Origin of the sequence: Paraburkholderia sp. LEh10 (assembly GCF_017814945.1) — a bacterium.
Taxonomy (GTDB): domain Bacteria; phylum Pseudomonadota; class Gammaproteobacteria; order Burkholderiales; family Burkholderiaceae; genus Paraburkholderia.
In genome coordinates this window covers 1-57,671 of the sequence record NZ_JAGIPX010000052.1, presented here as the reverse complement: position 1 = coordinate 57,671, position 57,671 = coordinate 1, and the positions used below count along the sequence as shown (strand labels likewise).

The following is a 57,671-nucleotide window of genomic DNA, read 5'->3' as shown; positions in this document are numbered from 1 at the left end:
ACAGAATCTTCGCGATTTCGGCGGCGCCGGCGGCAATGCCCGTGAAGCCGAATACGGCGGCGATGATCGCGATCACGAAGAAGACGAGTGCGTAATACAGCATGACGGCGCTCCTTTCTGTCTGGGCGATTGGGTTATCCCCGTTTCATTGGGCGGGGCGTGCCTGGCTTTTGCTCTTGCACATGCTCATGGGTTGCCTTCGAGCGTCGCTAATCGACGATCTTCTTCGTCACAACGAAGCCGAGCACGAGGAACACGACGCACAAGATCAGGAACACCACGAACAGGAACTTCGCGATAGCCGCCGCGCCTGCCGCAATGCCCGTGAACCCGAGCAGCCCCGCGATCACGGCGATCACGGCGAAGAACAATGCCCACTTGAGCATGATGGCAACCTCCCCTGGATAAAGGTTCGATGACACTCATGGTAGGCAGCACGTTGCGTACCTGCATTCGGACGCGCGCTGTTTTTCGTGTGGGAATCCGCCGACATGCGCTTTCGATGCATCGTTCGACGAACCGTCCGCGCCCGTGCCCGCGTGCGGCGCGGACGCAAAAACGCCGCGCGACGCTACACTGTCAGTGACTTCACTGCATGGAGACAGCGGTGCCAGACGTAGCCGAAGCGGGACTCGCGTCGAGACTGTCGGGCTGGATGCACCGGCGCAGCTGGGCGATTGCGATGACGGTCGCGATCGTCATCACGTGCGGCGGCCTCGTCATTCTGGAGACGGCGCGCCAACGCATCGCGTCGGAGTATGAAGCCGCGCTCGAGGCGCGCGGCGTGAGCATGCAGCTGAGCGATCTCGACGGGCAGCTCGCGCAGTTGCGCTCGCACGAAAGCGCGTTTCTTCTGACGAAGCGCGACGGCGACGCGCGCAGCTATTGCGCGAGCGCCGCCGTTATCCGCCGCACGATCCGCTCGCTCGACGCGTGGTTCACACGCGCGGCCGACGGCGTCGAGCGTGCGAGCTTCACGCAGATCGCCGCGCTCATCGACGCGCGCATCGGCAGCGGCGCGCAGGCGTTGCAGCAGGCCTCGCCTCATCGGCTCGATCTCGCCGCGTGCGGCGACGTCACGGCGAGCAGCACGGCCGATGCATCGCTCGTGACAGGCACACTGTCCCTGCTGCGCGATAACGAAGAGCGCCGCGCGCAGCGCGCGCTCGATGCGAGCCGTGCCGACCAGCGCGTCTCCACGCTGGTCGCGGCGGGTCTGTCGGCGCTCAACATCGTGCTGTTCATTCTGCTGTTCCGCAATCTCGGCATTGAGATCGACCGCCAGGCGCGCGCACAGAAGCAGTTGATCACGCAGCAGGAAGAGCTCGATCAGCTCGTCAACGAACGCACGCGGCAACTCGAGGCGCTCGGCTGGCACCTGCAGGCCGTCAGCGAAAACGAGAAGACCCAGCTTGCGCGCGAATTGCACGACGAACTCGGCGCGATCCTGACGGCGAGCAAGATGGATGTCGCGTGGGCGCGGCGCAAGTTGCAGGATACGGAGCCCGCCATTGCGGAGAAACTGGCCCGCGCGCTGGAGACGCTCGATCAGGGCATCGCGTTGAAGCGTCGCATCATCGAAGACATGCGGCCGACGGTGCTCGCGACCTTCGGGCTCGTCACCGCGCTGCGCACGCTCGCCGACGAAGCCGCGCAGCGCAACGGCTGGGTGCTCGACCTGCAATTGCCCGCCGACGACATTCAGCTCGACGAACAGACCGAGATCGCGCTCTTTCGCGTTGCGCAGGAATCGCTGACCAATGCAGCCAAATACGCGCGCGCGACGCAGCTGACGATCGGCCTCACCGTGCTTCTCACGGCGGGCGGCGGCGAAGTGTCGCTGCATATCGCCGACAACGGCATCGGCATCACGCCCGCCGATCTGACGCGCACGCATACACATGGCCTGATGGGCATGCGCCAGCGCGTCGCCGCGCGCGGCGGCCGCTTCGACATCCGTCGCGGCGACCCGCGCGGCACCGATATCCGCGTCGTGCTGCCCGTGGCGAATACCGGCGCGACGTCCGCGGAATCCGGCGAAGGCCGCAGCGCAGACGAAGCGGGCGGGCGCGCGCCGGGCCAGCACACGGACGCGCCAGTCGGGCGCCTTTGACGCGCGTCGCCACTTCTCTTGCACGTCCCGCCCGAGCGCTGCGTAGGATTGCGCCGACACGAAAATCGTGGCGTCTCCGACAGCATCGCGACAGCGCGCCTCTTACCATGGAATCAGACCGGATCGGCTGGCGCGATGCCCCGGTCGAACGACAAGCCGCGCGCACAGCGATCTCGTACGCGGCGCGCGAATCGATCGACGCATTCCTGTAGGGAGAGGACTCATGACACGACTCATCGCACTCCTGTTGCTTGCGGGCACGACGCTGCTGGCCGCGTGCAATACGGTGGCCGGCGCGGGCCAGGACATCTCGAAGGGCGGCCATGCGATCACGAATTCGGCCGAGAAGCATTCGGACTGACACCGCGCGCACGATCGATCCCGTTCACGCCATACAGCACGCCGCCGCATAACACGCGGCGGTTTTTTTTCGTCATGACGTTCACGACGCGGGTTCACGAAGCAGGCGCACGAAGCCGCGGCGACAGCCAATGCGCACGGCCGCAAGATCCGGCGGCCACAACAGAACGGCGGCTCACTTGCATGAGCCGCCCGTGCCGTCCCCCTTTGCTACCGCCTTGTTATTCCTTATCAGGCCATCTCGAGCCGTCTCGCGACCGGCTTCATTGACCGTTCAACGTATTGGTCAATTCGAGCGCCGGTTGCGTTGTGTTGCCGCCCTGAGCGACGAGCAGATGAATCTGGTTCGGCAGCAACTGGGTCAGCACGCCGCCGATCGGCACCGATGTCACGAGCCAGTCAGCGTTGTTCGCGAGATCGAATGCGCTCGACTGGAAGATGGGTGTCTTGCTGCCCGGCGTCGTCGCGATCAGCACATAGGTGCCGCCCGATACATAGATCGAGTCCAGGCCCGATGCCGGCACCGCGTTCCTGAACGACACACCCGCCATCGTCGGACTGATCGTCGTGATGTTCGTATTGCTCGCGGGCACCAGATAGAGGTCGAGGTTGTTCGCATTCGCCGACGCGTTGAAAGCACGCACGCGCGCGCTGTTCGACAGCAGACCCTTGTCGAAGGGATCGTCGATCAGGCCGATGTCCGGGGCCGTCGCACCGGGCACCGCGATCACCGTGTACTCGTGGCCTTTCGCGACATCGGGGAAGGTGCCGCTTGCAAGCGCCGTCGTCGTGCCCGCGGGCGCATACGCGACGAGAGTCTGTCCTGTGTTGATGTTCGCGAAGTTCGTCACGTTCTTGTACGAGATGCTCTTCTGCAACGCAGCGCCGTTCACGAGAAAGTCGACGGTCGGCCCGCTCGGAATGGCGTGAACGAAGTGGATCAACGGATTCTGCAGCCCGACTTCCTTGCCGACGTCGTTCGAGCTTCCGCCGCACGCCGTCATGAGCGCGGCCGCACCGACGATCGCCGCCATGGTTCTGATTATCTTCATTTTGCCACCTCTCCCTGATTGGGCCTGAGCCCGTTGATCCGTGGCTTGCCGCTAGCGTCCGTGCGCGCGCCCGTCGCCGGGTGATGTCGTCGCTTGATGTCGTCGCTTGATGTCGTCGCTTGATGTCGTCGCTCGATGTCGTCGCTTGATGTCGTCGTTATCCGCGCGCCGGCGCGTTGTTTGTGATGGCGGCGCGCCTTCATGTCCGCGACGCTGGACGGCCACTTTTTGCGTCGGCTCGCCCGCGTCGGGGGACGACTGCGGACAGCAATTGGCATGCCGCCCCATTACCCAAGAGATCTGAATAAAGCGCAGTAAGCAACGCTGGCCCCGACGCGATTAGAATTTTCCTTCAGCGGATTTGTGCGCGCTCGCGTGTATTGTTCGTGCGCGTCCCAACTTTACATGGTGCCTTGCATGTCTTACCCGCGGCTGTTGTCCGAGCTCGATCTCGGCTATACGCGCTTGCGCAATCGCGTCGTAATGGGCTCGATGCATACGGGCATGGAAGACCGCTTCTGGAATTATCCGAAGCTCGCCGCATACTTTCGCGAGCGCGCCAAAGGCGGCGCGGGTCTTATCATCACAGGCGGCATCTCGCCGAATCGCGAAGGCTGGCTGCTGCCGTTCGGCGGCACGCTCAACTCCGTCTTCGATCTTCACAACCATCGCAAACTGACGCGCGCCGTCCACGAAGAAGGCGGCAAGATCGCGCTGCAGATCCTGCACGCGGGACGCTATGGTTATCAGCCGCTCGTCGTGTCGGCATCCGCGTTGAAGTCGCCTATCTCGATGTTCAAGCCGCGCGCGCTGAGCGTCGCAGGCATCGCCAGGACCGTGCGCGCCTACGCGCGCTGCGCGCGGCTCGCGCAGCGCGCCGGGTACGACGGCATCGAGATCATGGGTAGCGAAGGCTATCTTCTGAACCAGTTCCTGTGTCCGCGCACGAACCGCCGCGACGATCACTACGGCGGCAGCATCGAAAACCGGATGCGGCTTGCGCGTGAAATCGTCGAAGCCGTGCGCGCCGCGTGCGGTGCGCGCTTTATCGTCGTGTACCGGCTGTCGCTGATCGATCTCGTCGAAGGCGGCAATACGTGGGATGAAACCGTGCAGGTCGCGAAGGCGCTCGAAGCGGCGGGTGTCACGATGTTCAATACAGGGATCGGCTGGCATGAGGCGCGTGTGCCGACGATCGTCACGTCAGTGCCGCGCGCGGCGTTCGCGCCGTTGACGGCGCGCCTGAAGGCTGCCGTCAGCGTGCCCGTGATCGTGTCAAACCGCATCAATACGCCCGATCTCGCCGAAGACCTGCTCACGCAAGGCATGGGCGATCTGGTGTCGATGGCGCGGCCGCTGCTCGCCGATCCCGAGTTCGTCGTAAAGGCTGCCGAAGGGCGCGCGCACGAAATCAACACCTGTATCGCGTGTAATCAGGCCTGTCTCGATCACACGTTCCAGAACAAGCGCGCGACGTGTCTCGTCAATCCGCGTGCCGGCCGCGAAACGGAGCTCGTCTATCGGCCGCTCGCCGCGCACGCAAAGCCGCGCGCCGTCGCCGTGATCGGCGCGGGGCCAGCGGGCCTGTCGGCGGCGACGGTGGCGGCCGCGCGCGGGCATCGCGTGACGCTCTTCGATGCAGCCGCAACCATCGGCGGCCAGTTCAACCTTGCGATGCGTGTCCCCGGCAAGGAAGAGTTCAGCGAAACGATCCGCTATTTCGGCAGCCAGTTGCGCAAGCACGCCGTCGAAGTGCGCCTGTCGACGCGCGTCGATCCTGCTCTGCTCGCGGCCGCCGCATACGACGACGTGATCGTCGCGACGGGCATCGTGCCGCGCCGCCCGGCCATTCCAGGCATCGACGGAGCGAACGTGCTGTCATATGTTGATGTGCTGCGCGGCGCGAACGTCGGCCGGCGCGTCGCGGTGATCGGCGCGGGCGGCATCGGCTTCGATGTCAGCGAGTTTCTGCTGCATCGCGCGGGCGAGCCGCTGCCGCTGTCGCGCGAGACCTGGGCGGACGAATGGGGCGTCGATTTGTCCATCAGCGGGCGTGGCGGGCTGAAAACGCCGCGCGCCGCCGATCCCGTGCGTGAAATCTGGCTGTTGCAGCGTAAAGTCGGTAAGCTCGGCGCGGGGCTCGGCAAGACTTCGGGCTGGGTGCATCGCGCGGCGCTGGCCCGTAACGATGTCAAGATGCTCGATGGCGTCGGGTACCGGCAGATCAACGAGCGCGGTCTTCTGATCGAACGCGGGGGCAGCGAGCAATGGCTCGAAGTCGATACGATCGTCGTGTGCGGGGCAGGAATCGTTGCGCGAACTCTACCCCGCTACGCCCGCCGCCGACGGACCGCGCTTTCATGTGATCGGCGGGGCGTCGATCGCGGCGGAGCTCGATGCGAAGCGCGCGATTCGGGAAGGGGCGGAGGTGGCGGCGAGGCTGTAGTCGTTCTTGCGCTCACGCGCTTTTTGCGGCTTTTGCGCTTCGTGTACCTTGTGTGCGCCTTGCCCTGTCGGTTCTTCCAGCACTTTCGCTTCGGCCGCCCAACACGCGATTCACCTCACGCCGTTCCACGCCGCCCGTAATCGAACCAGAACGACAACCCGACGCTCGCCAGAATCACCGCCGTCGCGACGACCGTCGCGCGCGTCACCGGCTCGCCGAGCAGCAGCGCGCCGAGCGCCACGGCGACGACGGGGTTCACGTACATGCAGCTGCTCGCGATGATCGGGCTCGTATGCCGGATCAGAAACCCGTATGCGACATACGCGGCCATCGTACCGATCAGCATCAGATACAGAAACGCGAGCACGGGCAGGAACTGAATGTCCATCATCCGCTCGCCCGAGATCCACGCGACTATCGTCGACATCGCGCCGCCGAGCCCGATTTGCAACGACGTCGACAGAAACAGATCGGACGGCAGCTTCAGGCGCGACGCCAGATGCGCGCCGCCCGCCCAGAAGAGCGCGCCGCAGAGAATCGCGAGACTGCCGCCCGCCGAGCCCGACGTCTGGTCCCCGTGGCTGAGGATCGCGATGCCTACGAGCCCTAGCGCGACGGCGAACCATTCGCCCTTCGCGATCTTGCGCCCGGCGATGGCCGCGATGACCGTCGCGAAGAGCGGCACCGTCGCGACCATCACGGCCGCCGTGCCCGTGCCGACGGTGCGCATTCCGTAGGCGAGCATGCCACTCGACAGCCCGACGAGCATCGTGCCGACGAGCCCCGCGTTGCGGATTTCAATCACCGGCGGCCAGGCAGGCTTGCGCCGCATTGCGAAAATGAATAGCCCGACACCCGCGAAGAAATTGCGCAGCCCCGACAGCAGCAGCGGCGGAAACGAGCCGAGCGCGACGTGCACGGCCAGGTAGGTCGAGCCCCACACGATATAGACGACGCCAAGCGCGAGCGCGATCTGTCCGCCGTGGGACTGCGGCAGGCGAAACGGGAAACGGTCGGGGAGATTGAACGCCACGTTCAGCCCGCCCGTGCCGGCGATGGCGCCGCGGCCCCGCTGAACACGCACGAACGGGACGGCAGGCGCCGCGTCGGCGACGCGGCATGAGGGGCAAAGCGGGAGGGCATGGCAGTAGAACGGTAAACGGCGGTGGAACAGCAAGGGAAGCACTAGGTCGATGGCGCGAATTGATGCCCTTCGTGATGCAGAATGCAACAATGTCGGCCAACGGACGCGAAAGCCGCGCCGCCGAGCATTATGCAGTATCCGGGCGAACCCCCGGCAAGAGAATCGTAACTTTCGTTGCAAGCGGGACGAACACAGCAGTAAGCGAAGCGCGGGCGCCGTCGATGCCCGCGCTTGCGATGAATGCGAACGCGCTCCGGCAGATCAGTCGTAGCTCACCATCACGATGGCAGCGCGTTCGGCCGCCGTGCCGCCCCCGATCGACAACGTGCCGCCCGCACGGCCCACGCTGAATGCCGTGCCCGCCGTCTGCGCATGTCGGTTGGCGTTGTCGGTGAAGCGAGTCCTGAGCGTGCGCGGCGCGGCAATGCCACCGTTCGCGTTGACGAACACGGCGACATGCGCCGAGGTCGACGGATTCGACGCGGGCAGGAACGTCACATCGACTGCCGATGCAGCCCGGTCCGCCGAATTCTGCGTATGGAATCCTTGCGCCCCGCTGGATCCCGAAGCTGAAGTCGCCGCGATACCGTAAGTCGGCGCCACGATCGCGCCGCTGAACGTAATGGTCCCGCCCGACGCATACGAGGCCGCGTTCGCCGCCCACGGCATCCACAGCCCGGCACAGATGACAACAACACCTGCCTTCCCGATCGCCCGCTTCGATGTTTTCATGCCGTTCTCCGATTGTTGATTTTGCTTAGGCTGACTGATCATTGGCTCACCCTCTGTCCGATGTAACGGTGGGCGGCGATCCATCTTAAATATCACCGATGCGGGTGCAATTGGGGATAAGGCCTTCCCCGTATTAATGAGAAAACAGGCTGACCAGCGCACGCGTCGCGCGCAAACGGCGCAATCCCGCTGAAAGCATGACGCGGCAAGGCTTTCAGCCAATCGAAAGCACCGCGCTGACTCACGCGGCGCCAATTTTGAGATTTGTTGCCAAACCCCGCCCGGCCAGGTTATCGTGTGCGCTGCTAACGCGGGGGTCCTGCGTTGTGCGTCGCCCGGAACAAAGCGGGCACCGCATGGCGTGGGTGAGAAATACCCTTTGAACCTGATCTGGATAATGCCAGCGCAGGGAAGCGTTCGGGCTCGCCGCTTCACCTGCCGTACCGCTTCACCCTCCTCGCGCGAACCCGGCCAACTTCCCCTCCGTCTCGTTCTCCTGCGTAGCTGTAACGCCCCACATTTGCATGGAGAGACGCATGAACGCCAACCCGAAATTCATTTCCGCGAACGCGCACGTCGACGAGGCCGCCGTCGCGCCGCTGCCGAACTCGCGCAAGATCTACGTGACGGGCTCGCAACCCGACATCCGCGTGCCGATGCGTGAAATCACGCAATCCGACACGCCGACCGGCTTCGGCGGCGAGAAGAATCCGCCCATCTACGTGTACGACACGTCGGGCCCGTACACCGATCCTGACGCGAAGATCGACATCCGTGCCGGCCTGCCCGCGCTGCGTCAGCGCTGGATCGAAGCGCGCGGCGACACGCAGGCGCTGCAAGGGCTGTCGAGCGAATACGGCCGCGAGCGTGCCGCCGATCCCGCCACCGCGCAACTGCGCTTTCCGGGCCTGCATCGCACGCCGCGCCGCGCGCAGCCCGGCAAGAACGTGTCGCAGATGCACTACGCGAAGCGCGGCATCATCACGCCGGAAATGGAATACATCGCGATCCGCGAAAACCAGCGCCGCGCCGAGTATCTGGAGAGCCTGAAGGCGAGCGGCCCGAACGGCGCGAAGCTCGCCGCGATGATGGGCCGCCAGCATCCGGGCCAGGCGTTCGGCGCTTCGGCGTTCGGTCCGAACGGGCTGAACGAGATCACGCCCGAGTTCGTGCGCGACGAAGTCGCGCGCGGCCGCGCGATCATTCCCGCGAACATCAATCACCCGGAAAGCGAGCCGATGATCATCGGCCGCAACTTCCTCGTGAAGGTGAATGCGAATATCGGCAATTCGGCCGTGACGTCGTCGATCGGCGAGGAAGTCGACAAGATGACGTGGGCGATCCGCTGGGGCGGCGACACCGTGATGGATCTGTCCACGGGCAAGCACATTCATGAGACGCGCGAATGGATCATCCGCAACTCGCCCGTCCCGATCGGCACAGTGCCGATCTACCAGGCGCTCGAAAAGGTCAACGGCAAGGCCGAAGACCTGACGTGGGAAATCTTCCGCGACACGCTGATCGAGCAGGCCGAGCAAGGCGTCGATTACTTCACGATCCACGCGGGCGTGCGCCTCCAATACGTGCCGCTGACCGCGAACCGGATGACGGGCATCGTGTCGCGCGGCGGCTCGATCATGGCGAAGTGGTGTCTCGCGCATCACAAGGAAAGCTTCCTGTACGAGCACTTCGAGGACATCTGCGAAATCATGAAGGCGTACGACGTGAGCTTCTCGCTCGGCGACGGCCTGCGCCCGGGCTCCATCTACGACGCGAACGACGAAGCGCAACTCGGCGAACTGAAGACGCTCGGCGAGCTCACGCAGATCGCGTGGAAGCATGATGTGCAAACGATGATCGAAGGCCCGGGCCATGTCCCGATGCAACTCATTAAGGAGAACATGGACCTGCAGCTCGACTGGTGCGACGAGGCGCCGTTCTACACGCTCGGGCCGCTGACGACGGACATCGCGCCAGGCTATGACCACATCACGTCGGGCATCGGCGCGGCGATGATCGGCTGGTTCGGCACGGCGATGCTGTGCTACGTGACGCCGAAGGAGCACCTCGGCCTGCCGAACAAGGACGACGTGAAGACGGGCATCATCACGTACAAGCTCGCCGCGCACGCCGCCGATCTCGCGAAGGGCCATCCGGGCGCGCAGGTGCGCGACAACGCATTGAGCAAGGCGCGCTTCGAGTTCCGCTGGGAAGACCAGTTCAACCTCGGCCTCGACCCCGACAAGGCACGCGAATTCCACGACGAAACCCTGCCGAAGGACTCGGCGAAGGTCGCGCATTTCTGCTCGATGTGCGGGCCGCACTTCTGCTCGATGAAGATCACGCAGGACGTGCGCGACTTCGCCGCGAAGGAAGGTATGAGCGATACCGACGCGCTGAAGAAAGGCATGGAAGTGAAGGCCGTCGAATTCATGAAGAGCGGCGCGGAGATTTATCAGCGTCAGTGACGCTCGAGCGTGCGTTGCGCCGCGCCGCGCCGCGCCGCGCGCATGAAAACGCAAGGCCCGCCTGTTGTCGAAGGCGGGCTTTTTTGCGCGCTTTTTACCGCATTGCGACGCCGTTGGCCCGCTTTTACGTACGCCGCGATTGTTCGACGGCGCGAAACATTTGATTACCAAACCGACACTTTGCTGACAAGCCCATACAAACAGAAACGGCACGCGGCGATACCATCGAATCACCTGAGCGGGAGCGCGACGTGCACCTCCCGTCGATAAAACATAGGGGAGCCGCAATCATGAAAACCTTCCATCGAATCGGTGCGCTAGCGACGCTCGTAGCCGTGGTGGCAAGTCTGTCCGCATGCGAGGGCATGACCACGCGGCAGCGCGATACGGCAATCGGCGCGGGTGTCGGCGGCGCGGCAGGCGCGGCAATCGGCGGCAATGCACTATCGACGTTGGGGGGCGCGGCCGCCGGCGGCGTGATCGGCAATCAGTTGGGCAAGTAACGGGATAGTCACCGCCTAGTAAAGGCCTGGTAACGGGCATGTAGCGCGCAAGGAACGAGCAAGGCAACGCTCTCGCGGCACATCTGACCAAAGCCCGGCCCCAAGCCCGCTCGAAGGCATGACACGACAGGACGCGGACGGAATACGACAAATCGCCTTCGAAGGCGATGCAGGCAAACGGCCTCGAATCGCGCGCCAGCTGTCAGGGGGCGAGACGTTTCGGAAGCCGAAGGGAGATGGGCAGAGTCCGGCGCGCACGTACGCGCCGGACATGTCCTGCAACGGATCGCGCATTGAAATACGCCGTTACCACTTTTTGACGTGGACGATGAAACGCTGACGTAAGCTCATTAAATAAAACGCGCGCTGCGTGTGGCGTCGCGCGATAACGAGGAGCACGTCATGAAGCCGCTCGATGCAACGTTGCGCGCCGGCAGCGCCGTTGCAGTGCTGGTGTTGTCCGGGGCGCTGTCCGGTTGCTACTACGTGCCGTACGGCTACTACCCCTACGGGTATTACCCCGCCTATTCCGCCGTGCCGACGGCGGCGACGCAGCAAGGGATCCCCGTCGCGCCCGGCGACATGGCCAATCCTCCTGCGCAGTCACAGTTCACGCTGCCCGACGGCACGTCGCCCGACGGGCCGCCGCCCGCCTACGACATGGCACCCGCGTACGCTGCACCTGCGTACTATCCAATCGCCTATCCGTATCCGTATGCCTATCCGTACCCGTACTACGCTTATGGCTGGCCGGGCTTCTGGTGGCCGTCGGCGTCATTCAGCGTCGCCTTCTTCGGCGGATGTTGCAGCCACAGCCACTATGGCCACTACGGCTATTACGGTCACTGGGGGCATTACGGCTATTGGGGCGGCCATGGCGGCTGGGGCGGCAGTCATGGCGGCTGGAGCGGCGGTCATGGCGGCTGGAGCGGGACCCACGCCGCCGGCTGGACTGGCAGCGGTCACTCGGGCTGGGGCGGCACAAGCGGCTCATGGGGCGGCGCTCACGCCAACTGGGGCGGCGGTGGCTGGGGCGGTGGCGGCGGTCACTTCTGGTCAGGCGGCGGCCACGGGCGCTCGCATTGAACCGCGTTGAACCGTATTAGAAGCTGACGCAGATCGGACGGCGCGGCCGCGCGGCTCGCGCGCGGCACAGTTGCATGTCGCTACAAAGCAGCACCCGCATCTATTCCCGCAATGCACTTCTTCGTTTCCCTGCTTGACTGAATCTGCCAGCGCTCTATTCTGGCGATTGCCTGTGCAACAGCTGTTTAATTGCGTGATCCGGCGTCCCACGCGTTGATCCCTACCGCGCGACGCCGCTTTCATCCGTCCAGACCTGCCGCTTCGCCGCGTAGGTGCAGTCTTCGCGTCGAATCGAACAACAACGAAGGAGACGTGATGTACCACCAGCTACTGACTCCCATTGGCAACTCGCTGTTGCCCTCGTTCATCGTCGCCGTGCTGCCGATCGTGTCGTGCTCGTGATGCTCGGCTGGGCGCGGCGTCCGGCGTGGCAGGCGTCGCTTGCCGGACTCGTGATCGGCTTGTGCGATTTTCGGCTGGCAGTTTCCCGTCGGCCTCGCGTTCGATTCCGTCGCCGCGGGCGCCGTGTTCGCCTGTTGGCCCGTGATGTGGATCGTCTTCACCGCGATCCTGCTGTACAACATCGCGCAGTATTCGGGGCGCTTCGCCGCCTTCCGCATGTGGATGATCGACAATCTGCCGAACGACCGGCGCATCGTGCTCGTCGTGATCGGCTTTTCGTTCGGCGCGCTGTTCGAGGGCATCTCGGGCTTCGGGACGCCGATCGCGATCACGAGTTCGCTGCTGATCCTGCTCGGCTTCCCGGCGCTCGAAGCGCTGACCTTCACGCTGATCTTCAACACGGCTCCCGTCGCGTTCGGCGCGCTCGGCGTGCCGATCACGGTGCTCGGCGCCGTCACGCACCTGCCCACCGATGCGCTCGCCAAGATGGTCGGCCGCCAGTTGCCGTTTTTCGCGCTGCTGCTGCCGTTCTACGTAATCGGCGTGTACGCGGGCTTTCGCAACATGCTGCGCGTGTGGCCCGTGCTGCTCGTGTCGGGCGGCAGCTTCGCGCTCACGCAGTTTGTCACGTCGAACTACATCAACTACAGCCTGACGGACGTGCTGTCGTCGCTCGTTTCGCCGATCCTGACGATTGCCTTTCTGCGCGTCTGGCGGCCCGCCGCCGATCCCGCCTTCGCGATCAACGTCGATCGCGTCAACGAAACGCGCGGCAAGGTCACGGGTGCGCAAGGCTGGTATCCGTGGCTGATCGTGTCGGCTGTGGTGATCATCTGGACAATCGCGAAGATCTTCATGATCGGCGATGTGAAGGTGCCGTGGCCCGGCCTCGACAAGGCCGTCTACATCACGCTGTCCAACACGCCGTATGGCGCGATCTGGGACTTCCAGCCGCTCGCGACGGGCACGGCGATTCTCGTCGCGGCCATCATCACGGCGCTCGTCGTGGGCCTGAAGCTGGCCGATTTCGGCCGCGCAATCGCCGATACGTGGGTGCAGACGCGCATCGCGATACTGACGGTTGGCGACTATCGTCGGCCTCGCGTACCTGATGAACTACTCGGGAATGAACTACACGCTGGGTCTCGGCGTCGCGTCGGTGGGGCCGTTCTTTCCGCTGGTGTCGGCGTTCCTCGGCTGGGTGGCCGTGTTCCTGTCGGGCAGCGATACATCGGGCAACGCGCCGTTCGGCAATCTGCAGGTGGTCGCCGCGCAACAGCTGAACCTGAATGCCGTGCTGATGGCGGCAACCAACTCGTCGGGCGGCGTGATGGGCAAGATGATCTCGCCGCAGAACATCTCGACGGGCGTCGCGACGACGGATCTCAAAGGCAAGGAAGGCTATGTGTTCGCGAAGACCTTCAAGCATTCGATCCTGCTGACCGTCGTGCCGGGCATTCTCGTATGGCTGCAGCAGAACGTGCTGCAATGGATGATTCCACATTGAAACGCCGATGCGATGGCGGCGCCACGCACGCGCGGGCGCCTGCCAGTCCCTCTGCCGACGGGCGAATTGTCGATTCTTGCTGTTTCATTCCATCGTGAAATGAAGCGCGCAAGCCCGGTGTTAACATGCATACGGGTCGCGACTCAACCGCGCGCGACGCCCTCACGATGAATCCAGTCAACGTTGTCCAGCTTCTCATTCTCGCCGCGCTGTGGGGCGCGTCGTTCCTGTTCATTCGCGTCGGTGTGAGCGATTTCGGCGTTGCGCCGCTGATGGCGCTGCGGGTCGGCATCGGCGCATTGTTCCTGTTGATCGTGCTCGTTGCGCGGCGTCCGCTGCGCGACTCGGCCGCGACCTTGCGCTCGCGCGCACTGCCGTTGCTGGTGGTCGGCATCCTCAATTCCGCCGCGCCGTTCTGCCTGTTCGCGTATGCGGAGATCACGCTGTCGGCGGGCGTCACGTCCGTCATCAACGCGACGACGCCGCTGTTTGGCGCGCTCGTCGCATTCCTGTGGCTCAAGGACAAGCTGAGCGCGTTGCGCAGCATCGGCCTCGTGATCGGCTTCGCGGGCGTGCTGATGCTCGTGTGGGATCAGATCGCCGCGCCGAGCGGCACCAACGTCTCGCCCGCCACCACCGCACTCGCGGCGACCGCCGCGCTCGGCGCCACGCTGCTCTACGGCGTTGCCGCGAGCTACACCAAAAAGCATCTGATGGGCGTCGACGCGCTGACCGTCGCGACGGGCACGATGATCGGTGCGACGATTGTCGTGCTGCCGTTCGCGGTCGCTTCGTGGCCCGCTGCCGCGCCGTCGCTGAGCGCGTGGGGCGCGGTGATCGCGCTAGGCGTCGCATGCACGGGCGTCGCCTACATGCTGTTCTTCCACCTGATCGCCGTCGCCGGGCCCGCGCGGACAATCACCGTGACATTCGTCATCCCGATCTTCGGCATTCTGTGGGGCGCGCTGTTCCTTCGCGAGCACGTGTCGATCGGTATGCTCGAAGGCTGCGCGGTGATCCTCGTCGGCACCGCGCTGGCGACGGGTGTGGTCAAGCGCATTCCGGGCTTCGGCGGACGACGGGTCAGCGAGCCGTATTGATTCGACGCGTCTCTACCGCGCTTTTCGTCGCGGCAAGAAACAGGCGGACGAAAAAATAGCCCGCGCTCCGGACGTGGCGAGCGGGCGAAACCGTCGCCCGCGAGGATAGCCGACAGCGTCAACATAACAGTCGCTGCTGGACGCCCGTCGAAATCGGGTGATAGCGTTCGTGCATAGCCTCGGCGCTGCGCCGAATGTGCGCAGCGCGGCGTGTGTGCCGTCGCGATACTGGCCGCACGGCTTTCGCCGCATGGCAGGCTTCTTCCGTCGGGTTGGCATCGCCGACTGACTCGTCAGGTCCATGCATGTATCGTTGTTGCCAGCGTCACAACGGCAACGGCAACGAAAAAGCCCGCGTGACGGCATGCGTCACGCGGGCTTTCTATCGAATGCGGCTGCGCGACGTGCGCAGCCGTATCAGTGCAGCTGATCGACCATCAGCGACATGATCTGCTTCGCTTGCGACGACGAATCGATGTCGCCCTTGTCATCGACGACGGCAACCCGCGTCTGGTTCGGCGTGACCGCGCGCACGTTCACGCGATACTGCTTGGCGACCTTCTCCTTGCGCCCGTGGAACACCTGGCTCCAGAAGCCCTGCTCGGCCGACGACATGTCCTTCGGATCGACGTAGCGGACAAAGTACAGACCGCGCGTGCGATCACGATCGTCGACGGTGAAGTTGCTGCGATCGAGCGCGAGCCCGACGCGCAGCCATGCGCGGTCGTACGGCTCGCCGAGCGTCAGTTCCGTCGACGAAGCCTGCGCCGACGTTTCAGCCGACGCTGCATCCGCCGCCGGCGTCTGCGCAGACAGCGCGACGTTTGCCGCCGCCGTCGCAGCCGCCGCCGATTTCGCGCCGCCCGCGGCTGCGTTCGGCGCCGTTTGCGAGCCAGCCGGCGATGTCGCCGGGGCAGCCGGAGAACTGACTGTCTTCACGCCCGTATCGTTCTTCGCGAGCGCGGCCATCAGGCGCTTCAGGTATTCGGTTTCGAGCGCGGGATCGTTCGGCTTCGGCTCCCACTTGCTCGTGTCGTTGTTCGGGCCACTCAGCGCTTCGCGCAGGCCCTTCTGGCTGATGAACACATAGGTGCCGCCATTCGGCGCCGCCTCCAGACGCGTGCGGTACTTGTTGCGCTCCGCCGTCACGTACGAGTTGCCGAGCGCCTTCGACAGCGCGTTACGGATCAGGCCGTCATTGATGGAAGGATGGGTTTCGTTCCAGTCCGTTTCCATCACGCCCTTGTTGCGCTCATCGACGACGAGCAGAAAGCCTTGTTCCTGCCAGAAACGGCGGATTTGCGGCCACGCCTGATCGGGCGTCTTGTCGTCGAGCACGAGCCAGCTTTCCGTGCCGTCGCGCTGGATATGCATGCCCGTCACGACGGGGGCAACCGACGCGCTTGTCGGCGCCTCGCTTTGGACCTGCTGCAGCGTGGACAGCGACGTCTGACCGCTTTGCGGCGGCAGCGAACGCTGGTCCGCGGTTTCCTCGAGCATGTTCGGCGGAACAGCGAGTGACACTTCCTTCGATTTCGAGTCGCTCTTGTAGTCGATTTTGGTCGGCGACGACGTGCCGCAGCCGGCGACGAGACCGCCTGCCATCAGCAATGCTGCAAACCGCTTGGTGAGACGAAGATCAGTCATGTTCTAGGAATCCTTCCGCTACGCCACGGCAAACCCGTGGACTAACCCATCATTTTACCGGGCCGGAGACTCGAAGTGCAAAAATGGGCTTTCCGTTCGCCCGCATGAATCTCACAGCGTTCCGACCGCGCCCCGCCGTCGATGGCGCCGCTGTTCGAACAGCGAACGCGGCCCGTCCGGCGCGCGACGCAAAAAACCGCCCGCATCATCTCATAATGAATCGGGAAACCTGCATTTCGAACCGGCTTACACCCCAAAATTAACAGTTCGACACGGTTTCCCGCCTGTCGAAAAAACCCACACGCGATGTCCTACGTCGTTGATTTTTAAAGACGAAACGCACGCGGTCCGCATTCTCTATTTTGAGATGTGAACGTCCCTCTCCCGTCCCATCGAATCTGGTCGCAAAAACCCGGTGATATCTTGAAATAACGATCTCAAAAATGATCGGAGTCCAACAGGGAGTAACAACATGATGCTCATCGACACTCACCGGGCGATCTCTGTCGCCACTTCCGCGCTGATTGCGCTTGGCGCGAATACGCTAGTCACGGGCAACGCACACGCCGAACTGGGGGGCACGATGGCAGCGCCACAAGCCGACGTCGGATCGACACGGCGCGTGTTGCCTGGCAGCGCAGTCCGGGTTCGTACCGCCGTGGACGCGGGCGGCACGACTATCAACGAATACGCGACCAGCAACGGACTCATCTTCGCCTACGGGTGGCAAGGCCCGACCATGCCGGACCTCACGCAACTGCTTGGCCCCTACGCGGAGCGGTATCGCACCAAAGCGGCTGCGCAACTCGACGCGCTGGGTCAGCTTCATGCGTCCCGGGTCGAGCAGCCGGACGTGATAGTCGAAACGGGTGGACAAATGCGCAGCTACGTTGGCCGCGCCTGGCTGCCTGCCGCCGTTCCGGCCGGTGTTTCGCTTTCCGACCTGAACTGAGGAGGTGCGCAATGAGACACGAACGGTTGCGCGCGGCAGGCCTCGTTCTGGCTGCTCTCATCGCGCTGGCCGGCTGCGGCGGCGGGGGCGGCGGTTCAAGCGTTTCGAACGCCTCCACCAGCTCACCAGCGCCGACGCCACCCTCGCCCGGCACAAGCGGCGGCGGCACCACCACGGCAAGCGCTCCCGATTCGACCAGCACGCCTGTGGCCACGGTGCCTCAATCGACGGTCCCCAACGTTCACCCGATCGTCGTCACGTCGACGCCTACCCAAACCCGCAATATGCTCACGACGAGCGTGACCGTATGCGCACCGGGCACGTCGAACTGCACGACCATCGACAACGTCCAGGTCGATACCGGCTCACAGGGCCTGCGCTTGCTCGCGTCCCAATTGCCCGCAAGCCTCACGTTGCCCGCTGTATCCAGCACGTCTGCCGCCGGAGCAACGAACGGCGTCAGCGCAGAATGCGGTGTGTTCGGCACAGGATACACGTGGGGCGCCGTGCGCACGGCCGATGTCCGCATGGCCGGCCAGCTCGCCTCGGGCATCTCGATACAGGTGATCGGCGATCCGTCCGTTCCTGCCGCGCCATCAGAATGCGCAGCCTCGGGCTTGCCGATGATGACGCCCACCACGCTGCGCGTGAAGGGCATTCTCGGCGTCGGCCTGTTTTCCGCCGATTGCGGCGGCGCGTGTATCGTAGCAGCGGCGCCCCGCTGGTACTACGCATGCGACCAGACGGGATACTGCACATCTAGCGCGCAACCGCTCAACAAACAGGTCACCAACCCCATCAGCCGCTTTGCGCTCGACAACAACGGCATCGTGATCGATCTGCCCGCAGTCGGCCCAAACGGTGCGGCGACCGTGTACGGATCGATGATCTTCGGCATCGGCACGCAAGCCAACAACACGCTTGGCAACGCGACCGTACTGAAAGCCAATTCCATCACAGGCTATGTGACTACCTCCCTGAACGGACAACCGTATTCGCAGAGCTTTATCGATAGCGGTTCGAACGGAATGTATTTTCCGAGTACGACGCTCACGCGTTGTGGGTTCTGGTGGTGCCCGTTGTCCGAGCAGACGCTCGCTGCAACGTTGACGGGCACCGACGGCACATCGGCATCGTCAACGTTCTCGATTGCCAACGCGCAAACGCTGTTCGCCACGCAAAACTATGCATTCAACAACGTCGGCGGCCCCTCGACCGCATTCGATTGGGGGCTGCCGTTTTTCTTCGGACGGCGCGTCTACACTGCAATCGAGTCGCGACTCACGTCTGCTGGCAACGGCCCCTACTACGCGTTCTGAGCCCTGTAATGAAGCGCATGCCCGACCCAAGCCGCGAACCCAGGCGCGTGTGCCGTGAAGCGACTGCACGGCAACGCGCCTGCTTTACGCGACGACTAGTTGCCGAGCACGATGCCAATGCCCGCGCGCACAATCGTGCTGTTACTGCCGGAAGTCGCTACGCCCGCATTGAGGTTGATCGTCCCCTTCTCGTTCCAGCGCGACACGCCGAGGCCGAATGCCGCCTGTCCGCGATAACCAGCGACACCCGCATTGAGTGTCGTACGCCCCGGCAGATACGGCGTGACGATCTGCAATGCCGATGCGGACGCGATCCCTTTACGGGTGCTCCGGTCGAGATCGTGAATCGACTGGTTGGTCTGATCGACGGCGGCATTCAACTGATTCAGGTTGACGGCATCCGTGCCGCGCGTGCCCGGCGCGACATTGACGATCTGCCGCTCGCTGCCCGCCTGGCCAACCGATACGGCATTCGCTCGATCTGCAACGGAACCCGCGCCCAATGCAACCGCACCATCGGCGACGGCCTGGCTACCTGCTCCGAATGCCGAAGCATTGGCGCCATTGGCGATGGCCTGCGCGCCCACAGCCGTAGCCGTGACGCCGTTCGCCTGAGCGCCCGCACCGAATGCAGCCGTCTGGTCGCCGTTCGCCACGGCGCCCGCGCCGACCGCCGTCGCATGCGTTCCCGTTGCAGTTGTCGATTCGGTGCCGACGTCGCCGTTCGTGCTCACAAACGGCATCCCCGTGCCCGATATCTGCACATTGGCGACCTGGCTCAGCATCGCGTTCAACTGCCCGAGATTGACCGCGTCGCTGGCCAGCACGCCGTTCGCCAGATTGTGTATGACCGTACCGCCCGCCACGCCCTGTCCCAAGGTCACGCTTGAATAGTCGGCATGGCCGCCGGCATTGTCGTACACCACTGCGCCCGTCACAGGACCATTGCCGCCGACGAGCCCCGCCCGCTTCAACTGCGCAACATTGACGGCATCGGTGTCCGCCGTGCCTGCCGCGACATGCGTGATCTGCCGTTCACCGCCCGTCGAGCCGACCGACACCGAGTTCGCGCGATCCGCCACTGCATTGGCGCCGAGCGCCACCGAGTTCGCAAACGCGGCCTGCGCGCCACCGCCGATCGCGACTGATTCGGCACCCGTGGCAAGCGAATCGGCGAGCGTGGAATTCGCGTGGAAATAGCGCGGCTCGATACCAACGTCGATCATGTTCCCGAGTGCGACGTTGAGGTCGTCGATTGCACGGGTATTGCTCGTGACCCGGCCGTCGAGATTGCCGAGCGCGTCGCCGACATTGCGAAACACGCTGCCGCCGATCCGATATGTCGGCGCGACAACCGTTCCGTCCGCGGCGACCGCCGCCCCGCCGCCAAGCGCAGATGCCACGCTCATCCCCAGACCGTACAACTGGCCGCCGTTGATCGCATCATGGCTGCCGGCATTGATGGCGCCATTGTCGACGTTGCCGAGCCGCACTGGCGCGCCGGCCGTCGCGCCGCCCAGCGTGACGACATCATGCGCCGAAGTGTCGTAGGTCACCGCATCGGCGGTACCCGATGACACCGCCTGCCGCAATTGACCGACGTTGACCGCGTCGGTGTCGGCCGTGCCCGCGCCTACGTTGACGACCTGCCGCTGCAGCGTCGCGCTGCCGACCGACACCGTGTTCGCCCGGTCAGCCTTTGCGTTCGCGCCCAACGCCACGGCGCCGCTCGCGACGACCGAACTGCCCGAACCCAGCGCCAGCCCTTCGACGGCGGCCATAGCCGCGAACGCGTTTGCGCCGATGGCCGTGGAGCGCTGCCCGGACGCCAGCGACATCGAGCCGAGCCCGAGTGAATCGGCGCCATCCGCACCCGCCATGTAGCCGATCGACACTGCCCGGCTCGCATCAAAGCCCGTCGACGCACCGTAGCCGATCACCGTCGCATTGATGCCCAATGCTGCGGACCGCGAGCCCACTGCTGTAGACCCGCTGCGACCGGCAGCCGCGCCCGCACCCGTGGACAGCGAAAAGTCTCCCGACGCACTCGCGGACGGCCCGATCGCCATCGTGTTCATATCGTTCGATACCGTGGTCGGCGCCCCCGTCGTGACGTTGTTGCTTACTGCGATGAAGTCGGTAACGGCCGCGTGCGCCCCCGGCGCCCATGCCATCGCGCCCAGACTTACGGCGAAGGCCATGCCCGCGCGCCCTCGGCGCCCCACTCGCCCTTGTGCGCGAACCGACAACGAAGAAATCCATGCGCGCCGATTGCGCACCACGCTTTGCAAATTGCTCATCTGATACCTTGCTACGGCTAACCACTTCGCTCCCCAAAAAACGGCATCGTTCGGCACGCCCCTTTTGTTTCGGATACCGAATCATTACGGGCAAGGTATTCGACGAAAAACTGAACCTACGCTCCGGAGGATGCCTCCTACGTACCGTCACTTCTTCGATGTCGGTTACGACCGGCAAATCCTACGGAGACCGGTAAGTCTTCAATACAAGAAAACTCCCAAAGTCAGATTGTTTCGATTTGCTGGGATGAAGCCGCGCAAACGGCGCGCGGTCGTGGCGCGCCGCATCGGCAAATAGGGAGAATGAACAGGCAAGACCGCGCGTGATCGCACGCGCGCCACGCGGCACGCAATCGCGCAACACAGGCATTCCGGCAGGTCGCCGACCCGGCTTGCTACGCGCCGCCGCCCGCCAGCACCTGTTCGAGGGCCATCGAACGCGCCGCTTCCTCGGCGTCCTCAGGCGTGTCGAACACGCTGCCGGAGACGTGGACCTGATGCCACTCGGGTTTGTCGGCGGCGTCGCGGAAGATCCGAAAGCGCGCGCAGTAGCCGCGCGGCGTGACGGGGATCACGTCGATATCGACGGATGCGCCTTCAATCTGATGTCTGACAAAGCCGTCCATGCTGCCCTCCTGACGCCTGCCTAACCTGCCAGCATTAACCAGAATATCACGCGGAAATCCCGGCATCAGGGGTTCCGGGCGGCGCGTGCGTGCATCATGCACGATGCCTGTCACATCACTCGTCCGTGCGATCGACGGTGGACGGCGAACTCGCCTTTACGAGGCTTGCTGGAGCAAGCCAGCGGAACGCGCTCAGGCCGTTTGCGTCATAGGTGCATTCCACTGCGGCGGGCACCACAGTCGTCTTCGGCTTGCTGCTGGCGAGCGCGGCCGCGAGGGGCGCGAGTAGACCCGCTTCGATGATGTTCGTATTGGGCGGCGTCGCAACGGCCGCTTCGGACGCCGTCTGCGGATGCTCGAGCGTGCCCTCGACGACGACGCGGCTGCCGCGAATCCCCGTGCCCGTGTGCAGGATCTTCAATGTGTCGGCGGCGGAAAGCTCGCTCGCCGACTGCCGCATCATCCGCTCGCATGCGCCCGTGTTCGTGTACACGGCCGCGCACCCCGCGGACAAGGCAGCGGCAACCATGCAGCAGGCGATAACGGGAATGCGGGTCTTCATCGGTCTTCCGTAATTCGGGGCGACGGCCATTGTAGCGTAGCCTTCCGTCGCCGGCATGAAGGGCGAAGCCGACGCAAAAAACAAGGGCGCCCGCAGGCGCCCTCGCAGCCGGACATCGGCCCATGCGATCAGTCCGCCCAGCTGTCCGGCAGACTCTGCGTGAGGGTCGACACGAAGCTCACCGTTTCCGGCTGCTTCGGCCGCGTGAAGATGTCGCGCGAATGGCCCTGTTCGACGATCGAGCCATTGCTCAGAAACACCACGTTGCGCGCGATCGACGCCGCGAGCCGCAAGTCGTGCGTCGCCATCAGCATCGTCATGCCTTCCTTCGCGAGCTGGCGCAGCACTTCGACCACTTCGGCGGCAAGCCCGGGATCGAGCGCGGACGTCGGTTCGTCGCACAGCAGCACTTCAGGCGAAGGCGCGAGCGCCCGCGCAATCGCGACGCGCTGCTGCTGCCCGCCCGACAGCGTGACGGGCCATGCATCGGCCTTGTGCGCGATGCCGACTTTCTCGAGCAACTCGATCGCCCGCTTGCGCGCGCGTTCCTTGTCCCACTTCTGCACAGTGATGAGCCCTTCCATCACGTTCTCGATCACCGTGCGATGCGGGAACAGCTGAAAATTCTGGAACACCATGCCCGTGCGGCGGCGAATCGCGAGCACCGCTTCCTTCGACGGCTTTTCGGTGCGGCTGAACTGAATGCGCCGATCGCCGAGTTCGAGCGAACCGGCTTCGGGAATCTCCAGCAGGTTCACGCAGCGCAACAGCGTGCTCTTGCCGCTGCCCGACGGGCCGATGAGCGCCGTCACGTTGCCCTGTTCGAGCTTCAGATCGACGCTGTTCAGCACGCGATGATCGCCGAAGTACTTTTCGATTTTTTCGAGGCGGATCATCGTTCAGCTACCCGACGTGAAAAGCGCATGACGGCCGAAGCGGCGTTCGAGGCGCACCTGCGCGGACGACAGCACTGAACTGAACACGAGATAGATCAGCGCGGCTTCCGTATAGAGAATCAACGGCTCGTAGGTCACCGACGCGATGCGCTGCGCGGCCTGGAAAATCTCCGGCACGGTCAGCACGGCCGCGAGCGACGTGTCCTTCACGAGCGCGATGAACGAGTTCGACAGCGGCGGCAGCGCGACGCGCGCCGCCTGCGGCAGGATCGCGCGGCGCAGCGCCTGCGCGCGGGTCATGCCCATCGAGTAGGCGGCTTCCCACTGCCCTTTCGGAATCGACTCGATCACGCCTCGGATCACTTCGGAGTTATACGCGCCGACGTTCAGCGAAAAACCGATAATGGCCGCCGTCAGCGGATCGAGCACGATGCCGACATTCGGCAAGCCGTAGAAGATGACGAACAGCTGGACGAGCAGCGGCGAGCCGCGAAACAGCCACACGTAGAAACGCACGATCGCCACCGACCACCCCGGGCCGAACAGCCGTACCAGCGCCACGATGAACGCCAGCGCGAGACCGACGGCGAACGACACGAGCGTCAACGGCACGGTGAACACGAGGCCCGCGTACAGCAGAGGCCGCAGCGATTCCCCCATCAGGTGCAACCATGCAGGCATGATTCAGGCTCGCCTTTGCGCTTACTTGGAGACGTCTTTGCCGAAGTACTTGGCCGAGATCTTCTCGTACGTACCGTCGGCCTTCATGTCGGCGAGCGCCTTGTTGATGGCGGCTTGCAGGTCGGGATTGCCCTTGCGGATCAGCACGGCCGAATGGTCCGAGCTATCCGATCCGGTGTCGACGGCGGCGATCTTCACCTTCGCGTCCGGCTTGTGCTTCTTGAAGTCGAGGAACGACAGCGAGTCGTTGACCGTCGCGTCGACGCGGCCCGAGGTCAGCAGATCGATCGATTCATTGAAGCCCTGCACGGGCACCACTTCCGCGCCATGCGCTGCGGCGATCTTGCCGAAGTTGCTGGTCAGCGTGTTGGCCGACTTCTTGCCCTTCAGGTCGTCGAAGCTCTTGATCGCGGTGTTGTCCGAACGCACGATCAGCGCGGCGTGCGACACGATGTACGGCTCCGAGAAGTCGTACTTCTGCTTGCGCGCGTCGGTGACGGCCACTTCGTTGATCACGGCGTCGTAGCGGTTCGCGTCGAGACCGGCGATCAGGCCATCCCACTTGCCTTCGACGAACACGGGCTTCACGCCCAGGCGTTTGGCGATTTCGCGGCCGATTTCGACGTCGAAGCCCGTCAGCTGGTTCGAAGCGTCGTGGAACGTGAACGGCGCGTAGGTGCCTTCCGTGCCGATCTTGAAGGCGCCTGCGGACTTGATCTTCGCGAGGTCGTCGGCGGCGAATGCAGCCGTTGCCGTCGCAACCTGCAGCAGGCCGATCAGCAGAAGGGATCGAATCGACTTCATAGGGTTGTGCTCCGTGGTTTGTTTTGTCCGGTTATGCGTGTGTCTGCCGGAACACCCGTCCGGCAGCGTGCGCGGACTCTAGCAAACGGTCCATGTTTCCACAACGCATTTCGAGGCTTATGGATATGCCGCGGCGGAATAAACTAGACCGAAACAATGGGCTTGGCAATGCGCAAGTATACGGTGGCCGGCCAAACCCCTGCAGCGCATGGGGCCTTCGCGCGACGTGCGCCGCCGGGATGGCGCCCGGGTCGCGCCCGGGTCGCCGATCATTGCGACCACCGCGAGGCGCGCAAGCATACCCGAAAAAAAGAACGGCCGCTCGCCGCACGAAAGCGGCAGCGGCCGGTGCGCGCGTTGCGGCGCGAGCGGGCTGAGAGGCGGGCTGAAAAGCGGGCTCAGAAGCGGGCTGAGCAGCGGGCTGAGCAGCGGGCCGACAGGCGGGCCGGGGCCCGCGCGGGCTCAGCGCTCCACGGGATGCGGCTCCTTCAGCTTGTTCGCGACCCGCACGGCGTCGTAGTAGGCGGCGTTCGGCGGGCGCTTCAGGTATTGCCCTGCGCCGCGCTCCGCGCTCAGGTCGCCATCGGCCCATGCGTGCGCGCCGCGCGTGAACGTGTGCATCGCGACGCCCTGCACCGTCATCCCTTCGAACACGTTGAAGTCGACCTTCTGATGATGCGTCTTCACCGAGATCGTCTTCGTCGCGGCCGGGTCCCAGATGACGAGATCCGCATCCGCGCCCGCCTGCACCGCGCCTTTGCGCGGGTACAGATTGAAGATCTGCGCGGCGTTCGTCGACGTGATGCGCACGAACTCGTTCGGCGTGATGCGTCCTTTGTTCACGCCTTCGTGCCACAACACCGACATCCGGTCTTCGACGCCGCCGCAGCCGTTCGGGATCTTCGTGAAGTCCTCGCGACCCATCGCCTTCTGCGACGCGCAGAACACGCAATGATCGGTGGCCGTGGTGTGCAGCTGGCCCGATTGCAGGCCGCGCCACAAAGCTTCGCGATGCTCGCTCGTGCGAAACGGCGGGCTCATCACATGCGCGGCGGCGCGCGTCCAGTCGGTATCGCGATACACGGATTCGTCGATCACGAGATGCCCCGGCAGCACTTCGCCGAACACGCGCTGCCCCTCGTTGCGCGCGCGCGAAATCGCCTCGACAGCCTCTTTAGCCGACACATGCACGATATACACCGGCACGCCGAGCACCTGCGCAATTCGGATCGCGCGATTCGCCGCTTCGCCCTCCACTTCCGGCGGACGCGACAACGGATGCGCCTCGGGTCCCCTGAAGCCCTTCGCGAGCAACTGCTTCTGCAACTGGAACACGAGCTCGCCGTTTTCCGCATGCACGGTGGGCAGCGCGCCGAGTTCGAGCGAACGCGAGAAGCTGTTCACGAGCACCTCGTCGTCGGCCATGATCGCGTTCTTGTACGCCATGAAGTGCTTGAAGCTCGACACGCCATGCTCACGCACGAGCGTGCCCATGTCGCGATAGACGGAATCGTCCCACCACGTCACGGCGACATGGAAGCCATAATCCGCCGACGCTTTCTCCGCCCAGCCGCGCCACTCCTTGAATGCGTCCATCAGCGGCTGTTTCGGGCTGGGAATCACGAAGTCGATGATGCTCGTCGTGCCGCCCGACAGACCCGCCGCCGTGCCCGTATAGAAGTCGTCGGTGGCCGTCGTGCCCATGAACGGCAGTTCCATGTGCGTGTGCGGGTCGATGCCGCCCGGCATCACGTACTGGTCGTGCGCATCGACGATCTTCGCGCCCTCGGGCGGATCGATCGTGCGGTCGATCTGCAGGATCGTGCCGCCGTCCTGCGGGTCGGCGATCAACACATCGGCTCGGTGCGTGCGGTCAGAATCGATAATCGTGCCGCCGCGAATCAGGGTTGTCATCGGTTGCCTCCTCCGTCAAATCATGAAATGAAATCCAGATCACGCGCTCGCCATGCTCGCGCCGGGACTGCGGCGCAGCTTCATCCATGTGCCGTACACGACGGATGCGAGCGCGAGCCCCACGAACCACGCATACGTGTAGAGCGTATTGAGGAACGCAGGCACATTGGGAAACGATGCGGGGAACGCGGTATGCAAAAAGCCCGGCAGATTCGGCAGCACGCCCACCACGAGCGCGATGACGGCGGCCATGTTCCAGCCGCCCGTGTAGCTGTATTCGCCGTTTTCTTCGAACAGTTCGCGCCGATCGAGCCGCGTGCCGCGAATGAAGAAGTAATCGACCATCAGGATGCCCGCAACCGGGCCGAGCAGCGCCGAATAGCCGACGAGCCACGTGAAGATGTAGCCTTGCGTCGTCGCGAGAATCTTCCACGGCATCATCACGATCGCGATGGTCGCGGTGATCAGCCCGCCCGTGCGATACGAAATGCCCTTCGGCCATAGGCTCGAAAAGTCGTACGCGGGGCCGACGAGATTCGCCGCGAGATTGCAGCACATCGTATCGAGCGTGAGGATGATGAGCGCGACGCCGACGCCAATGCCCGTCATGCGGCTCGTCAGATCGATCGGGTCCCAGATCGCCTTGCCGTAGATGACGACGGTGGCCGACGTCACGACCACGGAGATCACCGACAGCAACGCCATCGGCACCGGCAAGCCAATCGACTGGCCGACGATCTGATCACGCTGCGTCTTCGCAAAGCGCGTGAAGTCGGGGATATTCAGCGCGAGCGTCGCCCAGAAGCCAACCATTGCCGTCAGCCCCGGCCAGAACGTCACCCAGAACAGCCCTTCCTTCTTGCCGCCAGGCGCGAATTGCGAAGGCGCCGACAGCATCGAGCCGACGCCGCCCGCCTTCGACGTTGCCCACCACACCAGCGCGATGCACATCACCACCTTGATCGGCGCGGACCAGCTTTCTAGCCAGCGAATCGAATCGGTGCCGTGCACGATGAAATAGAGTTGCAAAGCCCAGAACGCGAGAAAGCACGCAAGCTGGGCCACCGAGATGTCGAGCAGCGGCAGGGCCGCGCCGTGCAGTGCATTGCCCGTCAGGATGTTAAGCAGCGTATAGATCGCGCTGCCGCCGAGCCACGTCTGAATGCCGTACCAGCCGCACGCGACGATCGCGCGCAGCAGCGCGGGCAGCTTCGCGCCCTGCGTGCCGAACGACGAGCGCACGAGCACCGCATAGGGAATGCCGTGCTTCGCGCCCGCATGGCCGATCAGCAGCATCGGCACCAGCACGATCATGTTGCCGAGCAGGACGGTGAGCACCGCCTGCCACGGCGACATGCCCTCTTCCGTCAAGCCGGCCGCTAGCATGTATGACGCGATGTTCATCACCATGCCGACCCATAGCGCCGCGAAGTGATACCACTTCCACGTGCGCTGCGCGGGACCTGTCGGCGCGAGGTCGTCGTTATAGAGACTGCTGCCGTGAGCGACGGCCGTATGCGACGCGTCGGCGGATTGCGCTGTTTGCTTCATCGATGGATCTCCACTTGATCGCTCGTTGACTGCTCGTTGACTGCGCGTTGAATGGCGAGGCCCGCGCGTTCTCTCGTGTGCCTGATGAACGCAACGGGCCGCAACGCAGCCGGCGTGTCAGGCCGCTTTCGCCGCCTGCCGTGCTTCGGATTGCGCTTCGGTCGATTCGGGCGCGTCTGCACCCGCGCGCGCGGGATTGTTCGGATGCGTCGTCCAGTTTGCATACTCGCCGCTATCGACGCGTTCCATCGTGATGCACTGCTCGACGGGACACACATGCATGCAAAGATTGCACCCGACGCATTCCGCATCGATCACTTCGAAGTGACGCTTGCCGTCCTTTTCGCGCGTGATCGCCTGGTGCGACGTGTCCTCGCACGCGATGTGGCACAGGCCGCACTGGATGCACTTGTCCTGATCGATGCGCGCCTTGATGTCGTACTTCATATTCAGGTACTTCCAGTCGGTGACGTTCTGCACCGCGCGGCCGCGAATGTCGTCGAGCGTCGCGTAGCCCTTTTCGTCCATCCAGTTCGACAGGCCGTCGGCGAGATCGGACACGATGCGAAAGCCGTAATGCATCGCCGCCGTGCATACCTGCACGCTGCCCGCGCCGAGCACCATGAACTCAGCGGCATCGCGCCACGACGAAATGCCGCCGATGCCCGAAATCGGCAGGTTCGGCGTTTGCGGGTCGCGCGCGATTTCGGCGACCATGTTCAGCGCGATCGGCTTCACGGCGGGGCCGCAGTAGCCGCCGTGCGTGCCCTTGCCATCGACGGTCGGAATGGGCGCCATCTGGTCGAGATCGACGGCGACGATCGAGTTGATCGTGTTGATCAGCGAGACGCCGTCCGCGCCGCCCTTGTATGCGGCGCGCGAGCCCATGCGGATATCGCTGATGTTCGGCGTGAGCTTGACGAGACACGGCAGCTTCGTGCCTTCCTTCACCCAGCGCGTGACCATCTCGACATACTCGGGCACCTGGCCGACAGCCGCCCCCATGCCGCGCTCGCTCATGCCATGCGGACAGCCGAAGTTCAGCTCGACGGCATCCGCGCCCGTGTCCTCGACGAGCGGCAAGATCCATTTCCAGTCGCGCTCGTTGCACGGCACCATCAGCGACACGATCAGCGCGCGATCGGGCCAGTCGCGCTTGACCTGCGCGATCTCACGCAGATTGACGTCGAGGGGGCGGTCGGTGATCAGTTCGATATTGTTCAGGCCCGCGATGCGCTGGCCGTTCCATTGCACCGCGCCGTAACGCGAGCTGACGTTGACCACATGCGGATCGAGCCCGAGCGTCTTCCATACGACGCCGCCCCAGCCCGCCTCGAACGCGCGGTTCACGTTGTAGGCTTTGTCGGTCGGCGGCGCGGACGCGAGCCAGAAAGGGTTCGGCGAAGTAATGCCGGCAATCGTGCAGCGTAGATCGGCCATGTTCGGCTCCGTGGGGTTCGGTGTTGTCTTGACGTTGCGTGCCTGGGGGTTCGCGCTCGCGTTTCACGCGGCCTTGACGGCCGCGGGCGCAAAGGCCGCGTCGATGGATGCCGCCGCGAGCTTGCCGTCCTGCACGGCCTGCACCGTCAGATCGATGCCGCCTGACGCGGCGCAATCGCCGCCCGCCCAGACCTTGTCCAATGACGTGCGCATGTCGGCATCGACGGCGATGCGGCTTTGATCGAGCGTCAGCAGTTCATGACCGATGCCGACGGTCACGAGCGTCTGACCAATCGCTTTGAGCACCATGTCGGCTTCGAGCGTGAAGCGCTCCGCGCCGCCGTCCGTTGCGCCGCGTTCGAACTCGACGCCTGTCACGGTTCCATTGCTGCCCATCAACCGCACCGGCTTTGCATGTGTGACGAGCGTCACGCCCTGGGTCTGCGCGAACTCGCGCTCGGCCCACGTCGCGCTCATCGATTCGACGCCGCGCCGGTACACCATCGTCACGCTCGTTGCGCCGAGCTTGCGGCTTTGCACGGCTGCATCGACAGCCGTATTGCCGCCGCCGATCACGATCACGCGGCGCCCGACGGGCACGGCCGCGAGGTCTCGCGCCTGCCGCACCTGCTCGATGAAATCGACGGCGTTCATCACGCCCTCCAACGCTTCGCCTTCGAGTTCGAGCGCGCGCACACCGGCCAGACCGACGGCGAGAAACACGGCGTCGTGCTGCTGGCGCAGCGCCTCGAGCGTGACGTCGCGGCCCAGCGCAACGCCCGTTTTCAGCTCGATGCCGCCCACCGACAGCAGCCATTGCACCTCGCGCTGCGCGAAGTCATCGACGGTCTTGTACGCGGCAATCCCGTACTCGTTGAGGCCGCCGCCTTTGTCGTGCGCGTCGTAGATGGTCACGCGATGACCCGCCACCGCAAGGCGATGCGCGCACGCAAGGCCCGCGGGTCCGGCGCCGACCACGGCCACATGACGCCCGCTATCCGCCGCGCACGTGAACCGCACGGCGTCGCGCGCCATGGCCCAATCCGTCGCATGACGCTGCAATGCACCGATCGCGACGGGCTTCGCGTCCTGATGATTGCGCACGCATGCGCCTTCGCAAAGAATCTCGGTCGGACACACGCGCGAGCACATGCCGCCCAGCGGATTCGCCGAGAGAATGTCGGTCGCGGCCCCTTTCAGGTTGCCGTTGCCGATCTTGCGGATGAAGCTGGGAATATCGATCTGCGTCGGGCACGCCTGCACGCACGGTGCGTCGTAACAGTAGTGACAGCGGCTCGCGGCTGCCGCGGCGGCAGTGGGGTCGAGCAGCGGCGCAATGTCGGCGAATTCGCACGAAAGCTGGTCGGACGATAGACGGTGTGCCGCGATGTCGCCCGTTTGCTTGATGGCCATATGCGTTCCTTCGTCAAAGTGAGGACATAGCCGTGCCGCCGGCTTCGCGTGAACGAAGCCGGGACGGCGTGTTGTATGGGTGCAGCGTTAAAGCGTCAAAGCGAATTCAGGGTCTTACGATGCAGGCTCGCAAGCGCGCTCCAGCATCGCGTGCAGCAATACGTTCGCGCCCGCCTCAATCCATTCGGGCGTCGCGTCTTCGATTTCGTTGTGACTGATGCCGTCGACACACGGCACGAACACCATCGATGTCGGCGCGACTTGCGACAGGTAGCACGCGTCGTGGCCCGCGCCCGACACCATGTCGCGATGCGGATATCCGAAGCGCCCGGCAGCGTCGCGCACGGATTTCACGCACGCTGCGTCGAACCTGACGGGCTCGTAGTAAAAGATCTGCTCGAGTTGCGTGTCGAGGCCGATGCCAGCCGCGATCTTCGCAACGCCTTCGCGCAGCTCGGCGTCCATCTTCGCGAGCACGGCATCATCGGGATGGCGGAAGTCGACGGTGAAGAACACGCGGCCCGGAATCACGTTGCGCGAGTTCGGATGAACCTGCATCATGCCGACCGTCGCGCACGCGAGCGGCGCGTGATCGAGGCCGATCCGGTTGACGAGATCGACGACGCGCGCGGCGCCCAGCAGTGCGTCCTTGCGGCGCGGCATCGGCGTCGGGCCCGCATGCGCTTCCTGGCCCGTCAGCGTGATCTCGTACCAGCGCTGTCCTTGCGCATCCGTGACGACGCCGATCGTCTTCTGCTCCGCTTCGAGTATCGGCCCCTGCTCGATATGCAGTTCGAACGCCGCATGCAGTTGACGGCCGCCGCACGGCACATCGCCCGCATAGCCGATGCGCTTCAGCTCCTCGCCGATCGTCTTGCCGTCGACGTCCTTGCGCGACAGCCCATAGTCGAGCGTGAAGACGCCCGCGAACACGCCCGATGCGACCATCGCAGGCGCAAAGCGCGAGCCCTCCTCGTTGGTCCAGATCACCACTTCAATGGGATGCTCGGTCTCGATGTTGCGGTCGTTGAGGCTGCGGATCACTTCGAGCCCGCCGAGCACGCCGTAGATGCCGTCAAAGCGGCCGCCCGTCGGCTGCGAGTCCGCGTGCGAGCCTGTCATCACGGGCAGCGCATGGGGGTTCGTGCCCGCGCGCCGCATGAACACGTTGCCCATCTGATCGACGCTGACCGTGCAGCCCGCCTCCTTCGCCCAGCTGACGATCAGGTCTCGCCCCTGCTTGTCGAGATCGGTGAGCGCGAGACGGCATACGCCGCCTTTTTGCGTCGCGCCGATTTTCGCCATCGTCATCAGGCTCTCCCACAGCCGTTTGCCGTTGACGGTAATCGACGTATCGAGTCCTTGTTTCAACGCTTCGGATACCGCATTCATTCGTCTTGCTCCTCTGGATCAACACGTTTTGCAGTCCAACTGCGAGCGGCCTTTCGACAACTCGCGACGATGTGAAACTGGTGCATCGGCGGCACGTATCGATTCGCTTTGGGGCATCCGCGCACACGCGGCGTGCATGCTGCGAATGGCGGCCGTATCACGGTAAACCCTGGCTCGCGCGCCCTTTGCGAATCCTGTCCGATTGGACAGGTTGTAGCCGATTAAAATCATCAAATCAATGTCTTTTGTGCGGGCAGATACGAAATCCTTCGAGAGCGAGAAGCGTGCCATTGCAGCGCAGCATGGCTTTTCGACCGTACAGCGATACGTCGCGAACGTTCATCCGATCGCGGCGCGAGGGGCTAGAATGAAGCGCGACGCGGCAGCGAGGCCAACGATGAGACACGACAAGCCAGTGGAAGAAGAGGCAATGATCGGGACCGAAAACGACGAAGCGCCCCCGCCTTTGCGGCGGCGCAAGGCTCACATCCGCGAGAGCAACGAGGCGCATCTTCTGGCGTGCGCGGAGGCGGTTTTTGCGGAGCGCGGCTTCGAAGGCGCGAGCACCGCGATGATCGCCGAACGCGCAGGCTTACCGAAGGCCAACGTCCATTACTACTTCCCGACGAAGCTCGCGCTCTATCGGCGCGTGCTCGAAGACCTGTTCGAAGACTGGCACCGCGCAGCCAACACGTTCGAAGCGAGCGACGATCCCGTCGCGGCGATCGGCGGCTATGTGCGGGCGAAGATGGAATTGTCGCGGCGCCGGCCGCTCGGGTCGAAGGTGTGGGCCAACGAGATCATCCACGGCGCGGAGCACATGAACGACATTCTCGCGCAGCGCGTGAAGCCCTGGCTCGATACGCGCGTGACCGTCATCGACGACTGGATCGCGCGCGGATTGCTCGCGAACGTCGATGCGCAGACGCTGATGTACATGATCTGGGCAACGACGCAGCACTACGCGGACTTCGACGCGCAGATACGCGCGCTGGGCGGCAAACGGGCGTTGTCGCCAAGGGCCTTTGACGCCGCGACGGAACAGGTCGTGCAGCTCGTGATTCGTGCGTGCGGGGCGCGGTCTCCTGCTGCGAAGACCTGAGCGCCGTCACGCGCTCAATACGTCTCCAGATGCAGGCGGCCTTCGCGCTTGAGCCTTTGCCACAGCGCGTCCCATTCGAGACCATGCTGGTCGGCGATATCCTTCAGCGACTGCAGCACGCCGTCTTCCATGCCCTTCAGTCCGCACACGTAGGTGTACGTGTTGTCGTCCCTGAGCAGTTGCGCGACGTCGGCGGCGCGATCGCGCATCGCGTCCTGCACATAGCGCTTGCGTTCGCCGGGCGTGCGTGAGAACGCGAGGTTCGTGTCGATGAAATCTTTCGGCAGATTCGTCAAGGGGCCGAAGTAAGGCAGCTCTTCTTTCGTGCGCGCGCCGAAGAACAGCATCAGCCTGCCCGTTGCGCCCTTCAGCCTGCGCCGGCGCCGATACTCCGTCATTGCGCGCATCGGCGCCGAGCCCGTGCCCGTGCAGATCATCAGCAGATGCGAGTTCGGATGATTGGGCATCAGGAACGTGCTGCCGAACGGGCCGATCACGTTGACGACGTCGCCCTTCTTCAGGTCGCACAGGTAGTTCGAGCACACGCCATTGGTCGCGTTGCCCACGTAATCCTGCGTCACGCGCTTCACGGTCAGCGACACGTTGTTGTAGCCGGGCCGCTCGCCATCGCGCGGGCTCGCAATCGAGTACTGCCGCGCATGATGCGCGCGTCCGTCGGCGGCGCTGCCGGGGGGTAAAATGCCGATCGACTGGCCTTCGAGCACCGGGAACGGCATCGCGCCGAAATCGAGCACGATATGATGGATGTCGCTTTCCGTCGACTCGTCCGTCAGCCGATAGTTGCCGACCACCGTCGCCGTCGTCGGGTTCCTGTGCGTGTAGAGATTCACATACGGACGCGCTGCCGACCACGGCGGCACCACCGCGCCGCGCACCGTGTCGACTTCGATGCCTTGGGCTTCGTCAGTGCCGCCGCCGCTGGCGGAGGCTTCGTTCGCAGGCACTTCAGCGGATGACGGCAACGCCATCGTTCCCTGTTCGGGCAACACGTCCCACGTGTACTGCTCGTCGATGCTGTACGCGTCGGCCTTCAGCACCGAGCGCCAGTTGTCGATCGCGCCCGTCGGGCACGGCGGCACGCAGGCCATGCAGCCGTTGCACACGTCCGGCTTCACGACGTAGTTCGTGCCGTCGTGCGTGATCGCATCGATCGGACAGGTCTCTTCACACGTGTTGCAGCGAATGCAGATTTCCGGATCGATCAGATGCTGCTTCAGGATTTCGATCGGTACGGGCGCGTTCATAATGACTGTCTCCTGCTTCCGCCTTTCGTTTTGCCTTTGCTCTTGCGCGATGTTCAGTTGAAGCGCACGTATTCGAAATCGACGGGTTGACGGTTGATGCCCATCGCGGGCGGCGCGATCCAGTTCGCGAACTTGCCGGGCTCGGCGACGCGCCCCATCAGTGAAGCGACGAATGCGCGGTCTTCGGCCGTCGGCAGCCACTTCGCTTCGTTCGCGGCCCATTCGGCTTCGCCGAGCACACGGCCATCGGGCGCGACGCGCGTGCCCGCAAAGGTGCCGATCTGCCGGTTGAAAGCCTTGTGGGGCACGGTCAGCCGGAAGTCGATGCCGGCCTTCTCCAGCACCTTGTTCCAGCGCCCGACGCCCGCGACGGAGTCCTTGATGTAATCGTCGCGCAGCACTTCGTTCATCGCGTTGAGCATCGGCACTTCGCGCTCGACCAGCTTGCCGTCTTCGACATCGAGCAGCTTGTAGCTCTGATGCTTCAATTGATGGTCGTCGTCGCGCTTCGTCTCCTCATAGCGGCCCTTCAGGCCGGAGCTATAGAAGATCGCCGCATTCGACGACTGATCCGCGCCGAACAGATCGATCGTCACCGAGTAGTGGAAGTTCAGATAGCGCTGGATGGTCGGCAGATCGATCACGCCGGCTGCGCGAAGTCTGCTCGCGTCGTCGGTCTTCAGTTCGTTCATCACCTGCGCTGTGCGCTGCACGACACGCGACACACCCGACTCGCCGACGAACATGTGATGCGCTTCTTCCGTCAACATGAATCTGGTCGTGCGCGCGAGGGGATCGAAGCCCGACTCGGCCAGCGCGCTCAACTGGAATTTGCCGTCGCGGTCGGTGAAGTACGTGAACATGAAGAACGCGAGCCAGTCCGGCGTTTTTTCGTTGAACGCGCCGAGAATGCGCGGGTTATCGTCATCGCCCGAGCGGCGGCCGAGCAGCGCTTGTGCTTCCTCGCGCCCGTCGCGGCCGAAATAGCGATGCAGCAGATACACCATCGCCCACAGGTGCCGGCCTTCTTCGACATTCACCTGAAACAGGTTGCGCAGATCGTAAAGCGATGGCGCCGTGAGTCCGAGATGACGCTGCTGCTCGACGGACGCCGGCTCCGTATCGCCCTGCGTGACGATGATGCGGCGCAGATTCGCGCGATGCTCGCCGGGCACGTCCTGCCACGCGGCTTCACCCTTGTGCTCGCCGAAATGGATCGTGCGGTCCTGCTCGCCCGGCGTGAGAAAAATGCCCCAGCGATAGTCGGGCATCTTCACGTAGTCGAAGTGCGCCCAGCCGCCCGGATCGACGCTCGTTGCCGTGCGCAGATACACGTCGAAGCCGTGCGAGCCGTCGGGGCCCATGTCGCCCCACCATGACAGGAAATTCGGCTGCCATTGTTCGAGCGCGCGTTGCAGCGCGCGGTCGTCGGCGAGGTTGACGTTGTTCGGGATCTTGTCGCTGTAGTTGATCGTGGACATGTCGGTTCCTTGGCGCGGTGCGTGTTGGGTCTGGCGTGCGGCGCGTATCGGCTGGCTGGAGCGCGATGACGCCGGCAGTGACGTGGCGATGTCGTGAACGGGATGTTGTTTGGGCTCAGACGCGCGACACGTCGAATTGCGCCTTGCTGCCCTTGCCGTACACCTTGAGCGCGCCCTTCTCGCCCACTGCGTTCGGCCGGTTGAAAATCCAGTTCTGCCATGCCGTCAGGCGGCCGAAGATGCGCGTCTCCATCGTCTCGCGGCCATTGAAGCGCAGATTCGCTTCCATGCCTGTCAGCGCATCGGGCGACATCGCCGCGCGTTCTTCGAGCGCGATGCGGATTTCGTCGGCCCAGTCGATATCGTCCGGCGACGCGGTCACGAGACCGAGGCGCTCCGCTTCCACCGCTTTCACCGGCTGGCCGATCTTCGCGCGCGCTGCGTCGAGCGGTTCGGCTTCTTCGTAGAAGCGCCGCGCGAGCCGCGACTGATGCGTGACCATCGGATACAGCCCGAAGTTGACCTCCGACAGCGTGATGGCAGGCTCCTCGTCTTCGTTCGCGGGCAGCGCGGCCATGTAGGTACGGTCCGCGGCAAACGCGAGCTCGGCGAACGTGCCGGCAAAGCATGAGCCCGGTTCGATCAGCGCGAACAGCGAACGCGACGACACGTCGATGCGCGCCAGCGTGCGGCGCAACAGACCGATCGTCTCGCGCACGAACCAATGGTCCTTGTGCTGAAGCAGCGCGGCGTCGGCGGCGAGCACTGCGCGCGCATCGCCTTGCGTCTTCAGGATCCATGTGCCGATGTCGAGTTCGTTCGTGCGCATCGACAGAATCGCATCGTCGAGCTCGCGTGCGAATTGCAGCGGCCACCAGTTCGCGCCCTTCGCAACGATGGCATCGATATCGCGCGGCTGTTCCGTCGTCGGCGCTTTCGCCGTGAACGTGGCCGTGCGCTTCGCGCGATCGATCGTGACGTCGAGCGTCGCGTAGATCAGGCCGTCCTCGCGGTCCGTGCGCTCGACACGCGTGAGCGTCACGCCCTTCGCATCCGCGGGACGATCGCTTTGCTGCGCGAGTTCCAGCGCGCGCGCCGCAATGGCCTGCTCGAACTGGTTCGGCTTCACGACTTCATCGACGAGTCGCCACTCCTTCGCCCGCGCGCCGCGAATGCCCTCGACCACGGTGCAGAAAATATCGGCGCGATCGTGCCTGACCTTGCGCTTGTCGGTGACGCGCGTGAGGCCGCCCGTGCCGGGCAGCACGCCGAGCAATGGCACTTCCGGCAGCGCGACGGAAGACGAACGGTCGTCCACCAGATAGATCTCATCGCAGGCGAGTGCCAGTTCATATCCGCCGCCTGCACATGCACCGTTCACAGCTGCAAGAAACTTCAGGCCCGAGTGACGCGACGAGTCTTCAATGCCGTTGCGCGTTTCGTTCGTGAACTTGCAGAAGTTGACCTTCCATGCATGTGACGACAGCCCGAGCATGAAGATGTTTGCACCCGAACAGAACACGCGGTCCTTGAGGCTCGTGAGCACGACTGTGCGTACTTCGGGATGCTCGAAGCGAATGCGCTGGAGTGCATCATGCAATTCGATGTCGACGCCCAGATCGTATGAATTCAATTTCAGCTTGTAGCCGTCACGGATGCCGCCGTCTTCGGCGATATCGATGCCGAGCGTGGCCACCGGGCCGTTGAACGCGAGCTTCCAGTGCTTGTATTGCGATGGATCGGTGCGATAGTCGACTCGCGCGACGGCGGTGTCTGCCGCGGGCATGGCTGAGGACATGGGCGTCTCCTGGAGCAGATGCAGATTGTTTTAAAGAACAATAGTGCATCATCTCACCCATGTAAAGCACTTTATTTCATATTGCCGGGTTATCCCTGCCTCTTGCGAGGCGGCCGACCGAATGCATCAGATTTCGTCGCCCAGTTCGGCAGCAAGGCGCGCAGCGAGTCGATCGCGCAGTTGCAGGTACGCGTCGGCAAGCGTGCGCTCGCTGGTGTCGAACGTCATGTCCGCGCGGCCATACAGTTCGCCGCGCCCCGCAAGGATGCGCTTGAGATCCTCCATCGCCTCCTTGTTGCCCGACATCGGCCGCAGATCGCCCTGCGCGACGACGCGGCGCATGTGCTCCTCGGGGCTCGCCTGCAGCCACACGGTAAAGCAGTGCGCAAGCAGCGTATTGAAGGTGGCTGGCTCCGACACGAGGCCGCCCGGCGACGCGATCACGGCGCGCTCGTGCTCGCCGATCACGGCTTCCAGCGCCCGCTGCTCGTAGCGGCGATACGCGCTCGCCCCGTATAGCGAATGGATTTCCGACGGCGGACAGCCAGCCATCTGCTCGATCACGCGCGTGATCTCGATGAACGGCACCTTGCGCTCCTGCGCGAGCATCCGGCCGAGCGTCGATTTACCCGCGCCGCGCAGTCCGATCAGCGCGATGCGGTCCTTGCGGTGTGGGTCGCGCGGCGCCTGCGCGAACATCTCCGAAAGCGCGACGCGCGCACGTTGCAGCGCCGCCTGGTCGCGCCCTTGCAGCAGCTCGCGGATCAGCAGCCATTCGGCCGACGACGTGGTTTCGTCGCCGATTACTTCGGCGAGCGGGCAGTTCAGCGTGGCCGCGATCTGCCGTAGCACCAGCACCGACGCGTTGCCGACGCCCGATTCGAGGTTCGCGAGATGCCGCTCGGACAAGCCCGTCTCCGACGCCAGCGTCTTGCGCGTCATGCCGCGGCGCGCACGCAGCAGCCTCACGCGCTCGCCCATCGCGGTCAGAAACGGATCGCGCTCTTCGCGCTCCGCTTTGTGCGCGTCATCGTCGGCACGAGGCGCGGACGCAGCACTGGCCGTTACAGCTGAGTAATTTTGGTTCATGTCGCGAAGCCTCATCGCTTAGGTATATGTACTATAGTGCTTGACATGCTCAGGGTGAACGGTTAATTTTCGCCGCATATCGCAGCAATAACAACGCCGACAGCCCTCGTCCGGATGGCATAGGCGAAATCGGAGACGATCGGTCATACGGCGCATGAACTAAGGTGCGTGTCGGCCGGCAGCAACTATCTTGCATGCGACCAGAGCGAGGCATCGGATGGGCACACACCCGCTCGGCACGCGATCTTTGGTCGACAGGAGGCAAGCATGTCCCCTCAAGAATTTCAGCGTCTGGTTGCAGGCGTGACCGCGCGACTGGCGGACCGTCCACTCGACGCATCGCTCGCCGCATGGCTCAACGCGACCTGGCCTGCGGGCAGCGACACCTGGCGCGAGCTTGCCGACGCATGCCGCACGGGCGTCGCCGAAGGGTGGCTCTGCAACCGCGAGCATGGCGGCATCCGCTATGGCCGCGTCATCAAGCCGACGCCGGATACGCATGGCTTTTCCGTCGATGTCGTCGACATGCAAGACATTGCCGGTCCGCATCACGTGCATCCGCACGGCGAAATCGATCTGATCATCCCGCTCACAGAAGGCGCGACCTTCGACGGTCATCCGGCCGGCTGGTGCGTCTATGCACCGGGCAGCGCGCATCGGCCGACCGTCGCGCACGGTCAGGCGCTGGTGCTGTATCTGTTGCCGCAAGGTGCAATCGAATTCACACGGGACGCCGCGTCCGCCTGACACGCGACTTCGCCCCGCACGCCACCGCACACCCGACAATCACGGACGCCGCCTCAAATCGCCGGAGGACACATGGAAGCCCTGCTGCAAACGCGCGCCAGCCATCCGGCGCCGCACGTCGAAGCGCCGCCCGCGCAATTCAACTTTGCGGCACATCTGTTCCGGCTCAACGACGTGCGCCCGGACAAGCCCGCCTACATCGACGATTCGGGCATTGCGACCTACGCGCAGCTCGAAGAGCGCGCGCGACGCTTCGCTGCCGCGCTGCGCTCGCTGGGCATTCATCCCGAAGAGCGCATCCTGCTCGTGATGCTCGACACGATCGAATTGCCCATCGCGTTTCTCGGCGCGCTGTACGCAGGCGTGGTGCCCGTCGTCGCGAACACGCTGCTGACGGCCGCCGACTATCTGTACATGCTCACGCATAGCCACGCGCGCGCCGTGATCGCGTCGGGCGCGCTGCTGCCGGGCGTCGAGACGGCGATGCGCGAGGCCGAACACGACGGCTGCCTGCTGATCGTCTCGCAGCCAGTGCGCCTCGATCCGCCGCCGGCGTATGTGCTGAACCAGTTGATCGATGGCGCCGAGCCGTCGATGAAGCCGAATGCATGCAGCGGCGACGACATTGCGTTCTGGCTGTATTCATCGGGCTCCACCGGAAAGCCGAAGGGCACCGTCCATACGCACGCCAACCTGTACTGGACGGCCGAGCTGTACGCAAAACCGATACTCGGCATCGGCGAGCAGGATGTCGTGTTCTCGGCCGCCAAGCTGTTCTTCGCCTACGGTCTCGGCAATGCACTGACATTTCCGCTCTCGGTCGGCGCGACGGCCGTGCTGATGGCCGAACGCCCCACGCCCGACGCCATCTTCAAACGCCTGGTCCAGCATCGGCCGACGATCTTCTACGGCGTGCCCACGCTATACGCAAACATGCTGGTATCGCCCAACCTGCCACCGCGCGAGCAGGTCGCGATGCGCATCTGCACGTCAGCCGGCGAAGCACTGCCACGTGAGATCGGCGAACGGTTCACGGCGCACTTCGGCTGCGAGATCCTGGACGGCATCGGTTCGACCGAGATGCTGCACATCTTTCTATCGAATCGCGCAGGTGAAGTCGAATACGGAACGACGGGCCGTCCAGTGCCGGGATATGAAGTGGAGTTGCGGGACGAAACGGGTCATTCCGTGCCCGACGGCGAAGTCGGCGATCTCTTCATCAAGGGGCCGAGTGCGGCCTTGATGTACTGGAGCAATCGCGAGAAGTCCCGCGCGACCTTTCTTGGCGAATGGATCCGCAGCGGCGACAAGTACTGCCGTCTGGCGAACGGCTGCTATCAGTACGCGGGCCGCAGCGACGACATGCTGAAGGTCAGCGGCCAATATGTGTCGCCCGTCGAAGTCGAAATGGTGCTCGTGCAACATACTTCCGTGCTGGAGGCGGCCGTCGTCGGCGTCGATCACGGCGGACTGCTGAAAACGCGTGCGTTCGTCGTGCTGAAACAAAGTGCCGATGCATGCGATGCGCTCGCCAACGAACTGAAGTCGTTCGTCAAAGGCAAGCTCGCGCCGCACAAGTATCCGCGCGATATCGTCTTCGTCGACGATCTGCCGAAGACGGCAACAGGTAAGATTCAACGCTTCAAACTGCGAGAACAGCTAAAAGGCTGACGAACGGGATGTCCGAAACTGCAACGAAATCGCGCGACGACGCGAAGAGCGCGTTGATCGCGTTGCCCGCGAACGCGCAACGCGGCGCGTTGACTATCGAATACCGCTGGCTCAATGCGCATCGGGCCGATGCGCCGCTGGCCGTGTTCCTGCATGAAGGCCTCGGATCGGTCGCGATGTGGAAAGACTGGCCGCAGACCTTGTGCGACCGGCTCGGCATGCGCGGCCTCGTGTACTCGCGTCCGGGCTACGGGCGCTCGACTCCGCGTCCGCGCGACGTCAAGCTGCCCGTGGACTTCATGTCGCTGCAGGCGCGCGACGTGCTGCCCGCACTGCTGGATGCACTCGGCGTGAGCGCCGTGGAACGGCAATGCATGTGGTTGATCGGACACAGCGACGGTGGTTCGATCACACTGCTCTATGCAGCCGCGTTTCCCGATGCGCTGGCAGGCGCCGTCGTCATCGCGCCGCATGTCTTCGTCGAAGACATCTCCGTCGCGAGCATTGCGGAAGCGAAGACGGCATACGAACAGACCGATTTGCGCAGCAAGCTGGCGCGTCATCACGACGACGTCGACTCGGCCTTCTATGGCTGGAACGACGTATGGCTGAGCGCGGCGTTCAGGTCGTGGAGCATCGTCGATGAACTCGGCGGCATTCGTTGCCCGCTGCTTGCCGTGCAAGGCCACGACGATCACTACGGCACGATGGCGCAGATCGAAACCATCGCGCAACGTGTCGCGCGTGCCCAATTGGCGAAGCTCGACCACTGCGGACATTCTCCGCATCGCGATGCGCCGCAGGCGCTCAATGAGGCGATCGTCCAGTTCATCGAAGTGCACTCCGATTCCATGCGGACCTGAGTCGTTCGGTGACGCATTTCGTTGCATGTGGGACGGCCTCTGACACCTGCGCACGCAAAGCCCCCTGCCGCGACCATTCTTTACATTTATCCCGTTCTCAGCCAGCCGCGACGGTATAGGATGCCGAACGACCGCGCGTCGCAGTGCCCTGCGGGCTCACGCTCTCTACACGCGCGTTTCCGTATCCCCCTCCAGATAACGGCAACATGAATCGCGATCAGCAACAAGAATCCAAACAGCCCGACGCCTCTCGCCTCGTTACCCGAACCACTGTCGTCGCAACCAGAAAGCTGCTCGCGAGCCACGGCCAACTCGTGTTCGGCAGCGGCCTGATCGCGACGATTCTCGCACTCGTGCTCAGCTTTCTATCGCTGCTCGGTGTACTTGCATTCCAATTCCCGCAGTACTTGACCACACCGGAACTGCGTCACGTCTACTCAGTAGACCTGATGCGGCATCTGCTGTTCACTGCGCTGATCGTATCGGGCGGGCTTGCACTTGGCAGCATCGTGATCGACAACCGGCGACACATCAATGCACTTGCGTTCATCTTCGTGCTCGCAGCGGTCGCGCTCGGGGGCTCGCGCGTACCAGTCGGTGACTTCCCAGATCACACGCCGTATATCGGCGCCGACTGGTTCATTCTGGATCTGCTCGGTTCGACCACGATCTTCGTGCTGGTCGAAAAGCTCTTTCCGTTACACCGGCAGCAACCCGTGTTTCGCGCCGAATGGCAAACGGACATGGTGCACTTCGCGGTCAATCATTTCATTATCGGTCTCGCACTACTGATCGTGAACCTCGCGATTCATCGTGCATTCGGCTGGATGGCCAATGCAGGTTTCCAACATGTAGTGCAGCAGATTGCATTCGTTCCACAGTTACTGCTTTGCATGCTCGTTGCCGATCTCGCTGAGTACACGGCGCACCGTGCCTATCATGAAGTGCCCGTGCTATGGCGCTTTCATGCAGTGCATCACAGCGTCAAGTCGATGGATTGGCTTGCGGGGTCGCGTCAACACCTGTTCGGGTTGATCGCCACACGGATTGCCGTGCTGGGTCCACTGTTCGCGCTCGGCTTCGACAAGACGGTTATCGATATGTACATCATCGTCGTGGGCTTCCAGGCGGTGTTCAACCACGCAAACGTCAGCCTGCCTTGGGGGCCACTGCGCTACGTTTTCGTCACGCCCGATTTTCACCATTGGCACCACTCGTCGGAAGATGAAGCGATCGACCGGAATTATGCTGCGCACTTCGCGTTCATCGACCACCTGTTCGGCACGGCCGTCCAGACAGACAGGCGTTTTCCCGAGAAGTACGGCGTCGTTGGCGATTACGTCCCCGATGGATTTTTCCAGCAACAGGCATTTCCTTTCCGGCGCCATTAAAACCCTTGCCGTCGCGATGTCGGCAAGGGCCTTCAGACAAGCTGAACGCGCTCAACCGCGCTTCGGAATCTCCAGCCCCCTCACGACGGCGGGACGCGCAAGAAACGCATCGAGCGCGCGCTTCACATGCGCAAACTGGTCGATGCCGACCAGATGGCCCGCCTCGTAAAAGCCGACGAGGTTGCGCACCCAAGGGAACGTCGCGATATCGGCGATCGTGTAGTCGTCGCCCATGATCCACTTGCGCGTCGCGAGCCGCTCGTTCAGCACGTTGAGCAGCCGCTTCGCTTCGTTGACGTAGCGGTCGCGCGGGCGTTTGTCCTCATATTCCTTGCCCGCGAATTTGTGGAAGAAGCCGACCTGGCCGAACATCGGACCGACGCCGGCCATCTGGAACATCAGCCATTGAATCGTCTCGTAGCGGTCCGACGCGCGCTTCGGCATCAACTGTCCCGTCTTGTCAGCGAGATAGATGAGGATCGCACCCGACTCGAACAACGGCAGTGGCTCGCCATCCGGTCCGTTGGGATCGATGATGGCGGGAATCTTGTTGTTCGGGTTGAGCGACATGAACTCCGGCGACATCTGATCGTTGCTGTCGAAGCGCACCAGATGCGGCTCATACGCGAGGCCCGTCTCCTCCAGCATGATCGACACCTTGACGCCGTTCGGTGTCGGCAGCGAGTAGAGCTGGATGCGCTCGGGGTGCGCCGCGGGCCATTTCTTCGCGATCGGGAAAACGGATGGGTCAGGCATGAAAGGTCCTTGTCAATTCCCGTTGACGAACGGGGGATCAAAACAGGCAATCAATATAGACGGGTTGTGCCGTCTTTGCTCGTGCCCGAACAGCGACGCATCGGGAGGCCGGCATGCTGATGTTTCGCGCGCGCCAAAGCGTGGGATCACGCGATTGCTCAATCGACGCGGACCGTTTGCGCCCGCGCGTCGGACGGATCGAACAGGTGCACGAGCGTGCGCACGCCAAGGTAGCCGATCAACAGGTTGGCGCCAACGAACACGGGCGCCGACAGCGTCTGCGCCGGCGGCACGCCGGCCTGCGCGAGCTTCATGCAAGCCAGCGTCGCCGATGCGACGCCGAACGTATAGGCCCACCACGACGGCGCGAACGGATTCTTCATGAGCCAGCCACCCAGGCGCATGCCGATCATCATCTGGAACAAGCCATAACCGAGCAACATCACGATCCAATGATGGGCGGAACCCGGTTGCAGCACGAGAGCCGCCGCCGCGCCAACCACGGGCGGCGCGAACTGGATGCCGAGCAGCGGACGCTGTGCAGCCGGCAGCGGCGCGCCGTGCCACAACCGGTAGATGATCAGCGGCTCGATGGCCAGCCACGAAAATAGACCCGCGCCGAACAGCAGCCAGCCCCACTCGGGGCGGCCCATCGTCGCGAGCGCGGCCGCCCCCGTGAAATTGCCGGCGACGGTCGGCAGGTAGAGCGTGGGCGCCGTATCGAGCATATCGCGCCCGCCCTGCCATAGCAGGCCCGTGTGCCACAACGCGAACGCCAGGTGCCACGCAAGCCCCGCCACCGCCAGCGCCGCCGCCAGACCTCGCGAATACGGGAACACGGCCTGCACGACCAGCAGCGTCGACACGCCCAGCAGCGCGGCCGTGCCGCCCGCCACGGGATGCGTGAACTCGTCGACGACTTTCGCCGGATGCCGCAGCGCATGCAGCGCATACGCGAGCAGCAAGCCGAACCAGACGAGCGTCGCGAGCAGCAGGATCGTTTCGCCGATAGCAGCGGGCACATGCCACATGCGCGCCGCGACGCGCCACGACTGTCCGAGGCCGGACAATCCGAGCACGATGCTGAAAAGCGAAGCGGAAATCGATGTGTTGTTCACGGTGCGGGTGCGATCTGCTTTCGGGGCTGCGCGAGTCGAGGTTCAAGGGGCCGCTCGCGCATCGCGCGTGCGCCGCGTATCGAGGCGAAACGCGAGTGCATCGGCAAGACGCGCTTTTGGACAACCTTCGCGCGTGCGCAAAGTATGACGACACCCCGCAGAATGCGCCGGGTTCATGCGTCGTCGAACCAGGTTCAGCGCGCCGGCGGCAGGAACTTCAGCAACGCGCCGGTAACGGCTGCAGGCTGCTCTTCAGCCACCCAATGGCCCGAACCCTGCACGTTGACGGCCTCGACGTTTGTGGCAACGTGTCGCAGATGCTCGCCGATAATGGGACCGAAACTTCCAGCGCCGCCGATGCCGAGCACAGGCATCGTGAGTTTCGTCCTGGCGAATGCCTGGTTGGCCTTCACGTCGTTCGGAAATGCACGGTAGTATTCGAAGCCCGCGCGAAGTGCGCCCGGCATTGCGTATTCGCGGGCATAGGTTTGCTCGACTTCGTCGGTGAACGCGCGCGAGTTCACGGCCTCCGAGTTGTGGAACCACTTCAGGTATTCGAGTTCGCGCCCCGCAATCAGCATCTCGGGCACGTCCTGCACCGAGTAGAAACGGAAATGCCACGTGCGCGGCGTCTGCACGAGTTGATCCCAAGGCTCGATACCGGGCAGCGGCACGTCGAGAATCGCGAGCGTGCGCACTTCGTCCGGGTGCTGCGCGGCATACGCGTACGCGACCATGCCGCCCATATCGTGACCGACAAGATTGATCTGCGGACCAAGCCCGAGTTTCTCGACGAGAGCGCGGATATCGTCGGCGACGGTTGTCTTTTCGTAGCCCGCCGCGGGTTTGGACGTATCGCCGAGACCACGCAGATCAGGCGCCAGCACCGTATAGCCGCGCGCGACGAGTTGCGGCATCACATGGCGCCACATGTACGACGTGGAAGCCCAGCCGTGCAGCAGCACGACCGTCGCGGCGCCCGGCTGACCTTGTGCGAGCAGATAGTGATAGCGCACGCCGTTCACATCGAGCTTGCCGTCGTGAATTTTCTCCGTCGAGTTCACGATGATCGATGAGTTCGGCGGCAGATAATCGATCGAGGAGGCCGCGTGTGCGGGATGTGCCACGGCCGTTAGCGCGATCGACGCGGTGAGCAAGGCAGATAAGAACGTGTTTCGCATGGTGACGTTTCCGATGGATGAACCGCGTCGTTCCGTCGTGATTCGATCAGGGAATCAGCGGACAGAAAAAGCCAGTGCTGGAAAGCCGGCGGACGCGTCGGCGCGTTACGCGGCGGATGTCGATGATGTTAGAGAGGGCCGCGCGAATAGACGTACGCGTTCACCGATGAACTCATGCGATCGGATTGCACGTGTGGGGGGGGGCGCGCTGGAGGTGAACTACGCGAATGCGCTGCGTGCCCCGAAAAGTTCAGGCGCGCGGGCTCAATGCGGGTGCCGATGATGGATATCGGGAAAATGTGCGTGCGTATGCGTGATGGGCGTATGACTGTGAGGATGCGCATGCGGCTCAGCGCCATCCCAGTCGAAATCATGCGGATGTTGATGATGCTCGTCGTGCCGATGTCGATGGTTGTGATCCAGTGCTTCGTGCGTATGTTCATGCACATGGCGTTCGCGCAGATGCAGCCAGACACCGAGTGCCATCAGCGCGGCTGCGATCCAGAACGACAACGGCGGGCGCTCAGGCCAGAGCGCAAACGAAATGGCGACGCCGCACAAAGGCGCCACCGAAAAGTAGGCCCCCGTGCGCGCGGTGCCGAGATGCCGCAAGGCAACGACGAACAGGACGAGACTCACGCCGTAGCCCGCCCAACCCGCCACCATCGATGCCGCGATCAGCCCCACTCCCGGCATATGCGCGCCCGACAACAGCGCAATGCCTGTGTTCACGATGCCCGCGGTCAGCCCCTTGACGCATGCAATGAACACCGCGTCGTTGTTCGAGACCTTGCGCGTCAGATTATTGTCGACGGCCCAGCACAGGCACGCGAGCGCAACCAGCGACGCACCCGCGCCCGCCCCGCTCCCGCCAGGCTGCCACGACAGCAGCGCGCCGCCCGCGACAATCGCCAGCATGCCGATGAACACGCGCGCGTCGACGTTCTCGCGAAAGACGAACCATGCGATCAGCGCAGTGAACACGCCTTCGAGATTCAGCAGCAATGAAGCCGTCGCGGCGGGCGTCACGCTCAGGCCGAACATCAGAAGCGACGGCCCCGCGATACCGCCTGCGACGATCGCGCCGATCAGCCACGGCAACTCCGTCACCGGCATCGGATGGTGATCGTGGTCGTGCGCGTTCGGCTTGCGTCGCAAACGACGCACGAACATCGCAATGGCAAGCCCGCCGCCGCTGCCGAGATAGAACAGCCCAGCCACCATGAACGGCGACAGTGCACCCAGCAGCGCCTTCGCGAACGGCGTCGTCGCGCCGAACAGGACAGCTGCCAGAACGGCTGCGAACGCGCCGCTGTAACGTGCATTCATGATGTGAGCCTCACCCTGTTTCCAATACCGCAGTACATCTATTCGATGGGTGACCATGCGCGGGGAAAAGGTAACGACCGCGTCACCCCGCGCTGACCCGCTCTCCCGCCACACGCTCGTCCGAGGAGCCCACGACGCGCGCGAGCACTGGCTGTAACGCGCTCCCCGTATGGCTCGCCGTGACACGCGTGAGGCTTTCGGGATCGGTCGCCGCGACGACCGACCCACCACCGACGCCGCCTTCCGGTCCCAGATCGATGATCCAGTCCGCCTCGGCGATCACGTCGAGATCGTGTTCAATCACGACGACGCTATGTCCCGCGTCCGCGAGGCGGTGCAGCACGCGGATCAGCTTCGCGACATCGGCCATATGCAGACCGACTGTCGGTTCGTCCAGGACATACAGCGTGTGCGGCGCCTTTTGTCCGCGACGGGTAATGTCGTCGCGGACCTTGCTCAGCTCGGTGACCAGCTTGATGCGCTGGGCCTCGCCGCCCGACAGCGTCGGCGATGGCTGGCCGAGCGTCAGATACCCCAGGCCCACGTCCTTCATCAGTTGCAATGGATGCGCAATATTCGACATCGACGCGAAGAACTCGACGGCTTCGTCGATTTCCATCGTCAGCACGTCGCCAATATTCTTGCCGCGCCACGTCACTGCGAGCGTTTCCGGGTTGAACCGCTGACCGTGACATACGTCGCACGGCACCTTCACGTCCGGCAGGAAGCTCATGCCGATGGTGCGCACGCCCTGCCCCTCGCAGGTGGGACACCGGCCATCGCCCGTGTTGAACGAGAAGCGCGAAGCCGTGTAGCCTCGCGCCCGCGCTTCGAGCGTGTCGGCAAACAGACGGCGGATTGTGTCCCATACGCCGATATAGGTAGCCGGACACGAGCGCGGCGTTTTGCCGATTGGCGTCTGGTCCACTTCGAGCACGCGATCGATCGACTCGAAGCCGCTGATCGATTCGCAGCCTTGCCATGCATGCGTGACGTTGAGCGACGGCCGCGGCGCAGTGCGCGCAAGGACGCTCGAACGACGGTTCGCAGCGGGCGCCTCTTCCGTCTGCGCGGCCTTGCGGGCGCGGCGCACGGCGGGCGACGACAGCACGGAGCGGCCGACGGCATCGAGCAGATTCGTCATCAGCACATCGCGAGCGAGCGTCGACTTGCCCGAACCGCTAACGCCCGTCACGGCGACGAGACGCCCCAGCGGAATACCGACCGTCACGTCGCGCAGGTTGTGCAGTGTCGCGCGATGCACGGTGAGCCACTTGTCCGGCACGGCCGCCGCGCGCTTCGTTTCAGCCAAAACAGGACGCCGCGCCTGCAAAGGATGCAGGATAGGCTGCGCGAGAAACTGGCCCGTCAGCGAACTGGACTGCGCGGAAAGATCGCCGACGCGGCCCTGCGCGACCAGCGTGCCGCCGCGCTTGCCCGCGCCGGGACCAATATCGATGATGTGATCAGCGCGGCGGATGGTGTCTTCATCGTGTTCGACGACGACGAGCGTGTTGCCCTTGTCGCCGAGCTTGCGCAGCGCGTTCAGAAGAATCTGATTGTCACGCGGATGCAGACCGATCGTCGGTTCGTCGAGTACATAGCAGACGCCTTGCAGGTTGCTGCCAAGCTGCGCGGCGAGGCGAATGCGCTGCGCCTCGCCACCCGACAAGCTGGGCGCCGCGCGGTCGAGACTCAGATAACCGAGGCCCACCTCTTCGAGGAACTGCAACCGGCTGCCAATCTCGCTGATTACGTCACGCGCGATTTCCGCGTCGCGCCCAACCAGTTCAAGTCCTTCGATCCAGCGCCGTGTGTCCGACACCGTCCATTGCGCGACGTCGACGATAGGCGTTTCGTCGAAGGTCACCGCGCGCGCGGACGGATTCAGGCGCGTGCCATGGCAATCGGGACACGGCTCCTCGCCGACGCCTTCTGGCTCCTGCTCATCCGACGGCAAGGTCTGTTCGCGGCCACGGTTGTCATCGACCAGCACGGTGTCGTCGTACGCGGCGCGTTGTTCGCGCGTCAACGCGAGCCCCGTGCCGACACAGGTGGTACACCAACCGTGCTTGCTGTTGTACGAGAACATGCGCGGGTCGAGTTCCGGATAGCTGGTGCCGCATACCGGGCATGCCCGCTTGACCGACAGCACCTTCACTTCACCGACATGCGCGGTCGATCCGTTGCTCGTCATCGCATGGCCGAGACCGTCCAGAGGCGCCAGCAGATGTATCACGCCCTTGCCCGCCTCGAGCGTTTCGTCGAGCAGACGACGCAGTTCGGCCTCGGTGTCCGCGGATACGACGATATCACCGACGGGCAATTCGATCGTATGTTCGCGGAAACGGTCCAGCTTCGGCCATGGGTCGACGGACACGAACTCGCCGTCGACACGCAAATGCGTATTGCCGCGCGCCTTCGCCCATTTCGCGAGGTCGGTATAGACGCCCTTGCGGTTCACGACGAGCGGCGCGAGCAAGCCAACGTGTTCGCCTTTGTGATCGCGCATCAACTGCGCGACGATTGATTCGACGCTTTGCGACGTCACAGGCGCGCCATCGTGAACACAGTGCTGGATACCCAGCTTCACGTACAGCAAACGCAGAAAGTGCCACACCTCCGATGTCGTCGCGACGGTGCTCTTGCGGCCGCCGCGCGACAGGCGCTGCTCGATTGCGACGGTGGGCGGTATGCCGTACACAGCGTCGACTTCGGGTCGCCCCGCAGGCTGCACGATCGAGCGCGCGTACGCGTTCAGCGATTCGAGATAACGGCGTTGTCCCTCATGGAACAGAATGTCGAATGCGAGCGTCGACTTGCCCGAACCGGACACACCCGTGATCACGTTGAACTTGCCGTGCGGGATATCGACATCGAGTGCCTTGAGGTTGTGCTCGCGCGCGTTCACGATGCGCACGACGTCTTCGCCCTCGACGGCGCGCCGCGCGCGCGCCGCATTCAGCGCAGTTTGCAGCGGCGTGCCTTGTGCAGCCGCTTCGGCCTTTTCAGCCGCCTCGGTCGGTTCGATCGCAAGGCCCATCGCCCGGTCGTATTGGACGAGCGCTTCGCCCGTATGCGATCCCACGCATTGTTTGACGTCTTCTGGCGTGCCCGCGCAGACGACAAGGCCGCCGCCATCGCCGCCTTCGGGACCCAGGTCGATCAGCCAGTCAGCCGCGCGAATCACGTCAAGATTGTGCTCGATTACGATGAGCGAATGGCCGCCTGCCAGCAGCTTGCCGAACGCCTGCATCAGCTTGGCGATATCGTCGAAATGAAGGCCGGTGGTCGGTTCGTCGAACATGAACAGACGCATTTCACGCGCCTGCTTCGCGCCGCCGCGCGCTGTACGCGCCTGAGCGGTTTCCGCAAGAAAGCCCGCGAGCTTCAGACGCTGAGCTTCACCACCCGACAGCGTCGGCACTGGCTGACCCAGCTTCACGTATTCGAGACCGACGTCGACGATCGGCTGCAATACGCGCAACACTTCGCCATCGCCCGCAAACACGCCGACGGCCTCGTGCACTGTCAACTCGAGCACGTCGGCGATGCTCAGCGTGCGCCCCGCGCGCTCGATCTTCACTTCGAGCACTTCGGGCCGGTAACGGCTGCCGTCGCAGTCTGGACAACGCAGATAGACGTCGCTCAGGAACTGCATTTCAATATGCTCGAAGCCGGAGCCGCCGCATGTCGGGCACCGGCCATCGCCCGAATTGAAGCTGAAGACGCCCGCGCCATACCCGCGTTGAAGCGCAAGCGGCGCCTTGGCGAACAGCTTGCGGATTTCGTCGAATGCGCCGACATAGCTCGCAGGGTTCGAGCGTGTGGTCTTGCCGATCGGCGACTGGTCGGCGAACACGGCGTCGCTGATGTGCTCGACGCCGCTCAGAGCGCGGTGAGCGCCCGGCGACTCGGTCGCCTTGCCGAGTTGCCGCGACAACGCGGGGTACAGCACGTCCTGGATCAGTGTCGACTTGCCGGAGCCCGATACGCCCGTCACGCACACGAGACGCTGCAACGGAATTTCGACCGTCACGTCTTGCAGATTGTGCTGGCGCGCGCTTTCGAGCACGAGACGCGGCGTGCTTTCGTCGACGGGACGATGTGCCCAATGCGCGGCATCCGCGACATGCTTGCGTCCACCGAGATACTCGCCCGTCAGTGTGCCCGACGAGCGAATGCGATTGGGCGTGCCGTCGTAAATGATCGTGCCGCCGCGTTCGCCCGGGCCGGGGCCCATATCGATCAGACGATCGGCAGCGAGCATCACGGAAGGATCGTGTTCGACGACAACGAGCGTGTTGCCGGCGTCTCGCAGACGATGCATGGCCTCGACGATCCGGTTCAGATCGCGAGGATGAAGGCCAATGCTCGGCTCGTCGAGCACGAACAGCGTTTTGGTGAGCGACGTGCCCAACGCCGTCGTCAGGTTGATCCGCTGCACCTCGCCGCCCGACAGCGTGCGGCTCTGGCGATCGAGCGTCAGATAACCCAGCCCGACATCGCACAGGTATTTGACGCGCGTGCGCACTTCGGCCAGCAACAGCTTCAGCGCGTCGTCGAGCAATGCGCTGGGCAGCGCGATCTCATCGAAAAAGCGCCGGATGCGCTCGATAGGCAGCAGCATCAGGTCGTGCACCGTCAAGCCCGGCAACGCTTCGAGCTGCGCACGGTTCCAGTCGACGCCGCGCGGCATGAAGCGCTGCACGGGATCCAGCACGGCATCCGCGTTCTGTTTCGAACCGAGCCGCCATAGCAGCGATTCCGTTTTCAGACGCGCGCCGCCACAAGTCTCACAAGGCGTGTAGCTGCGATACTTCGACAGCAGCACGCGGATATGCATCTTGTACGCTTTCGATTCGAGATAGCCGAAGAAGCGCTTCACGCCATACCACTGCTTCTGCCATTCGCCGTCCCAATCCGGCGAGCCGTTGATGACCCAGTCGCGCTCGGCTTCCGTGAGTTCGGACCAGCGCGTATCGCGACGGATGTTCGCCTTCGCCGCATAGCGCATCAGGTCATCCTGGCACTCCTTCCATGCGGGCGTCTGCATCGGCTTGATCGCGCCGCCGCGCAGCGTCTTGCGCTCGTCCGGAATCACGAGGCCCAGGTCGACGCCGATCACGCGCCCGAAACCTCTGCACGTATCGCAAGCGCCGTAGGCCGAATTGAAGGAGAACAGCGCGGGCTGCGGATCGGCATAGCGCAGGTCGCTATCGGGGTTGTGCAGGCCGGTCGAAAAGCGCCAGATCTGGGGCTCGGCCGCATCGCCCTCGACGCCTTCCCGCGCCGGCACGAGCACGTACACATTGACGCGCCCGCCTCCGCGCTTGAGCGACGCTTCGAGCGCTTCGATCACGCGCGCCTTCTCGATCTGATGCAGGCGGAAACGGTCCGCCACGACGTCGAGCACCTTGCGCATACCCGTCGGCGACGCGACCTCGCGCTGCGCCTGCACCCGCGTGTAGCCGCTCGCGGACAGCCATTGCTCGACTTCCGTCTCGCTGGTCGCCTCCGGCAATTCGACCGGGAACGTGACGACCAGACGAGGATCGTCGGCGGCCGTGCGCGCGTCGAGTTCGGCGTAGATCGTCTCCGGCGAGTCGTGACGGACGGGCTGCGCCGTCTTGCGGTCGAACAGTTCCGCCGCGCGTGCATAGAGCAGCTTCAGGTGGTCGTTCAGCTCGGTCATCGTGCCGACCGTCGAACGCGAACTGCGCACGGGATTGGTTTGATCGATGGCGATGGCGGGCGGCACGCCGTCGACGCGGTCGACCTGCGGCCGATCCATGCGGTCGAGAAACTGGCGAGCGTACGCGCTGAATGTTTCGACATAGCGCCGCTGCCCCTCAGCGTACAGCGTGTCGAACACGAGGCTCGACTTCCCCGAGCCCGACGGTCCCGTCACGACGGTCATTTCGCCCGTGCGCAAGTCGAGATCGACGTTTTTCAGGTTGTGCTGGCGTGCGCCACGAATTCGGATCGTTCCGTTAGATGACAATTTGACTGTCCGTCTGAATGAGTTGGCCCGTGCGTGCTGGCCGCCAGTCGCGACCCTGCTTGCATGCGCGTGGGGACTATGCGGAGCCTGGAGCGTGCGCCGGGGCATGGTGCCCCGCCGTGCCGGATAGGTGAATACTATACTGTATGCTTATACAGTTTTGCACGCCGATTGCACGACGATACCGCAGCGAATGGCATAGGCCAAATGACCGTTTTCTGACGCGCGCGGCCGGGAGCCGGCTCCTGCGGAGCGAGGCGCCGGTCGTGCAGCCCGTGGCGCCAGGCGAAGAGATGAAGTCCAAAAAAAGAAAAAACCGGCGCAAGACCGGATTCGAATGGCCGCCCCCTAGCCTTCGGACGAAGGCTGATCGGCTGCTTGCCACATGCCATTTGTCGCCTTCCGGCGGTCGAATGCGCATCGACGATGGTCTTCGCTCAGGTTCGCCCCCGGCGGACTACAAGGCGTCGGACGACTCCTCGCAGCACCTCCAATCGTCCGAACGCACGGAACAATGTATGAGCGCATGCTCAACAAAAACTTAAAGCTCGACGTGCACTTCAAAGCGGCGTGGTACGCCGCACAGAACGAACTCGAAACCACGCCTTCCCGAATGGAAGTTGAACGGATGCTGCCTATCATTCTGTAACACGCCGAGGTGGCGGCATCCAATCGCGGATCGGGTAGGACAAGTCCGCGTCCGATGCGGGCTTCCGAGCGCCGCGTTCTGCAGCGCCTGTGCGGTGACGGCTTGCCACTGGCCGGCATCGTCGCGAGTGAAGTGGAGGTGCGCAATGAAGTTCATTGTTCAGTGGAACGGGCTGCCGACGGCGCAGCAATCGGCCATCGAGCGCTTCATCAAAACGGGCGGCGCCCTGCCACCCGACGGCATGACGATGCTCGGACGATGGCATTCGATCGGCGAACTGAGCGGATTCGCGATCGTCGAGTCCGACAATACGGCACCCATGGCGGCATGGATGCTGCAGTGGGGCGACATATTTACGTTCAAGGTCTCGCCCGCCGTCACTGACGAGGAACTCGGCGCGGCACTGGCGGCGTATCAGGCAGGGAAATGAGCGGGCAGGTTTGAGAGATTTCGCGTTACGCGCGTGCCATGTTGAGCGGGCGATTCGGATTCTTAAGCGGGAGGCTCGCACCGATTCATCGCGTGCTGCTGATGTTCTGCGAGCCCAGCTTTAATCAGGATACCGGTGCAGTTTCGGTTCTTATGTACGGATGTCTGCCCTGTTTCGTCTCATTCGCCACCCGGACATGCCTGCTCGCTCTCCCATTGCGCGAGCAACTCGGCCGGAATCGCTCTGACAATTTCGACATACCGCTTGCCGACAAACTGCTCGGCCCGCCGCAGTAATACCGGGATGGGACTGCTGGGCTCGTTCAGTTCGAACCAGTGACGCGCTTCACGGATCCGCTCCAGCGCAGCCTCACGACTGCTCGACGCTGCACTGATGCCCGGTCCGGCTGGCTCTGATTCAATGTCGACTTGTTCAGCAACCTTCGCGTGCCCAGTTTGGGCATCTTCATTCGTCGATAGCAAGATCGCCTTATCCGTAGATGGGCTCTCGTCAACGACGGGCGCAGTCGATGGCGTATCGACGCGCGGTCCGTCGCCCACGACCCGTTGCAGCAACCGGGTGAGCGTAGCAAAGTCCGGCTGATAGACACCCAACTGCGCTTTGCACCAGCGTTCGATGGTAGCGAGGCTTGCAAGCGCATCATCGAAACCTGCGAGCAGGTTGGGATACTGGATGCGCAGATCGTCGAGCTGCCGCCTGACGGACTCCGGGGCGAGCGCGTCACCCGGACGTGGCTGGGCGAATGCCCGCTCGACGTCACGCACCTGCAGGCGTGCGGCGGTGGAGCGCGTCAGCGCGATCTCACGCACGTCGCCGAGCAATCCATCGGTATCGGTCAGTGCCTGCAGCGCGTTCATGCGGATCTCGAGCCCCACGTCCTGATCGTCATCCACGCCCGGCTGCGGATGAACCGCGTCGGGAAACGCAGTGAGCCACGCGGCCAGCAACCCCAAGCCTTCCGCCAGTCCCGTCGATGCAGCGAGCCTCGTGCGGCAGCGCGTGAACAGGACGGCCAGGCGCATGTCCTTGCTGCGCATCATCAGGCGCCGGCACTCGCGATCGACGTCACTCCAGTTCACCGGCTCTGGCGTGCCGACGAAATCGCCATATTGCGCGTCCACCTTCGCTGTCATCTGCGCCGACAGCACGACGAATTCCGGATCGTATTCAAGATCGACTCCGGCTGGCGCATCGGGATCGACGGGCGACATCCAGTGGTGATGCAGCGGCGCTGCGGCCTTAGCCTCTGAAGCTTTTGTCGTTCCCTGCTTTTTGCTGTTACTCATCCTGTCATTCCATTTGCGAGGTATTGCAACGCGCGCCGATCATTGCCTCGGACTAGTCGACGAACGTGTCCACGTAACGCTCCGGCTCGAAGCGCATACCGGTGATCGGCTCGCCACCCGGCGAACGGCCGAGCCATCCCGACCAGCCCAGTTGCTGTGGCCCGCCCATCACGGCGGGCGGTGCACTCTGGGCACGGATACGCAACTCGAGCTCCCATTCAAATTCGCGGCTGATGAAGCTGTGCACCCAGTCGACAAGCCGTCGCAAATCGGCACCGCGCGGCGTAAACCGCAAGTATTCGTCGATATCGAGCGGACCGATGACGATGCGGAAACGATGCTGGCGATCGGGAACCTGCTCGCCCAGCATCGCCCCATCACCCATCGTCGCTGCAGCGCCTGGCTTGCCGAGGTGGCTGTAATCCTCGGGCGCGACATCGATCCAGTGGAACACGTATTCGTCGATCGCTACGGGCACGCCGAAATAGCGTTCAAGCGTCATGCGCAAACCATCGGGGTTGCGAGCTTCACGCACGAGATGAGCCGACGCCGCCAGCTGTGCATGAGCAGGCAGTGCGCGCTGCGCGATCTCTTTCGTGTCCTGACCGGTCAGACTGGCGACGTAGAACGAGAACCGTTCGCTATGAGGACCTGCCCGATCGAGCCCGGCCGCCGCCTGCGCACTCGACCAGGCGCGGTACAGCAGCGTTAGATAGCGATGGTGAAATAGGTCCAGAAAATCGACCAGCGTAGGGTCGCGCCGGCTTTCTTCACGCTCCCGCGCAATCTCCGTTATGTGGATCGGCAGCGGCCCATTCGGCCCGAGCATGCCAAGCCCCATCAGGCGGATATGCACACGTCCGTCCATTTCGTCGACGCTCGCGATCTCGCGCGGCGCAAACGCAAGGCTCGGTTTCTGACCCAGCCGGAACGGTTCGGCGCCTGGACGCCGGGCCGTTCCGATGGGATCGACACGCACATCGGCGCCAATACGGCGCATCAGCGTATCCGCACGAGAATCCCCGTTATTGAGCGAACGTCGCTGATGGCTGACGATTCTCCCATTGCGATGACGGGAGG

Annotated in this window: 43 protein-coding genes, 1 pseudogene and 1 riboswitch (1 of these 45 running past the window's edge); of the genes and pseudogenes, 16 read left to right on the top strand and 28 right to left on the bottom strand. The window is 63.9% G+C overall.

The window, feature by feature from the left end; all coding sequences use genetic code 11:
- Positions 1-103 carry the 5' portion of a DUF1328 domain-containing protein gene (locus J8I87_RS32220; RefSeq protein ID WP_209936229.1) on the bottom strand. The gene continues 59 nt to the left of window position 1, outside the view, so the window shows 103 of its 162 coding nt (coding positions 1-103); it begins with the start codon at positions 101-103; the stop codon falls past the left edge of the window.
- A 106-nt stretch (positions 104-209) separates the two neighbouring features.
- The gene (locus J8I87_RS32215; protein WP_082427194.1) at positions 210-386 is read right to left on the bottom strand and encodes a DUF1328 domain-containing protein; all 177 of its coding nucleotides are present in this window, start codon (positions 384-386) and stop codon (positions 210-212) included.
- Between the two features lie 209 nt (positions 387-595).
- On the opposite strand from J8I87_RS32215, the gene J8I87_RS32210 reads away from it, so the two are divergent.
- Both J8I87_RS32210 and J8I87_RS32205 read left to right on the top strand, forming a co-directional pair.
- Entirely contained in the window at positions 596-2,113 is a 1,518-nt protein-coding gene (locus J8I87_RS32210) for a sensor histidine kinase (protein WP_209936228.1), read from the top strand.
- 223 nt (positions 2,114-2,336) lie between these two features.
- Positions 2,337-2,474, top strand: a complete 138-nt coding sequence (locus tag J8I87_RS32205; protein ID WP_209936227.1) for an entericidin A/B family lipoprotein — start codon at positions 2,337-2,339, stop codon at positions 2,472-2,474.
- 262 nt (positions 2,475-2,736) lie between these two features.
- Here the strand turns inward: J8I87_RS32205 and J8I87_RS32200 are convergent, their stop codons facing one another.
- On the bottom strand, positions 2,737-3,525 hold the full coding sequence (locus J8I87_RS32200; protein WP_209936226.1) for a DUF4397 domain-containing protein: 789 nt from the start codon (positions 3,523-3,525) through the stop codon (positions 2,737-2,739).
- 417 nt (positions 3,526-3,942) lie between these two features.
- Between J8I87_RS32200 and J8I87_RS32195 the strand changes: the two genes are divergently transcribed.
- The gene (locus J8I87_RS32195) at positions 3,943-6,111 is read left to right on the top strand and encodes an FAD-dependent oxidoreductase (protein WP_409518848.1); all 2,169 of its coding nucleotides are present in this window, start codon (positions 3,943-3,945) and stop codon (positions 6,109-6,111) included.
- On the opposite strand, the gene J8I87_RS32190 is transcribed toward J8I87_RS32195, so the two are convergent.
- Positions 6,087-7,004, bottom strand: coding sequence for an EamA family transporter (locus tag J8I87_RS32190; protein WP_209936238.1), 918 nt, complete (start codon positions 7,002-7,004; stop codon positions 6,087-6,089). The two genes, J8I87_RS32195 and J8I87_RS32190, sit on opposite strands and share 25 nt — an antisense overlap.
- A gap of 372 nt (positions 7,005-7,376) precedes the next feature.
- Positions 7,377-7,847: a hypothetical protein gene (locus tag J8I87_RS32185; RefSeq protein WP_209936225.1), complete on the bottom strand. Its 471-nt coding sequence runs from the start codon at positions 7,845-7,847 to the stop codon at positions 7,377-7,379.
- Positions 7,848-8,149: 302 nt separating this feature from the next.
- Positions 8,150-8,277, top strand: a riboswitch (TPP riboswitch).
- A gap of 106 nt (positions 8,278-8,383) precedes the next feature.
- On the opposite strand from J8I87_RS32185, the gene thiC reads away from it, so the two are divergent.
- From thiC to J8I87_RS32160, 5 genes and pseudogenes are all read left to right on the top strand, one after another.
- Positions 8,384-10,315 carry a phosphomethylpyrimidine synthase ThiC gene (gene thiC / locus J8I87_RS32180; protein WP_209936224.1) on the top strand — a complete coding sequence of 644 codons (1,932 nt, stop codon included), beginning with the start codon at positions 8,384-8,386 and terminating at the stop codon, positions 10,313-10,315.
- A gap of 290 nt (positions 10,316-10,605) precedes the next feature.
- Positions 10,606-10,818: a glycine zipper 2TM domain-containing protein gene (locus J8I87_RS32175; RefSeq protein WP_209936222.1), complete on the top strand. Its 213-nt coding sequence runs from the start codon at positions 10,606-10,608 to the stop codon at positions 10,816-10,818.
- Between the two features lie 402 nt (positions 10,819-11,220).
- Positions 11,221-11,904 (top strand): hypothetical protein, encoded by a 684-nt coding sequence (locus tag J8I87_RS32170; RefSeq protein ID WP_209936221.1) that lies wholly within the window; start codon positions 11,221-11,223, stop codon positions 11,902-11,904.
- 315 nt (positions 11,905-12,219) lie between these two features.
- Positions 12,220-13,813 (top strand): annotated as a pseudogene (locus tag J8I87_RS32165) (L-lactate permease).
- Between the two features lie 125 nt (positions 13,814-13,938).
- Positions 13,939-14,913: a DMT family transporter gene (locus J8I87_RS32160; protein ID WP_209936220.1), complete on the top strand. Its 975-nt coding sequence runs from the start codon at positions 13,939-13,941 to the stop codon at positions 14,911-14,913.
- A gap of 417 nt (positions 14,914-15,330) precedes the next feature.
- Here the strand turns inward: J8I87_RS32160 and bamC are convergent, their stop codons facing one another.
- Positions 15,331-16,560 (bottom strand): outer membrane protein assembly factor BamC, encoded by a 1,230-nt coding sequence (gene bamC, locus J8I87_RS32155; RefSeq protein WP_209936218.1) that lies wholly within the window; start codon positions 16,558-16,560, stop codon positions 15,331-15,333.
- Between the two features lie 472 nt (positions 16,561-17,032).
- On the opposite strand from bamC, the gene J8I87_RS32150 reads away from it, so the two are divergent.
- Positions 17,033-17,512, top strand: coding sequence for a DUF2844 domain-containing protein (locus tag J8I87_RS32150; protein WP_209936217.1), 480 nt, complete (start codon positions 17,033-17,035; stop codon positions 17,510-17,512).
- An 11-nt stretch (positions 17,513-17,523) separates the two neighbouring features.
- Positions 17,524-18,831 (top strand): DUF3443 domain-containing protein, encoded by a 1,308-nt coding sequence (locus J8I87_RS32145; RefSeq protein ID WP_209936216.1) that lies wholly within the window; start codon positions 17,524-17,526, stop codon positions 18,829-18,831.
- Positions 18,832-18,926: 95 nt separating this feature from the next.
- On the opposite strand, the gene J8I87_RS32140 is transcribed toward J8I87_RS32145, so the two are convergent.
- From J8I87_RS32140 to J8I87_RS32090, 11 genes are all read right to left on the bottom strand, one after another.
- The gene (locus J8I87_RS32140; protein WP_245254320.1) at positions 18,927-21,032 is read right to left on the bottom strand and encodes a YadA family autotransporter adhesin; all 2,106 of its coding nucleotides are present in this window, start codon (positions 21,030-21,032) and stop codon (positions 18,927-18,929) included.
- 494 nt (positions 21,033-21,526) lie between these two features.
- Entirely contained in the window at positions 21,527-21,757 is a 231-nt protein-coding gene (locus J8I87_RS32135; protein WP_209936214.1) for a hypothetical protein, read from the bottom strand.
- 115 nt (positions 21,758-21,872) lie between these two features.
- A complete protein-coding gene (locus tag J8I87_RS32130; protein ID WP_209936213.1) occupies positions 21,873-22,319 on the bottom strand; it encodes a hypothetical protein in 447 nt (148 codons plus the stop codon).
- A 128-nt stretch (positions 22,320-22,447) separates the two neighbouring features.
- A complete protein-coding gene (locus J8I87_RS32125; protein ID WP_209936212.1) occupies positions 22,448-23,215 on the bottom strand; it encodes an amino acid ABC transporter ATP-binding protein in 768 nt (255 codons plus the stop codon).
- Positions 23,216-23,218: 3 nt separating this feature from the next.
- Positions 23,219-23,896, bottom strand: coding sequence for an amino acid ABC transporter permease (locus tag J8I87_RS32120; RefSeq protein WP_209936211.1), 678 nt, complete (start codon positions 23,894-23,896; stop codon positions 23,219-23,221).
- Positions 23,897-23,917: 21 nt separating this feature from the next.
- Positions 23,918-24,700, bottom strand: a complete 783-nt coding sequence (locus J8I87_RS32115) for an amino acid ABC transporter substrate-binding protein (protein WP_209936209.1) — start codon at positions 24,698-24,700, stop codon at positions 23,918-23,920.
- Positions 24,701-25,162: 462 nt separating this feature from the next.
- The gene (hydA, locus tag J8I87_RS32110) at positions 25,163-26,614 is read right to left on the bottom strand and encodes a dihydropyrimidinase (protein ID WP_209936208.1); all 1,452 of its coding nucleotides are present in this window, start codon (positions 26,612-26,614) and stop codon (positions 25,163-25,165) included.
- A 39-nt stretch (positions 26,615-26,653) separates the two neighbouring features.
- Positions 26,654-28,165 (bottom strand): NCS1 family nucleobase:cation symporter-1, encoded by a 1,512-nt coding sequence (locus tag J8I87_RS32105; RefSeq protein ID WP_209936207.1) that lies wholly within the window; start codon positions 28,163-28,165, stop codon positions 26,654-26,656.
- Positions 28,166-28,282: 117 nt separating this feature from the next.
- Complete coding sequence (gene preA, locus J8I87_RS32100) at positions 28,283-29,605, bottom strand: NAD-dependent dihydropyrimidine dehydrogenase subunit PreA (RefSeq protein ID WP_209936206.1); 1,323 nt, start codon at positions 29,603-29,605, stop codon at positions 28,283-28,285.
- 63 nt (positions 29,606-29,668) lie between these two features.
- The gene (locus tag J8I87_RS32095; RefSeq protein WP_209936205.1) at positions 29,669-31,018 is read right to left on the bottom strand and encodes an NAD(P)-dependent oxidoreductase; all 1,350 of its coding nucleotides are present in this window, start codon (positions 31,016-31,018) and stop codon (positions 29,669-29,671) included.
- Between the two features lie 114 nt (positions 31,019-31,132).
- Positions 31,133-32,410, bottom strand: a complete 1,278-nt coding sequence (locus J8I87_RS32090) for a Zn-dependent hydrolase (RefSeq protein ID WP_209936204.1) — start codon at positions 32,408-32,410, stop codon at positions 31,133-31,135.
- Positions 32,411-32,777: 367 nt separating this feature from the next.
- On the opposite strand from J8I87_RS32090, the gene J8I87_RS32085 reads away from it, so the two are divergent.
- Positions 32,778-33,512: a TetR/AcrR family transcriptional regulator gene (locus J8I87_RS32085; protein ID WP_209936202.1), complete on the top strand. Its 735-nt coding sequence runs from the start codon at positions 32,778-32,780 to the stop codon at positions 33,510-33,512.
- Between the two features lie 14 nt (positions 33,513-33,526).
- On the opposite strand, the gene boxA is transcribed toward J8I87_RS32085, so the two are convergent.
- From boxA to J8I87_RS32065, 4 genes are all read right to left on the bottom strand, one after another.
- The gene (gene boxA / locus J8I87_RS32080) at positions 33,527-34,777 is read right to left on the bottom strand and encodes a benzoyl-CoA 2,3-epoxidase subunit BoxA (protein WP_209936201.1); all 1,251 of its coding nucleotides are present in this window, start codon (positions 34,775-34,777) and stop codon (positions 33,527-33,529) included.
- Positions 34,778-34,830: 53 nt separating this feature from the next.
- The gene (gene boxB / locus J8I87_RS32075; protein WP_209936200.1) at positions 34,831-36,258 is read right to left on the bottom strand and encodes a benzoyl-CoA 2,3-epoxidase subunit BoxB; all 1,428 of its coding nucleotides are present in this window, start codon (positions 36,256-36,258) and stop codon (positions 34,831-34,833) included.
- Positions 36,259-36,373: 115 nt separating this feature from the next.
- A complete protein-coding gene (gene boxC / locus J8I87_RS32070; RefSeq protein ID WP_209936237.1) occupies positions 36,374-38,044 on the bottom strand; it encodes a 2,3-epoxybenzoyl-CoA dihydrolase in 1,671 nt (556 codons plus the stop codon).
- Between the two features lie 138 nt (positions 38,045-38,182).
- Positions 38,183-39,145: a helix-turn-helix transcriptional regulator gene (locus J8I87_RS32065; RefSeq protein WP_209936199.1), complete on the bottom strand. Its 963-nt coding sequence runs from the start codon at positions 39,143-39,145 to the stop codon at positions 38,183-38,185.
- 267 nt (positions 39,146-39,412) lie between these two features.
- Between J8I87_RS32065 and J8I87_RS32060 the strand changes: the two genes are divergently transcribed.
- The 4 genes from J8I87_RS32060 (at position 39,413) to J8I87_RS32045 (ending at position 43,817) form a co-directional block, all read left to right on the top strand.
- Positions 39,413-39,892, top strand: a complete 480-nt coding sequence (locus tag J8I87_RS32060) for a DUF4863 family protein (RefSeq protein WP_209936198.1) — start codon at positions 39,413-39,415, stop codon at positions 39,890-39,892.
- 72 nt (positions 39,893-39,964) lie between these two features.
- Positions 39,965-41,563 (top strand): benzoate-CoA ligase family protein, encoded by a 1,599-nt coding sequence (locus J8I87_RS32055; protein ID WP_209936197.1) that lies wholly within the window; start codon positions 39,965-39,967, stop codon positions 41,561-41,563.
- An 8-nt stretch (positions 41,564-41,571) separates the two neighbouring features.
- Positions 41,572-42,426: an alpha/beta fold hydrolase gene (locus J8I87_RS32050; protein ID WP_209936196.1), complete on the top strand. Its 855-nt coding sequence runs from the start codon at positions 41,572-41,574 to the stop codon at positions 42,424-42,426.
- Between the two features lie 206 nt (positions 42,427-42,632).
- A complete protein-coding gene (locus J8I87_RS32045) occupies positions 42,633-43,817 on the top strand; it encodes a sterol desaturase family protein (RefSeq protein ID WP_209936194.1) in 1,185 nt (394 codons plus the stop codon).
- Positions 43,818-43,868: 51 nt separating this feature from the next.
- Here J8I87_RS32045 and J8I87_RS32040 read toward each other — a convergent pair whose 3' ends face one another.
- The 5 genes from J8I87_RS32040 to uvrA form a co-directional block, all read right to left on the bottom strand.
- Positions 43,869-44,573 (bottom strand): glutathione binding-like protein, encoded by a 705-nt coding sequence (locus tag J8I87_RS32040; protein ID WP_209936193.1) that lies wholly within the window; start codon positions 44,571-44,573, stop codon positions 43,869-43,871.
- Between the two features lie 158 nt (positions 44,574-44,731).
- Complete coding sequence (locus J8I87_RS32035) at positions 44,732-45,691, bottom strand: dicarboxylate transporter/tellurite-resistance protein TehA (RefSeq protein WP_209936192.1); 960 nt, start codon at positions 45,689-45,691, stop codon at positions 44,732-44,734.
- Positions 45,692-45,885: 194 nt separating this feature from the next.
- Positions 45,886-46,872, bottom strand: a complete 987-nt coding sequence (locus J8I87_RS32030; protein ID WP_209936191.1) for an alpha/beta fold hydrolase — start codon at positions 46,870-46,872, stop codon at positions 45,886-45,888.
- Positions 46,873-47,136: 264 nt separating this feature from the next.
- Positions 47,137-48,201 (bottom strand): DMT family transporter, encoded by a 1,065-nt coding sequence (locus J8I87_RS32025; protein ID WP_209936190.1) that lies wholly within the window; start codon positions 48,199-48,201, stop codon positions 47,137-47,139.
- Between the two features lie 82 nt (positions 48,202-48,283).
- Positions 48,284-54,205, bottom strand: a complete 5,922-nt coding sequence (gene uvrA, locus J8I87_RS32020) for an excinuclease ABC subunit UvrA (RefSeq protein WP_209936188.1) — start codon at positions 54,203-54,205, stop codon at positions 48,284-48,286.
- Between the two features lie 794 nt (positions 54,206-54,999).
- Between uvrA and J8I87_RS32015 the strand changes: the two genes are divergently transcribed.
- Positions 55,000-55,284, top strand: a complete 285-nt coding sequence (locus J8I87_RS32015; RefSeq protein ID WP_209936187.1) for a DUF3303 domain-containing protein — start codon at positions 55,000-55,002, stop codon at positions 55,282-55,284.
- Positions 55,285-55,463: 179 nt separating this feature from the next.
- Here J8I87_RS32015 and J8I87_RS32010 read toward each other — a convergent pair whose 3' ends face one another.
- Entirely contained in the window at positions 55,464-56,591 is a 1,128-nt protein-coding gene (locus J8I87_RS32010) for an ImpA family type VI secretion system protein (protein WP_209936186.1), read from the bottom strand.
- Between the two features lie 52 nt (positions 56,592-56,643).
- Positions 56,644-57,648 (bottom strand): type VI secretion system baseplate subunit TssG, encoded by a 1,005-nt coding sequence (tssG, locus tag J8I87_RS32005; protein WP_313067171.1) that lies wholly within the window; start codon positions 57,646-57,648, stop codon positions 56,644-56,646.
- Between the last annotated feature and the right edge of the window lie 23 nt (positions 57,649-57,671).

Coding starts and splice junctions, on each gene's coding strand:
- J8I87_RS32090 (WP_209936204.1), bottom strand. CDS start 32,410: ATGAATGCGGTATCCGAAGCGTTGAAACAAGGACTCGATACGTCGATT.
- bamC (WP_209936218.1), bottom strand. CDS start 16,560: ATGACTGATCTTCGTCTCACCAAGCGGTTTGCAGCATTGCTGATGGCA.
- J8I87_RS32145 (WP_209936216.1), top strand. CDS start 17,524: ATGAGACACGAACGGTTGCGCGCGGCAGGCCTCGTTCTGGCTGCTCTC.
- J8I87_RS32175 (WP_209936222.1), top strand. CDS start 10,606: ATGAAAACCTTCCATCGAATCGGTGCGCTAGCGACGCTCGTAGCCGTG.
- J8I87_RS32135 (WP_209936214.1), bottom strand. CDS start 21,757: ATGGACGGCTTTGTCAGACATCAGATTGAAGGCGCATCCGTCGATATC.
- boxB (WP_209936200.1), bottom strand. CDS start 36,258: ATGTCCACGATCAACTACAGCGACAAGATCCCGAACAACGTCAACCTC.
- thiC (WP_209936224.1), top strand. CDS start 8,384: ATGAACGCCAACCCGAAATTCATTTCCGCGAACGCGCACGTCGACGAG.
- J8I87_RS32055 (WP_209936197.1), top strand. CDS start 39,965: ATGGAAGCCCTGCTGCAAACGCGCGCCAGCCATCCGGCGCCGCACGTC.
- J8I87_RS32150 (WP_209936217.1), top strand. CDS start 17,033: ATGATGCTCATCGACACTCACCGGGCGATCTCTGTCGCCACTTCCGCG.
- hydA (WP_209936208.1), bottom strand. CDS start 26,614: ATGACAACCCTGATTCGCGGCGGCACGATTATCGATTCTGACCGCACG.
- J8I87_RS32140 (WP_245254320.1), bottom strand. CDS start 21,032: ATGGCCTTCGCCGTAAGTCTGGGCGCGATGGCATGGGCGCCGGGGGCG.
- J8I87_RS32130 (WP_209936213.1), bottom strand. CDS start 22,319: ATGAAGACCCGCATTCCCGTTATCGCCTGCTGCATGGTTGCCGCTGCC.
- J8I87_RS32125 (WP_209936212.1), bottom strand. CDS start 23,215: ATGATCCGCCTCGAAAAAATCGAAAAGTACTTCGGCGATCATCGCGTG.
- J8I87_RS32120 (WP_209936211.1), bottom strand. CDS start 23,896: ATGCCTGCATGGTTGCACCTGATGGGGGAATCGCTGCGGCCTCTGCTG.
- J8I87_RS32025 (WP_209936190.1), bottom strand. CDS start 48,201: ATGAATGCACGTTACAGCGGCGCGTTCGCAGCCGTTCTGGCAGCTGTC.
- J8I87_RS32215 (WP_082427194.1), bottom strand. CDS start 386: ATGCTCAAGTGGGCATTGTTCTTCGCCGTGATCGCCGTGATCGCGGGG.
- J8I87_RS32195 (WP_409518848.1), top strand. CDS start 3,943: ATGTCTTACCCGCGGCTGTTGTCCGAGCTCGATCTCGGCTATACGCGC.
- J8I87_RS32160 (WP_209936220.1), top strand. CDS start 13,939: ATGCATACGGGTCGCGACTCAACCGCGCGCGACGCCCTCACGATGAAT.
- J8I87_RS32085 (WP_209936202.1), top strand. CDS start 32,778: ATGAAGCGCGACGCGGCAGCGAGGCCAACGATGAGACACGACAAGCCA.
- J8I87_RS32030 (WP_209936191.1), bottom strand. CDS start 46,872: ATGCGAAACACGTTCTTATCTGCCTTGCTCACCGCGTCGATCGCGCTA.
- J8I87_RS32115 (WP_209936209.1), bottom strand. CDS start 24,700: ATGAAGTCGATTCGATCCCTTCTGCTGATCGGCCTGCTGCAGGTTGCG.
- preA (WP_209936206.1), bottom strand. CDS start 29,605: ATGGCCGATCTACGCTGCACGATTGCCGGCATTACTTCGCCGAACCCT.
- J8I87_RS32200 (WP_209936226.1), bottom strand. CDS start 3,525: ATGAAGATAATCAGAACCATGGCGGCGATCGTCGGTGCGGCCGCGCTC.
- J8I87_RS32065 (WP_209936199.1), bottom strand. CDS start 39,145: ATGAACCAAAATTACTCAGCTGTAACGGCCAGTGCTGCGTCCGCGCCT.
- J8I87_RS32050 (WP_209936196.1), top strand. CDS start 41,572: ATGTCCGAAACTGCAACGAAATCGCGCGACGACGCGAAGAGCGCGTTG.
- J8I87_RS32095 (WP_209936205.1), bottom strand. CDS start 31,018: ATGGCCATCAAGCAAACGGGCGACATCGCGGCACACCGTCTATCGTCC.
- boxA (WP_209936201.1), bottom strand. CDS start 34,777: ATGAACGCGCCCGTACCGATCGAAATCCTGAAGCAGCATCTGATCGAT.
- boxC (WP_209936237.1), bottom strand. CDS start 38,044: ATGCCCGCGGCAGACACCGCCGTCGCGCGAGTCGACTATCGCACCGAT.
- J8I87_RS32045 (WP_209936194.1), top strand. CDS start 42,633: ATGAATCGCGATCAGCAACAAGAATCCAAACAGCCCGACGCCTCTCGC.
- J8I87_RS32010 (WP_209936186.1), bottom strand. CDS start 56,591: ATGAGTAACAGCAAAAAGCAGGGAACGACAAAAGCTTCAGAGGCTAAG.
- J8I87_RS32185 (WP_209936225.1), bottom strand. CDS start 7,847: ATGAAAACATCGAAGCGGGCGATCGGGAAGGCAGGTGTTGTTGTCATC.
- J8I87_RS32205 (WP_209936227.1), top strand. CDS start 2,337: ATGACACGACTCATCGCACTCCTGTTGCTTGCGGGCACGACGCTGCTG.
- J8I87_RS32060 (WP_209936198.1), top strand. CDS start 39,413: ATGTCCCCTCAAGAATTTCAGCGTCTGGTTGCAGGCGTGACCGCGCGA.
- J8I87_RS32170 (WP_209936221.1), top strand. CDS start 11,221: ATGAAGCCGCTCGATGCAACGTTGCGCGCCGGCAGCGCCGTTGCAGTG.
- J8I87_RS32210 (WP_209936228.1), top strand. CDS start 596: ATGGAGACAGCGGTGCCAGACGTAGCCGAAGCGGGACTCGCGTCGAGA.
- J8I87_RS32015 (WP_209936187.1), top strand. CDS start 55,000: ATGAAGTTCATTGTTCAGTGGAACGGGCTGCCGACGGCGCAGCAATCG.
- J8I87_RS32040 (WP_209936193.1), bottom strand. CDS start 44,573: ATGCCTGACCCATCCGTTTTCCCGATCGCGAAGAAATGGCCCGCGGCG.
- J8I87_RS32105 (WP_209936207.1), bottom strand. CDS start 28,165: ATGAAGCAAACAGCGCAATCCGCCGACGCGTCGCATACGGCCGTCGCT.